Source organism: Bradyrhizobium sp. AUGA SZCCT0160 (assembly GCF_018130105.1).
Classification (GTDB): Bacteria; Pseudomonadota; Alphaproteobacteria; order Rhizobiales; family Xanthobacteraceae; genus Bradyrhizobium.
In genome coordinates this window covers 169,181-224,080 of record NZ_JAFCMD010000002.1, presented here as the reverse complement: position 1 = coordinate 224,080, position 54,900 = coordinate 169,181, and the positions used below count along the sequence as shown (strand labels likewise).

The following is a 54,900-nucleotide window of genomic DNA, read 5'->3' as shown; positions in this document are numbered from 1 at the left end:
CATCAGCGGTGCGGCCACCATGAAGATGATCAGCAGCACCAGCATCACGTCCACCATCGGCGTGACATTGATCTCCGCCATCACGGCGGCGCGCCGCCGGCCGCGGCGTCCACCGCCACCTGCCGAACCTGCCATGTTCATCGCCATGATCGGATGCCCACAATGCTCACGATTGACCGCTCCTCACGCCGTTTATCCGGGGCATGATCTGGTCCGAAAACCGGTTTCCACTTTTCGGGATCATGCCCGCTCGTCGATCTGGCGCGACAGGATCGCTGAAAATTCGTCGGCGAACCCCTCCAGCCGCTGGGCCTGCCGGTTCACCTCGGAAATGAACTTATTGTAGAAAATAGTCGCCGGAATGGCAGCGATAAGGCCGATCGCGGTGGCAAACAGCGCCTCCGCGATACCAGGCGCCACCACCGCCAGCGAGGTGTTTTTCGAGGCCGCGATCGACTGGAAGCTCGACATGATGCCCCAGACGGTTCCGAACAGGCCGACGAACGGCCCGGCCGAGCCGACGGTGGCCAGCACCAAAAGCCGCCGTTCCAGCCGCTCGACTTCACGGGCGATGGAGACGTTCATCACCTTCTCGATCCGCATCTGCAGGCCGGCAAAGGACCTGGTCTGGCTCTCGAACGAACGTTTCCATTCGCGCATCGCCGCCACAAAGCACGCTGCCATGGATTGCGTCGGCTTGGCGGAGAGCGAGCGGTAAAGCTCCTCGATCGATTGTCCGGACCAGAACGCCTGTTCGAAACGGTCCATCGCACGCTTGGTGCGCGCATAGAGAAAAATCTTGTCGATGGCGATCGCCCAGACCCAGACCGAACAGGCGAGCAGCCCCATCATCACTGATTTGACGACCCAGTGCGCCTGCAGGAACAGCGCGATCAGCGACACGTCTGACGCGGCCAGCGACAGCGATTGCGTTTCGACCTGTTGGGCGCTGGCTGACGAAGCCGTTGCCAGAAGGCAGGCCAGCGTCACGAACTGCAGGAATCTCCGGATCACCAGATCATATCCTCTCAATGCTCTCGTTTGGGCATGACCCTCTTCGGAAAACCGGTTTCCACGTTTCCAGATCATGCTCTATCTCTTGTTTGGAGCATGATCTTTTCGGAAAACCGTCCCACTTTTCCGGATCATGCTCGGTCTCTTGTTTGGAGCATGATCTTTTCGGAAAACCGGGTCCCACTTTTCCGGATCATGCTCCTTCCCAAATTCCTCCGGGAGCGACTGGCTGCCGGTTCCACAGCCGCGCATCGGGCGCGGCGAAAAATGCGCCAGCGCGAGAGCCTCATTGGTGTCACATGGGGGGCCCGTCCAAAGCCGGGTCCTGCTTCCCCTGCCAACGTGTCAAAACGAGGGCTATCCGCGCGTCTTTACGTCCCTAACCAGACGCTAATCTTGGTTAATGCGAGGTTACCAAAGGACAATTTGACTGCCGGAAATCAAGGCAGGCCGGACGGTTATGGGGGGTGGAACCGGGTTCCCCGGCTCGGGCGGCCCTGGGGTCTTGCTCGGTGTCGTCCCGGCCTTGAGCTCAGATGCGCAATTGCGCATCGGGGGACCCATACCGCGTGATCTCTCGATGAGGTTCGGTAGCCGAGACCATCCGCAAAACTTCTTCCTGTGGTTATGGGTCCCGGCTCAAGGCCGGGACGACGGCGGTGTTTGTAGCTACGCTGTGCACCAAACGCAGTTTCGCGATCTCGCGACGCATTGCGCCCGAGCTTTGCTGGAAACTTCCCGCCCTCTTCAAATAGAGGGCGCAGGGAAGACCGGGTGTGCGCTGCACCCGCGGTCTCGTGTGCGAATAGTGCAAAGAAAGCTGCACACGAGCATACAGGGCAGCGGAGAACACCCGGCCTTCCCTGCGCAATGGCTTTACGGCTTATGCCGTGATCTCCCCGGAGACGAGTTCTTGGTTGACTCCGTCGCTGCCGTTCAGCTCTCGCCTACCCGACAGCTTGACGCCTGCAACGGGCGCCAGGACCACACGGTTTTGCCGTACGCTAAATCCACGCCGTCGTCAGACGTAAACCAGCGTCCACCGCAACCCGTCCAACGTCCGTGACGACGGCCGACGCCCTTCTGACCAGGACGGGATGGCGATAGATGCGCACTGATTTGGGTCGGCCGACAACAGAAATATTTTTGATTTACAGAAACTTTCTACTTGACACGATTTCTGAAACTCAGAACTTATTTGCCCGTCGGGTTGATTTGTCGCAGCCGGCACCCGAGATCGTGCTTGCGCGAGGAGCGACGCAGCTCACGCCGGCAGCCCCGCCTCGGCGCAATTGACGAGCCGCGCCGGCATGCCGACGGCGGTGCATCCGGCCGGCACGTCTTGCTCGATGAGCGCGCCGGCGCCGATCTTGGCGAAGTCGCCGATGCTGACATCGCCCAGGATCGTGGCGCCGGTGCTGAGCAGCACGCCGGGGCCGATCCGAGGCGCACGGCCCGGCAGCGCCTGCTTCCGGCCGATGGTGACGTTTTGCAGGATCGTCACCTCGTCGCCGATGACAGCGAAGGCACCGACGATGATGCCGGTCGCGTGATCGAGAAACACCGAGACGCCGATCGAGGCGGTGGGATGGATGCTGACCTGCAGGGAATCCGACGACAGGCTTTGCAGCAACAAGGCGAGATCGGTTCGCTCGTTACGCCAGAGCCAGTTGGACACGCGCCAGGCCTGCAGCGCGACGTAGCCCTTGAAGTTGAGCAGCGGCGGCAGCAGCCCTTTGGTCGCAGGATCGTGAACGGCAATGCTTTGCAGATCGCGGCTTGCCGCATCGATCAGGTCGGGCGCGGCATGAAAGGCCTCACGGGCCACACGTGCGAACAGCTCGCGGTCATCAGCGGTCTTGCCGAGCCGTTCGCCGATCTGATGGGCGAGCGCGCGACTGAAATCGGCATGATCGAGGATCGCTGATGACAGCGAAGCGCCGAACAGCGGATCGCTGGCGAGGACGCTTTCCGCCTCGCGGCGGAGGGATCGCCAGATCTGGTCGACTGGTAGAACCTGGTTCTGGATCATCGCCATCGCCTCAGTTGCGCCGGCTCGAAATATAGGTCGTCCAGGGGACTGCGCCATGGTCGGATAGTTTTGGCGGATGTAGTCGCTGATATCATCGAGGTTGCGGAGCGCCTCCTCGGTGTAGACGATCTTCATGCACGACGAAACTTATCAAACGCGGCCCTAACTTGCTCGTCCGTTGCAAAGCGTCCTTCGCCAGCATCCTTCAGGCCACGCTCAATCTCTGCGCGTTCCTCGGGAGTGGCGCGATAGTCTTCCCCGGAAAATCCCGCGTCGATTTCCAGCGCAAGCTCGGCAAGCTCCACCTGGGCAGCCTCTGGCCAAGCCTCGACACGTCGCATTGCGTCCTGAAGTAATTTCGTGGTCATGAGGCGGAGTATGACATATCGGCCCTGTTTTCTTACAGTGGCATCTCTGCGAGATGGCCGCAACCAAACCCGGGCGACGCCGCGCCGGCGCATAGGGTAACCGCCGCTGAGCGCCTCAACGGCCAGATCAAGCGGCGGGCCGGCTGGTTGGCATACGCTGGACGCCATCGCGCCAGCGAGCGATCCCACCGCATCATCCTGCAGCAGTTCGTTGCTATGGCCTGCGGGCCTACGCCACTGACTTTCGTCCGCGGGTTCGCGGCGGCGTGATCAGGGCTTCCGCAGGAATGTTCCACTCGTGATGCAGCTTCCAGGCCATCCGCATCGTGAGGGCACGCTTTCTGGTCAGGATGTCCGATGCGCGCTGCCGTGAGCCGAGCAGACGCCCGAGATCGGCTTGGGTATAGCCGCCCGTTTCCATGCGATAGCGGATCGCCTCAATCGTCCCGGGCGGGTCGATTGGCCAGCGCTTGCGTTCGTAGTCCTCGACGATCAGCGCGAGAAGATCGAAGCGATCCGCCTCCGGCGTGCCCGGCTTCGGTTCGTTTTCGAAGTACCGCTCGATTTCTTCGAGCGCCTCGTCGTATTCGGTTTCGGTACGAATCGGACGGATCATTTTCTTCGCCAAGACACGGTCTCCGGATCGATACGATCATATTCAGCATGTGTACCGATGAACTTCACGAGGACGCGTCCGAACGCAAAGGAAACGTGAACGATCAACCGGTATTTGTTGCCGCCGAGATCGAAGATGACCCGGTTGTCGCCCACGAAATCGACGGTAGCTCCGAACTGCCGCTTTATCTCGGCCGGCCCCTTCCATCGTGCCTTGGCGACAATCGCGAACCACGCTCGAATCGGGCCCTCCGCATGCGGGTAACGCGCCCAGAATTCCCTCAGCGTCCGACGGGCGATCACCTGCATCGCCAAGTCATATCATGTCACCAATTTGGTGACAACTCGCCCCGGTACTGGGGCGAAGGCGGCTGCAAGACGCCGCGTATCCGCATAAACCAAACCGCCCGTCTGTGCTGATCACAAACGGGCGGCTCGTTAGCCTTCAGGCGCTATGGGGGCACAACGCCCGAGGCGTTAGCTCAAGTTCAGCTTTGCGGCTGATCGTTCGGCGGGGTCGGACGCGGCTTGTGCTGCGCCATGAACTGGTCGAACTCTTCCTTGTCCTTGGCGTGACGCAGGCGATCGAGGAAGTCGCGGAATTCGACCTGCTCTTCCTCGAGGCGCCGCAGCGTTTCGGTGCGGTATTCGTCGAAGGCGCGGTTACCGCTCGAGGGAGGGCCGAAACCGCCGAAGCCGAAACCACGGCGCTCCATGCGGCCGCGCATCCGGTCCATCTTGTACTGCATCCGCTCCATCTTGTTCTGCCAGCGATCCTGGTGACTCCAGCAACCCATTTTTCTGCTCCCGAGTGTGAAAAAGAGAAGGGCAAGCCCGATCGGCCACCAGATGATGAAGCCGAGGATGGTTACGGCGATCCAGCCAGGATGCCAGGGGCTATCCAGCATATGCGGGGGCCGACTGGTTTCTTCAGCGGGGCCGCGCCATCGATTGACATCTGCGGTGTAGGCCATTTCCCTCTCCATGACGGCGATCACGCCGTTGTGAATGTAAATAACATTTACATACCTAAACCATCCACGTTTTTTGTCAAGCGGGCGGCAAGCGGCCGCCGGTAAATTATTTTGGAGAGCCCCAGGGGCCGGCCGGCGGAACCGGCGGCGGGCCGGACGGCTTCTCGCTCGCCGGGTCTTTCGCGGCAGGCCTGCGATCGGTCGGGAAGCCGAGCCCGCGCAGATAAATCAGCACTTCGGCTTCCAGGAGATCCTCGGCCGACATCGGCAGCTTGCGGCGCGCCGCATCGCCCCGCGCAAACAGCGACGCCACGCCGTGCGACATCGACCAGATGTGCAGCGCCATCATCATCGCCGGCGGCCGCGGCATGCCCGGCGGCACCAGCGCTGCGAGACGCTCGGCTGCCGCCCTGATCACGGCGAAGGCGCGTTCGCTCGCCGCCTGCAGTGTCGGACTAAGATCGACCGGAAGGCCGGATTCGAACATCGCCGAGTAGAACGCCGGCTCATTGCGCGCGAACGCCAGATAGGCTTTGCCGAGCCGCTCGAACGCCGTGACGGTGTCGGGGCGACCGTCGTCCCAGGCTTGCAGCAAGAGCGCCTCGAACTGCTCGAAGCCGCGCTGCGCGATCGAGGACAGCAATTCGTCGCGATCGCGAAAATGCCGGTAGGGCGCCGCCGGGCTGACGCCGGCCATCCGCGCGGCGTCGGCAAAAGTGAAACCGGCCGCGCCCTTTTCGGCGATCAGGCCAAGCGCCGCCTGCAGCAGCGCTTCTTTCAGATTGCCGTGATGATAGCCGCGCTCGGGGCGGCGGGGTTCTTTGCGCCAACTCATGTGAAAGGCTTTTACATGAGTTGGCTATAAAGGTCACTTATTTTGGGCGTTCAGGAAGGTTAACGGGCGGAAATGCGTGGCTCCACAAGCGGGCGCAAGCCGAGGGTTCCAGCGTCTCACCGCGCCTTGTGCGCATTTCCCTTCTGCAACTCTTCGAAGCCTTTGGCTGCCTGCTGCACTTCCTCGGAGAAATCGGACATCTCCTGCACCTGGCGGATTTCGATGATCTCGTTCTCGGAAGCCGGGCACTTCTTGGCCCAGGCGATCGCCTCCTCGCGCGACTTGACGTCGATCATCCAGTAGCCGCCAAGCACTTCCTTGGCCTCGGTGAAGGGACCGTCGGTGACGACAGGCTTGCCGGTCGCGAACGACACCCGCGCGCCCATCGACGGCGGGTGCAACCCGTCGAGCGCGATCAGGACTCCGGCTTCACTCAGCGCCTCATTGTATTTCATCATCGCCGTGACGCGCTCGGGATCGAGCTGCACATCCGGCGCCGCGGTTTCATAGCCCAGGGGGATCATCAGCATCATGAATCGCATGGTGGGGTTTCCTGTTTTGGAAGCTGTCATTCCGGCGCGCGCGAAGCGCGAACTCATGTGCAATTGCACATCGGAGAATCTCGAGATTCCGGGTTCAGCCCTGCGGGCTGCCCCGGAATGACTTCGTCATTTCTTCCCCGCCTGCGCGCGCAGGCGATCTTCCTGCTCGCGCAGTTCGGGGGTGAAGGCCTCGCCAAAATCCTCGGCCGCGAACACTTGGCGGATTTCGATCTCGGCGCCGCCGTCGAACGGCGCGCGCTTCATCCACGCGATCGCCTCGTCGAGCGATTTGGCGTTGATCAGCCAGAAGCCGGCGACGAGATCGCTGGTCAGGGGGAACGGCCCTTTGACGGCACTGCCCTCTCCGCCCTGATATTTGACCCGTGCGCCTTTCGAAGACGGATGCAGCCCCTCGCCCGCCTCCATCATGCCGGCCTTGACCAGCTCCTCGTTGAACTTGCCCATGGCGGTCAGCATCTCCGTGCTCGGCATCACGCCGGCTTCGGTATCCTTGCTGGCCTTCACAATCACCATGAATCGCATCGTTTCGCTCCGTTTGTCTGTCTGGCCGGTCGGCCGGTACCATCGCTCGTCAACATGACGAACCGGGCTTTGCGGCACCGACATGTCGGTGAAAATTATTTTGGAGGCTTGCCCCGGGCGCTGCGCAGCAAGCCGCTTCGCTTGGTGCGCTGCCGACCCGGGGTCCATCCATCGCGTTGAGGGAATGGACCCCGGATCAGCGAAGCAGCGTTACACGCTGCATCGCGTCCGGGGAACGTCGCGGGGGCGCACGCTCAATCGCCGATCGCCTGTCCGGCGCCTCTAGCCCTGCTGCTTAACAAAAACACCGTTCTGATATGTCGCACCGAAATAGACGTCGATGCGACTGATCCTGTCGCCCGCAAAAGCGAAGGACTCCGTATTGCGGAAACTCTTGCCTTCCTTGGCGACGCATCGATAGGTCACAAACGCCGCCTCGCCCTCGACCATGATCCGCTCGAGATCCTGTCGTTCGATCCAGTCGCTGTTCTGCCAGCACCGCTCGAAATAGGTCGCCTTGTCGATTTCGTCGTCATAGGGGCTAGTGAAACGGAAATCGTCGGTGAAGGCGGCCTCGACCGCTGCGCGGTCGTTCGCCAAATAGGCGGCGAACAGCTTGCGGATGATCCCGGTCTTGCTTGCGGCGCTCATTCAGCGCTCCTTCGGCACCATGTTGAAATAGGGCTCAGCCTCCTTCAGCACCCGTGCGAATGACGGCCGCGCTTTCAGGCGTTCGAGATAGGCGGCAAGGTTTGTCTCGCCGTCGCCGAACGGCAACGCCATGCTGCCGTAGAACAGCGACGGCGCCGCGGCGCAGTCGGCGAGGCCAAAATCTTCGCCCATCGCCCAGGCTCCGCCGGCCATCTGCCGTTCGATCATCGCGTATGATGTGCGCAGCTGCGTGCGCGCCTCCTCGACGCCGTGGGGGTCCTTCCTCCCTTCAGGGCGAAGCCGGTCGAGCATGATCTTCTGCATCGGCAGATGCACATAGAGATCGAAGAAGCGGTCGCGCAGCCGGGTCTGCAGGGCCCTGTCAGCGTCAGCCGGAATCAAACGCGTACGTCCGGGATAATGGCGATCGAGATATTCGATCACGATGCTCGATTCCGGGACGATCTCGCCCCTGGCATCGTCCTGCAGCACCGGAAATTTTCCGATTCCCCATAGTTGCAGCAGTGCGGCGCGTTCGGCCGGATTGCCGAGATCGACCAGCTTCGGCGTGAACGGGACGCCGTTCTCATAGAGCGCAATCAGCGCCTTCCAACAGAACGACGCCAGCGGGTGATAATGCAAAGTCAGCGACATCTAGGCTCCGGATGTTGAGGCACGCCAGCAAGACGAACCAGGTTTTGGCCAACCGACATTTGAGGCGAATTATTTCGAAGCTGCCGGCGCGTAGCGCAGGATCACGATCCCGGTCGACAACGCCCGGCTGTCCAGCAGCTTCAGCTTGGTCCGCGCGCCCTGCTTGAACAACGGCGTTCCGCCGCCAAGGATGATCGGGGTCAGCGCGATGCGGAATTCGTCGATCACGCCGTGCGGGATCAAATGCGACGCCAGATCGGCGCTGCCGAACAGAAAGATATCCTTCGTCGCATCGCGCTTCAATTTGGTGACGGTATCAGCCGCATCGTCTGCAAACATCCGCGTGTTGTTCCAGGCGGATTGTTTCAGCGTGCGCGAGAACACGTATTTCGGCGCCGCATTCATGAAGTCGGCGACCTCGCCGGTCGCCTTCGGCCAATGGTTCGCCATCAGCTCATAGGTGACGCGGCCGAACAGCAATCCGCCGGCGGCGTTGAGCTGCTCGATCGACAATCGCTCCAGTTCTTCGCCCCAGACGTCTTCATGCCAGGAGATGTCCCGGTTCGGCCCTTCGACGAAGCCGTCCAGCGTCATCAGGTTCCACATGATCAGCTTTGCCATCTCTGCGCTCCCTTAACTGATTGCGATTTGCAACTGGTTGCAGTCTGAGGCAACCGGTGCAATATTGCAAGCAGTTTTTCGGGGACGAATTCCATGACCGACGATCAACGCTCCGGCTGCCCGATCAACCTCACGCTGGAAGTGGTCGGCGACAAATGGAGCCTGCTCATCATCCGCGACATGATGTTCGGCAACCGGCGGCATTTTCGCGAGCTATTGACCAAGTCGGAGGAAGGCATCTCCTCCAACATCCTCGCCGACCGGCTGAAGACGTTGCTCGATGCCGACATCATCACCCGCGAGGACGATCCCAGCCACAAGCAGAAGGGAATCTATTCGCTGACCGAACAGGGCATCGAATTGCTGCCGGTCCTCGCGCAGATGGCGGCCTGGGGTTACCAATATCTCCCGGTCTCCGAAGAACTCGGCATCCGCGCCAGGCTGCTCAGCGAGGGCGGACCCAAAATGTGGTCAGAGTTCATGGACGAGTTGCGCGAGACACATCTCGGCATTGCCCGGCGCAGGAAGGGACCGACGGTCGGTGAGCGGCTCCAGGCGGCGTATGAGAGTGTCGTGAACCGGACATAATGTTCAAAAATCTGAAGAATGCGCTCCGTAGGAATACGTAGGTCAGCAGGCCACGTCAGAGGCATTCACTCTGCACATCAACGTGCACACGCGAAAAATTATCGCGATGAATGAAGGGCGCACAGGAAGTTCATACCGAGCAGCGCATCGCACCAATTTCATCAGGCAAAACATTGGCGCGCGAGATGGTTTACCGTTGATAAACGGGTATCTGCAACTTTTCCCGGTGAATTATCAGCCATCCATTTTTTAAACTGCGCGGAGCCTCACGTGTTCAATTTGCAAAAGAAAGCAAACACCCAAAGCGCGCTTGCCCAAGCCGCTGCCATCAACAAGTCGCAGGCCGTGATCGAGTTCAAGCTCGACGGCACCATCGTCACGGCGAACCCGAATTTTCTCGGCGCCGTGGGCTACACGCTGGCCGAAATCCAGGGCAAGCATCACGGCATGTTCGTCGATCCGGCCGAGCGCGAGAGCGCGGCCTATCGCGAATTCTGGGCGCGGCTGAACCGGGGCGAATACCAGGCCGCGCAATACAAGCGGTTCGGCAAGGGCGGCCGCGAGATCTGGATCCAGGCGTCCTACAATCAGATCCTCGATAGTGGCGGCAAACCGGTCGGGGTCATCAAGTTCGCGACCGACATCACGGCGCAAAAGGTCCACAGCATGGAGGACGCCGGCAAGATCGCCGCGATCAGCCGGGCCCAGGCCGTGATCGAATTCAACATGGACGGCACCATCGTCACCGCCAACGAGAACTTCCTCGGCGCGGTCGGTTACGCGCTCGATGAGATCCAGGGCAAGCACCACAGCATGTTCGTGATCCCGGAAGATCGCGACAGCGCGGCCTATCGCGAGTTCTGGGCGCGGCTGAACCGCGGTCAGTACGAAGCCGCCGAATACAAACGGCTCGGCAAGGGCGGCAAGGAAATCTGGATCCTCGCCAGCTACAATCCGATCCTCAACGAGACCGGCAAGCCGTTCAAGGTGGTCAAGTTCGCCACCGACGTCACCGCGCAAAAGCTGAAAGCCGCCGACAATGACGGCCAGATCGCCGCGATCGTCAAATCGCAGGCCGTGATCGAATTCAACATGGACGGCACCATCCGCACCGCCAATCCGAATTTCTGCGCCGCGCTCGGCTATTCGCTGCCGGAAATCCAGGGCAAGCATCACGGCATGTTCGTCGAGCCGAACGAGCGCAATGCGCCGGCGTATCGCGAATTCTGGGAAAGCCTCAATCGCGGCCAGTACCAGGCGGCGGAATACAAGCGGATCGCCAAGGGCGGCCGCGAGATCTGGATCCAGGCGTCCTACAATCCGATCCTCGACCTCAACGGCAAGCCGTTCAAGGTGGTGAAATACGCGACCGACATCACCGCCCAGGCGATCGCGCGCAAGAAGGCCGAGAACGCCCGCGGCCTGATCGAGTCCGTGGCGGCGGGCAGCGAGGAGATGAGCGCCTCGATCCGCGAAATCTCCGAGACCATGACCAAGTCCAAGGCAAATGCCGCGAACGCAACCGCCCGGGTCGACGCCGCGGACGCGCAAGCTGTGAAGCTCAGCGCCGCTTCGCAGGCCATGAGCGGGATCGTCGAGCTAATCGGCAACATCACCGGACAGATCAATCTTCTGGCGCTGAATGCCACCATCGAATCGGCCCGTGCCGGCGAAGCGGGCCGCGGCTTTGCCGTGGTGGCCTCCGAGGTCAAGAACCTTGCCAATCAGGCCAAGCACGCCACCGACACGATCTCGAAGGAGATCGAACAGCTCAACGGCGTCGCCAGCGAAGTCGTGGGCTCGCTCACGGCCATCAAGGAGGCGATCGCCAGCGTCAACGAGTTCATCGCTTCCACGGCGGCTGCCGTGGAAGAACAGAGCGCCGTCACATCGGACATGTCGTCCAACATGCAGCGCGCCTCCGCGGAATTGGCCTGATACGGGACCGCCAGCCCCTCGTATCGGTTCAATCAGCCTTCGGGAGCCATCCCGAAGGCGAGCTTGACCGGCACCGCAGGCGCAGAAGCGCAGCGGTGCCGGATTTTTTTTGGGCATCGGCGGACGCTCAGACCGCTTCCCACCGCCGCGTCACTTCCGTCGCGCCCTCCACCGTGGCCTCGAAGATCGGCGACGCCAGCACGGCGTGGATGTGCAGCGTGGTAGTGCCGGAATTGCGGAAGCCGTGCAGTTGCCCGGCCGGCACGATCAGGGATTGCCCCGACGTGACGATGCTGCGTTCCGCGCCGAGCCACATCTCGGCCTCGCCCTCGCGCACGGTGAGCACCTCCTCTACGGGATGCGAATGCGTCGGGGCGCCGGCGCCGGGCGCTATCCATTGCTCGAAGATGCATAAATGCCTGGCGCCGTTGCGCGCCGAAACCAGCATGCGGGTCTCCACACCCAGCCGCCATTGCTCCGGTGGCATATCCCTGACGTCGACCACCATCATTGCCGGACCCTTTCGGTTGCCGTGACCTCGCGTGGTTCGAGAGCCTGCGCCGGATGCGGCGCAGCATGCAAGCGCGGGCTGCCGGCAGGTTCGAGACACAATGAACGGCGTGGGGTATAGAGCCAAAGAATCAATCACCAGCGGACCTCCTCCATGCCTCCTTCCCTGTCAAAAGTCGCACTCGTCACCGGCGCCGCGCGCGGCATCGGGCTTGCGACCGCAAAACGCTTTCTCGCCGATGGCTGGCGCGTGGCGCTGCTCGACATCGAGGGCGAATTGCTGCGTGGCGCGGTCGCCGCGCTGGCCAATCCGGACAACACGCAGGCGCTGCATTGCGACGTCAGCGATGCCGGCGCGGTGGCCTCGGCGATGACAAGTGTGATCGGGCGCTTTGGCCGGCTCGATGCGCTGGTCAACAACGCCGGCGTCGCGGTGTTCGCACCCCTGCTCGAGACATCGGACGAGGACTGGAACCGGATCCTCGCGGTCAATCTCACCGGGCCATTTATCTGCACCAAGGCCGCCGCGCCCCTGATGCGCGAACATGGCGGCGGCGCAGTGGTGAACATCACGTCGATCTCGGCGGTGCGCGCCTCGACGCTGCGTTCGGCCTACGGCACCAGCAAAGCGGGGCTTGCGCATTTGACAAAGCAGCTCGCGGTCGAACTGGCCTCGCTCGGCATCCGCGTCAACGCCGTCGCGCCCGGCCCGGTCGAGACCGCGATGGCGAAGGCGGTCCACACCCCGGAAATCCGCGCCGATTACCACGATGCTATTCCGCTCAACCGCTACGGCCTCGAGGAAGAACTGGCGGAAGCGGTGTTCTTCCTGTGCAGCGATCGCTCCAGCTACATCACCGGGCAGGTGCTCGCCGTCGACGGTGGCTTTGACGCCGCCGGCATCGGCTTGCCGACGCTGCGCGGGGAACGAAGGAATGGTTGACGCTATTCCCACCAGCGCTGGTTGACTGACCCGACGCGCCAGCCGGCATCGAGGCGATCGATCCTTGTCAGCGACAGCGGATCGATCACGAAGCGCAGCGCGTTGTCTGGCGCAAGATCCAGCGCGATGGCGAGCACCGCGCGGATGGTGCCGGAATGCACGACCAGCACCGCCTCGCCCGCGGGCAGACGCGAAAGTCCGTCCCGCGCGCGATCGATCTGATCGACAAAGCTTTCGCCGCCCGGCGGCCGGTTGCTGGCGGGCGACTTCCAGAACGCCTGATAGGCATCACCGAGTTCGGTGGTGAGATCATTGTGCCGCCGCCCGGTCCACGCGCCAAAATCCTGTTCGCGGAAGGCTGCCTCCTCGACCGGATCGAGTCCGAGCGTGAGTGCGGTCTGCCGCGTTCGCCGCGCCGGGCTGCAGACCGCATGGGCGCCCGGCGGCAATCTTGTTTTGAGCGCCGCAAAGGCCGCAGCGTCACTGACATCGGCCGGCGCATCCGAGCCGTGAATCACGCCGCGCGGTCCGTCGACCGGCGCGTGCCGGATCAGCCAGAGATGCGTTTCGCCGCTCATGCGAGCCGCGCCGCCAGCAGCACGAGGATGGCGGTTTCCGCCACCTGCTCGGCGCCACCCAGCACATCGCCGGTCTGGCCGCCGATCTGCCGCTGCGCCAGCCACGCCATGCCGAAACCGCTCAAGCCGGCCAGCAGCGCCGCGAACAGCGCGTTGCTCCAGGACAGCGACAGCAGCGCGACGATCACCGCCAGCACGACGGTGATCGTCGCCGTCGCCGCATCGGGCTGGCCGGCGTTGCGGGCGAGGCCGTCGTTGCGCGCGTAGGGCAGCTTCACCGACATCCAGGGCAGGATGCCCCGGCCAAGCGCGTGCGCGGCGATCAGGCATGGCACGACATAGCCGTCCGGAACCGCCGCCAGCGCGGAAAGCTTGGCGGCAAAGCTGACCAGCAGGATCAGCGCGCCGTAAGTGCCGAGCCGGCTGTCGCGCATGATCTCGAGTTTGGCGGCGCGGTCGCGGCCGCCGCCGAAACCGTCGGCGACGTCGGCGAGGCCATCCTCATGCAGCGCGCCGGTCAGGATCGCGCCGGCGCCGAGCGCAAGCGCGGCGGCGGCGAGATCAGGCACACCGACGGACCGCAGGCCGAGACAGACCAGTCCCACCACCGCGCCGATCAAGGCGCCGACGACCGGAAACATCCGGTGCGCGCGCACGAAATTGGCCGGCATCGGGCCTTGCGGATGCGGCATCGGCAGTCGCGTCAGGAACGCGACGGCCGTTCTTAAATCGTCGAGCCATTCATTCATGGTGTAACCTGAAAAATCGTCTTAACCTGCGGCCCGTCCGACTCGTGCATGATCGCGCGCAATCATGCACATAGGGAATCGCATGCAGTTCGACAGTCTAGACGACATCCGCGCCTTCTGTCGCGACGTGCCCAAAGGCGACGTGCGGTTCGCGGAAGCCGCCGTGCGCCGTCAGCAGAACCTGACCAAGCCGCCGGGAAGCCTCGGCCGGCTCGAAGAGCTTGCGATCTGGCTGGCGCAATGGCAGGGTCGCGAATCGCCGCGGCTGGATCGCGTCACGATAACCGTGTTCGCCGGCAATCACGGCGTCGCCGCGCGCGGCGTCTCGGCCTATCCGCCTGAAGTCACCGCGCAGATGGTGGCGAATTTTGCCGCCGGGGGTGCCGCCATCAATCAGATCGCCAGGCTGGCCGGCGCCGATCTGCGCGTGGTGCCGATCGAGCTCGATCGGCCGACCCGCGACTTCACCATGGCCACCGCGATGGATGCCGATGATTTCCTGAACGCGGTCGAGATCGGCTACCGCGCTGTGCCTGAAGATTGCGACCTGCTGGCGGTCGGCGAGATGGGCATCGCGAACACCACGTCGGCGGCGATGCTGTGCGCGGCGTTGATCGGCGGCGGCGCGGCGCGCTGGGCCGGCCGCGGCACCGGCGTCGATGATGAAGGGCTGGCGCGCAAGCGCGCGGCGATCGATGCGGCGCTGGACTATCACCGCGGCATTCTCTTGGATCCGCTGGCCGTGGCGGCGGCGCTCGGCGGCCGCGAGCTGGCTGGTATCGCCGGCGCCGTGCTGGCGGCGCGGCGGCACGGCATACCGGTGCTGCTCGACGGGTTCGTGGCGACATCGGCCGTGCTGCCGCTGGCGCATCTCGACGCGGGCGCGCTGGATCACTGCCGCGCCGGGCATGTCTCCGCCGAGTCAGGGCATCGCGATCTCTTGCGCGAACTCGGCCTGGCCCCGCTGCTCGATCTCGACATGCGGCTTGGCGAAGCCTCAGGCGCCGGTCTCGCAATCTTGCTGATGCGTGCGGCGCTGGCCTGCCACGCCGGGATGGCGACGTTCGCCGAGGCCGGGGTTTGCGGCGCGGATGATTAGAGCGTTTTCGAGCGAGCATGCCCTCGGCTGATCCGGGGGTGGGTACCGGTTCGCGTCAAAAAAGAGAAGTTCGAGCCTCGATTCTGATGCAATCGGAACCGAGGCTCTATGCCGGCCGCGCCGAGGTTGACTGGTTCAACAGGTCCGGGACGAAGGAGCCGCACATGCGAATGGCGCTCATCAAGGCAATTGTTGTTGCGGCGCTATGCGCTGCGGTTTCACCTGTTCGTGCCGAGGTGCGCATCCTCGCCAGCCCCGGCGGACAGGTCGGCCCGTTTCTCGACCTGTTCGAGCGCCTGCGCGCGTCCGGCGAGCGCGTCGTGATCGACGGGCCATGCCTGTCGGCCTGCACGCTGGTGCTGAGCACGGTACCGAACGAACGCATCTGCGTGACGCGCCGCGCGGTGCTCGGCTTCCACGGCGCGCGGTCGATCGACCGCCGCGGCCGGTTGTATGCCGAACCGGAAGCGTCGCAGGCGGTGCTGGAAGCCTATCCGGCGCCGGTCCGTAACTGGATCAGCCGCCGCGGCGGATTGACGTCGCGGATGTTGTTGCTGCGCGGGCGCGAACTCGCCGCGATTTACCCGTCGTGCAGGTGAAGGATCTGTAGGGTGGGTTAGGCGAAGCCGTAACCCACCGCCTTTGAGCAGGGAAAGTGGTGGGTTTCGCGGAGTTTATCATCGGGCGCGCATTCGCGCGACCCGGTGGCTCTACCCACCCTACGCAGCTACGCACTCACCGTCATGACTGCATATCTGCCGGGCAGTTGACCATCCAGGGCGTGCCGAACTTGTCGACGCACATGCCGAAACCATTGGAGAAAAAGGTCTTGGCAAACGGCATCTTCACGGTGCCGCCATCGGCCAGTGCATTGAAGCGGCGCTCGGCGTCGGCGGGATCATCAACCTGCAGCGCGACCGAAAAACCCTGCGGCTGATGGAAGTCGCCGGGAAATGCGTCGGAGGCCATCACCACCTCGCCATCGACCGTGAAACTGGCGTGCATGATCTTCTTCTTCCATTCCGCCGGGATCGGCATGTCGGCCGGCCCCCCTTCATAGAGCATCATCGCGTCAATCTTGGCGCCGAGCACTTTCTCATAATACTTCAGTGCTTCTTCGCAATTTCCGTTGAAGAACAGATAGGGATTGACCTGCATGGTTGGCTCCTTGGGTGGACAGATTTGACGTGAACGCATTCGCGGTGACCGTGCGCTACTTCTCGGTGAGCTTCTTCAGATTGGCAAGACCAGTCTCGAAATCCCTGCCGATCATGCGGTCCAGGTTCATGAACACCTGCATCACCTTGGACAGGAACACGGCGGGCCCGGTCATCGTCCAGGTCAGATGGGTAGCATCGCCCTGCGGCAGCATTGTGAATTCGGCGGTGTTGTGACCTTCGAACGGTTTGAAGAAATCGAGCTTGATGAGAATCCTCGAGGGCACTGACGTTTCGAGGATTTCCATGCGGCCGGACCCGACATTCTTGTTGCCGTCCCAGGCATAGACCGCGCCCTTGCCGCTGTCGGCGCCGCCATAGGTGCGCTTCAGCGCAGGATCCCTGTCCTCGTAGGGCGACCAGCTGCGCCATTGGCGAAAATCGTTGATCAGCGGAAATATCCGGTCCGCCGGCGCCTTGATGCTGATGGCGCGCTGGACCTGGAACGTATCCGGCTTGGTCGCGGCCAGAATCAGCACCGCGGCGATGGCAATCGCCAGTATGACGGCGATGATGGCAATGATGTCGAGCATGTCAGGCTCCGTACGGACTGGTCATTATGATGGAAGTCGGCGGCGGAAAGGAATGAAATTGCGCAAGGCCGGATCGCGCAGCCACAGCCCGCCCCATACCATCAGGCCGAGATAAAGCCCGAACAGCGTGTGGGTGAACAGCGGGCTGTCGATCCGGACATGGGATGCCATCGCGCCGCCGAGGTAACCGGTCAACAGGATGGCGCCGAGGATCGAGGTCGGCGGCACCGAATACAGCACGGTGCAGACGATGGTGATGATGCCCAGGCTGCGCGCCAGCGTTTCGCTCGAACCATAACCCATCCTGTCCATCGTTTCCGTGACGACCGGCCACGGCACCAGCTTGATGGCGCCGTCGAACAGCAGGAACATGATGACCAGGCCGGAGAGAACACGGCCGGTCCAGCGGGCGGTTTTGGCGACCGGCGCGGTTTCGGCGATCGCAGACATGGTGGACATGGCTTTCTCCTGTCATTTGCACAATTCCAGGACGAACGAGCCTGACGCAAACAGACAGGACGGCCGAACTTTTTTCAGAGGCCGCCGCACCCCACGCCACACAAGCGGTGGGAGGTGGGCCGCATGAATCGACAGAGCACGCCGCCAACACGGTCTCCGGCGAAGACATCTCTGATCGAGATGGCACACATCACCATGGTCGATTTCATGCGTGCGATCAGCGGCATGCGATCGAGATAACCGCGCGCCTGGCACGAACCTTTCATCGCGAAGGCGCGACTAACGGCTGTCAATCGAAACAGCCGCCCCCGGCAAAACCCATCCATTCTGGAGCACGACCAATGTCCTGCGAACAAAAGACGCTTGTCCAAACCAACCGGCCTGAGGACTCGATGTCCTACGCCATGATCGTCATCGGCGGCGGTGTCGGAAATCTTGCCGCAGGGATTTATTCTGCTGTTGCATACGCCCTGCGTCGCGTCCTGGCTCCGCAATCGCCGGTTCGGGAACGCCGTCTCCCGGCTGCGTACACTCAGCGGGGCTAATTGGGGGCCGCAGCTGGCGCGGCCTTTCACAGCGAAGCGCGACCAATGCCAAATTCATTGAAGACCAATCATTTAAATCATTCATTGCGGAGCACGACCATGACCCCCGACCAGAAGGCGCTTGTCAAAACTACCTGGGGCATGGTGGTCCCGATCGCCGATACCGCCGCGCAACTGTTCTACGGCAGCCTGTTCGAAATCGACCCGTCCACGCGCCCCATGTTTGAGAGCACCGACATGCCGGAGCAGCGCAAGAAGCTGATGCAGGCGCTGGCAACCGTGATCGGCGGTCTCGACAACCTCGCGCCGCTGATCCCGGTGCTGGAAACGCTCGGCAAGAAACACGTCGCTTACGGCGTCCTCGACAAGCATTACGACTCGGTCGGCGCCGCATTGCTGTGGACGCTCGAACAGGGCCTGCAAACCGCGTGGACACCGCCGGTGCAGGACGCCTGGATCGCGGCCTACACGGCCGTCGCCGGCGTGATGCGCAATGCGGCGAAGACGGTGCCGGACGCCGCATGACCGGCGCCGCCTGAAGCCCATTTGCGACAAGATTGATTCGGTGATGAGCGCGCCGTTTCCGGCGGCGCTTCAGCCCCGGCGGAAGCCGTCGTGAGGCGCTAATGGCGTGATGAGGTTATGTTGAATTGGTCTGGCGGCGGTCTCGCTGCACCTCTCCCGCTTGCGGGGTCGAGACGAGCGAAGCTCGCTCTTAGGTCGACGCGCGAAGCGCGGCGGGTGGGGGCTCTCTCCAATCGAAGAGTGCGAATCGCGGATAGACCCCCACCCCAGCCTTCTCCCGCAAGCGGGAGAGGGAGCGCGCTTCCTTCGCGGTTGCTATTTGACCTAACTTGATCAAGCTCTAGATGAGGAAGCTAGGCTACTTCCCCGCCTTGGCGCCGCGCGGGTTGCTGTCGCGCATCAGGCGGTCGAGGTGCATGCGGATGTGGGCGGCCTCGGCCGAGGTATTGGCCAGTGCGATGGCGCGGTCGAAGGCGACACGGGCTTCCTCGTTGCGGCCGAGCTGCATCAGGAAGGCGCCGCGCACGCCGAAGTAATGAAAGTAATTCGACAGCCGCGCCGCCAGCGGCTCGATCATGTCAAGCGCGGCTTCGGGACCCTTCACCTTCGAAACGGCGACGGCGCGATTCAGCGTGACCACGGGCGATGGTTGCATGATCTCAAGCGCGCCGTACAGCAGATCGATCTGGGTCCAGTCGGTATCCTCAGGCTTTTCGGCGCGGGCATGCAGGGCGGATATCGCCGCCTGAATCTGATAGGGCCCGCTGCGGCGATGGCGCATCGCCTTGTCGATCAGCGCCAGCCCCTCGGCGATCATCTTGCTATTCCACAGCGTGCGGTCCTGATCGTCGAGCAGGATCACCGCGCCATCGGCATCGAACCGCGCCGCGGCGCGCGCGTGCTGCAGCAACAGCAGCGCGGTCAGCCCCATGATCTCGGGCTCACTCTGGAACAGCCGCAGCAACAGCCGCGCCAGCCGGATCGCTTCCTCGCACAGCGGGCTGCGGATCTCGGCGGTATCGCCGCTCGCCGAATAGCCCTCATTGAAGATCAGATAGATCATCGCGGCGACCGCAGCCAGCCGCTCGGTGCGCTCCACGGCCCCCGGTGTCTCGAACGGCACGTCGGCGTCAGCCACGCGCGCTTTTGCACGCGTGATGCGCTGCTCCATCGCGGCTTCCGAAACCAGGAAGGCGCGCGCGATCTGCTTGACGGAGAGGCCCGAGACGATGCGCAGCGCCAGCGCGATCTGCTGTGTCGCCGGCAAATCGGGATGGCAGCAGATGAACAGCAGCCGCAGAATGTCGTCGCGGTAATGCGAGCCGTCGAGCCGCTCGGCGAGTTGATCCTCGGCATCGTCGGTATCCGAGATCGCGTGGTCGTCCTCGGGCAGCGGCTCCTGCTTGCGGCCCCGCCTGATGTCGTCGATCGCGACGTTGCGCCCGACCATGATCAGCCACGCCGCGGGGTCGCGCGGCGGGCCGTTCTGCGGCCAGCTTTTCAGCGCCCGCAGGCAGGCGTTCTGGAATGCTTCCTCGGCGGTATCGAGGTTGCGGAAATAGCGCAGCAGCGCGCCGACCGCCTGGGGGCGCGCCGAGGTCAGCGCGTTATCGATCCAGGCGGTGTCGGTCATTTCGGTGCGCTCCCGGGTGTGAAATGGCCAACCGGGCGGATCTCATAGGCGCCGCCGGGATTGGCCTTGCCGAGATCGCGCGCGACGTCGAGCGCCGCGTCGAGATTCTCGCAATCGACGACATAGAAGCCGAGCAGTTGCTCCTTGGTCTCGGCATAGGGGCCGTCGATCACGACCGGCGGATCGTCCTTGCGCAAGGTGGTCGCCGCCGTGGTCGGCAACAGCCGCGCCACCGGGCCGAGCCGGCCCTGCTTGGTGAGCTTGTCCTGCACGACCCGCAGTTTCGTCATGACCGCGGCGTCCTGTTCCTTGGTCCAGGAACCCGTTAAATCTTCGTCGTGGTAGCAAAGGATGGCGTACAGCATGCGACCGGCATCTCCGTTCTTTGTTATGACGAACGATTATGCCCGCTGCCGACAGGGGAGCGAAAGAAATTTTCGGATGTTCCGTGCCCTGTCAGAGACCAACAATCGGCGCCGGCGGCGGATTTGAAATGCCGGCCGGTGCATGACAGCCATGACTACAGCCGGATTTAGATGAATTTGGCCAGTTGGTATCTCCCTTGCTTGATGAAAGGAGGTTAGAGGAAGGGTTCAATCCATCTGAAGGTACCGGTCACGTTGCGTGGCGATACGAAGGGAAAATCAATGAAAAAGGGGGCGCTCGCGCTGCTCGTGCGTGGCGGGACCGATAACTGGGCGGCGTCGCGGTGGATGAAGCGGTTTGGCGACGTCTGCCCGGATCGCTCCATAGTGGAGATGCCGGATCCATCGTTCGACCCGGCCGAGGTCCATTACGCCGCGGTGTGGAAGCCGAAGCCCGGGGAACTAGCCGCGTTCCGGAATTTGCGCATCATCTTCAATCTCGGCGCCGGCGTCGACGCGCTGATGGTTGACACCACGTTGCCCGACGTGCCGCTGGTGCGGGTCGCGGTCCCCGACTTGACCGAGCGGATGACCGAATATGTCGTGCTGCACGCGCTGATGCATCACCGGCAGGAGCTTTATCTGCGCGAGAGCCAGCGGGTGAAACGCTGGTCGCCGCAGCCGCAATGGGCGGCAGGCGCAATCACCGTCGGCATCATGGGATTGGGCGCGCTCGGCGCCAATGCCGCCGGCGTACTAGGGCATGTCGGCTTCAAGGTCGTCGGCTGGAGCCGGAGTCCAAAGCAGATCGCCGGTGTCCCCTGCTTTCACGGCGAGCAGCAATTGGACGCCTTCCTGCGCCAGACCGACATTCTGGTCGCACTGCTGCCGCTGACGGCGGATACACGGGGTATCCTCAATCGCGGCGTGTTCGAAAAACTCAACCGCTCAAGCCCAATGGGCGCGCCCGTCCTGATCAATGCCGGCCGCGGGGCTTCGCAGAACGAGGCGGATATTCTGAGCTGCCTGGAAGACGGCACGCTCGGCGGCGCATCGCTCGACGTCTACGTGACCGAACCGCTGCCCGCGGACAGCCCGTTCTGGACCCATCCAAAGGTGGTGCTGACCCCGCACAACGCCGCCGACACCGATCCCGAAGAGATTTCGAAATACGTCGCGCAGCAGATCGAACGTTTCGAGGCCGGCGGCGCGCTGGAGAATGTGGTTGACCGCGGACGGGGGTATTGAGTCCAATTTGAATGACGATGTCGTCCCGGCCTTGAGCACAGATGCGCAATTGCACATCTGTGCTCAAGGCCGGGACGACACCGGTGCTACCCGCGCGCCATCACATCCACCGCGCCGTTCACCAGCGCTTCCAGTTCCGCGCGCGGCACTTGCGCGCGAGCGCGGATTGCAATGGTGTGGATGGTCGCCGACGCGAGATTGGCCAGCACTTGCGGATCGGCGGAAGCGGACAATTCACCCCGTTCCTGTGCGATCTTGAACAGCCGCGCAAAGAATCGATCCATCTCGCCGAGGCCGCTGACCACCAGGGCGCGGATGTCAGGGTCGAACACCGCTTCCGAGGTCGCGGTCATGACAGTGAAACAGCCGCGCGGTCCGCCCTCGCCCGACAGATACATGTCAAGCGCGATGCCATAGATCCGAAGCAGCATCGGCCGCAGCGGCATGTCGGCCGCAAAGGCCTCGCCCATCCGCGCGCGGGCGCGGTTGCGGTAGCTCTCATAGGTCTTCTTGTAGAGTTCGCGCTTGTCGCCGAACGCGCCATAGAGGCTCGGCCGGTTCATGCCGGTGGCGGCGCTGAGATCATCGAGCGAGGTCGCGGCAAAGCCGTCCTTCCAGAACACATCGAGCGCGCGCGACAGCGCCACGTCAGGCTCATAGGCGCGCGGCCGGCCGCGGCGTTTTGTCGGGACGCCGCCGGCCGGGGGTTGCGGCCTCGCAGGCTCGGGCTTTGAAAGCTCAGTCTTCGCCTTGGGCCGGACGCGCGGCGGCGGTGGATTCCTTTTTTGTACCATCTTGCAAATAATCCTTGACGCTTATTTATACGAAGCGGTACATAAATCAAGCTCAGCCGTCGCGACCGTCTGAACCCAAAGACCGAAACCCCAAAAGTGAACCCCACAGGGAGATTCGACCATGGACCTTTATTTCTCGCCCCTCGCCTGCTCGATGGCAACCAGGATCGCGCTGTATGAGGCCGGCAGCCAGGCCAACTTCATCGAGGTCGACCCCAAGACCAAACGCGTGTTGAAAGACGATTCGGATTTCTACGCAGTCAATCCGCTCGGCCTCGTGCCCGTGGTGCGGACCGACGACGGCGTGACGCTGACCGAGAACGCCGCAATCCTGCAGCACGTCGCCGAGCGGTTGTCCGATTCCAATATCGGCGCCGGACCCGGCATTGAACGCTCGAAGCTGCAGCAATGGCTGTGCTTCATCGGCACCGAACTGCACAAGGGCCTGTTCACGCCGCTGCTCGGCAAGACCGTGCCGGCGGAGGTCAAGGCCTATACGCTGGAGCGGTATCTGTCGCGCCTCGACTACCTCAACAAATATCTCGAGGGGCGTGAATTCGTGCTCGATCATTTCAGCGTGGCGGACGCCTATCTCACCACCGTGCTGAACTGGAGCATCGCGACCCCGATGATCGACTTTTCGAAATATCCAGCCGTGAAGGATTATCTCGACCGGATGAAGAAGCGGCCGAGCGTGGCGAAAGCGCTGGCGGAAGAGTTCGACCTCTACAAGGCCGAGATCGCCCGGCACAAGGCGGCGGCGTAATTCAGTTGTCGCCCCGGCGAACGCCGGGGCCCATACGCCGCGGCGTGCGTAATTTAGGCGGGTGTCTGCCGACTTTTTTCTACCGATAGATCACGCGGTATGTCGTCCCGGCTCCAGGCCGGGACGACATCAATGGAAAGTGACGTACCTCATTTCGCCAGCAAACGCGCCTTCATATCCACCATCGCCTGCCCGAACACTTTTGTGTCGTCGAGCGCCCGCGCCAGCACCAGCGCGCCCTGAATGGTCAGCAGCGCATCGGCGGATCGCCGCCGCGCCACGCCTGCACTGAAGCCGGCGCGCCGCAGTGTTTGTGCCAGCGCATCGTTCCAGCGGCTGAAATAATCCGCTACCTGCGAGCTGAAAATATCTCGCGATGCCCCGAGCGCGATGACGCCGACCAGGCAGACGCGGTGGCCCGAACGGAAATAGCGGTCGACACAAGCGGTCATGTCGGAAATCGCCTGTGCGGGATCATCGGAGTTGCGCAGGGCTGCGAAGATATTGACCTCGAACCAGTGGTCGATCTCGGCCAAGACTTCCGCGGCCATCTGCGCTTTGCCGTCGGGGAAGAAATGATAGAGGCTGCCCTTCCCCAGACCCGTGGCCTTGCCGATCAGCGCCAGCGTCGCGCCTTCATAACCGTGGCTGCGGAACACCTCCGAGATCAGCGGCAACAGGTCGGCGCGTTCGGAAACGGTCTTGGCTATCGTTCCCTTGGCCATGGCTCCGCTAGAACGGGCTCTCGCTCAAGCCCGCGACATCCGCCGGACGCGGTCCGGGCGCGGCCCAATGAAAGCGCCGGTCTTTCTCGGCAATCTCGACATCGTTGATGCTGGCCTCGCGCCGGCGCATCAGGCCGTGCTCGTCGAACTCCCATTGCTCGTTGCCGTAGGAGCGGTGCCACTGCCCGGCACCGTCATGCCATTCATACTGGAAGCGCACCGCGATGCGGTTGGCGTCGAAGGCCCAGAGATCCTTGATCAGGCGGTATTCGTGCTCCTTCGCCCATTTGCGGGTGAGGAATTCGACGATCGCGGCGCGGCCTTCGAAAAATTCGGCGCGGTTCCGCCAGCGGCTGTCCTCGGTATAGGCCAGCGAGACGCGCACGGGATCGCGCGAATTCCAGGCGTCCTCCGCCATGCGCGCTTTCTGGGCAGCGGTCTCTCGCGTGAACGGCGGCAAGGGCGGGCGCGACATCGGGTATCTCCGGCTTCTGAACGAGCCGGAGACTGTACCGATCGGTACAGAGTGTCAAGTATTCGGCGAAATCAATCCAGATCGGCCTTCATCAGCTGCCGCAGCGATTTCGGGATCGGCTTCGCCCGCCCCTCGCAAATGAAGGCGACGCGTACCTTGGCCGTAACCAGAGCTTCCCCGCCGCGTCGCACTTCCTGCGCCAGCGTGATCGAGGCGCCCTTCACCGCGATCGGCCAGGTCACCACGTCGAGCAGATCGTCCATCCGCGCCGGCCGCAGGAAATCGATTTCCATCGAGCGGACCACGAAGGCAAAGCCCGGCGTCTCCGCCTGCGCCTGCTCGAAAAGCGCATGCTGATCGGCACCCATCAGCCGCAGATGATTGGTGCGGCCGCGCTCCATGAAGCGCAGATAATTGGCGTGGTAGACGATGCCGGAGAAATCCGTGTCCTCGTAGTAGACGCGGACCTGCATGTGATGGCGGCCGTCGCGGACCGCGCCGTCGATGTGGGGTAAAGTCAATTGCGGCCCTCGATCGCCTGGAAAGCCATCGTTTTGCGCAAAATCCGCCTGCCGCGCAAGCGCGACAGATTACGCCACGACCGGGCCCTGCCCGCCCAGCGTCACCAGCACGATCTCCGGGGGAACGCCGATGCGGAACGGCATGATGCTGCAGCCGAGGCCGCCGGAGACGACGATGTCGTGCTTCATGCGGATGTGACCATAGGCGAGCCGCTGGCCGGACGGTGCGACTGGCGACCAGCCCAGCAAACGCACCTGACCGCCATGGGTATGGCCGGAGAGCTGCAGTGACACCCGCGAGGGCACGCGCCTGGCGATGTCGGGCTCATGCGCCAGCAGAATGACCGGCGCATCATCCGTGACCTTCGCCAGCGTGGCGCCGAGATCGTCGACGCCGACCCGCCGCACCGGCCTGAAACGGCGTGCCGGGAAATAGGCCAGTTGATCGCCAAGGCCCGCCAGCCAGAATGGCCGCCCGTCCTTGGTGAGGCGCTTGGCGTCGTTGTCGTAGACCGGAATACCTGACGCCTCCAGCGCGCGGCGGGCGAAGGTGTGGCCCTTGCCTTCGCGCTGCACTTCCTTGTCATCCCACCAATCATGATTGCCGAGAATGGCGTGGACGCCGAGCGGGGCCTTCAGCCCGGCCAGCACCGGCGCCCATTCATCGGCCGGGATGAAGCGCGTCACCTTGCGGTGCCCGGCCACGTAGTCGCCGAGCATGACGATGACGTCAGCCTTCAGTGCGTTGGTTCGCTCAACGATTCCCTGGATGCGGTCGAGGGACATCCAGGGATCGCAGGCGTGCAGGTCGGTGATGACGGCGATCTTGAGCTTGAGATCGGTGGGCCATTGAGGCGGCGCAAGGTTGTAGCTGACGACGCGAAGCTGCAGCGCGGGTTCGGAGAACCCGTAGGCCGTGGTCGTGACGCCGAGAGCGCCCAATCCACCAAAGAGTTTAAAGAAATGTCGGCGTGAAATCATGGCTGGTCAATCGTGATGCATCGCAAACATGGGCGGGTATTGAGCCGGAATTGGGGTGCGTTTGTGCAGATCGTCAGCAGTTGCATTAAGGTTACCACCTGTTCTCTCCGACCAGCGCGTCGAGCCGGGCCCTCAATTCGTCGGAGGCGCGATAGTACCAGACGCCGCCCAAAAGATCTCGAAAACGGTCGCTGGCCTGCGCCTCGCGCTCGATGCGGTCGATGGTTTCCATGCTGATGACATCCTCGAGCGGACCGGCCGCGAGCAGCGACAGCAGCGCCGGATTGGTCTCGATCTCGAGGATCGCGACGATCAGATCGATCGCCCTGTCCGGATCCTCCTCCCGCAATTCGCTCTCATAATCCATCATCGCAAAGAAACTGTCATCGCGGTCGCGGTCGGATTTCGAATGCTGTTCGACCCAGGCGCGCGCCAGCTCCGGCAGCGCCATCGCTTCGCAATCGAGCGGCTGTTTTGGGGTCCGTCGCGCGATGTCGTCGGCCTTCCAGCCCTTGAGGTCGGCGATCGCCTGGATGCGTTGCTTCAACGGCTTGTTTGGTCCGAGCAGAATGCCGCCGAGCAGCCAGCGCAGCCGGGCATTGTCCTTCGCCTCGGCCTCGATCCGATCGATCACGCTTTCGCCGTGGGCATACATCAGCGACATCATGAACTTTTCATTGAGCTGCATCACGGTCGGCTTGTCGGATTCACGGCGCAGCACTTCGAGCGCAAGATCGAGCGCGCGATCCGGTTTGCGGTGCGGCAGATGATCGAAATAGAGCCTGGCCGCCCAGGCGCCGGAGGTCTGGTCGCGCTTGCTGAGCCGCTGCAGAACAGCCCACAATGAGGCCAGCTCCGACAGGCATCGCGTTGAGGACGTTGCCGGAATCGTCGGGCGTGCCCAGTTCCGGCGCTGCCGCGACAACGGCCAGCACCTTGGCATCTTCGGTCGATTTCATCTGGCACTCCACGGCAAAAACAGCCGATCCCGCGCGATCCGCGCCGCCGACTTGTTGATATTTTCTATTAGTGCGTGATTGGGCCGATCCGGTTCGAACGAGCATAATCCGGAAAAGTGGGGACCGGTTTTCCCTCGCGACAAACGCAAGGCGTTTGCGCGGAGATTATGCTCAAATCAAAGTGTTCAGTCGTCGCTCTCGCCGCCGCCGAACAAGCCGAACTGCGCCGGATCGCGGGCGGGTTCGGCGAGGCCGAGATGTTTGAAGGCGTGCGAGGTCAACAGCCGGCCGCGCGGGGTGCGCTGCAGGTAGCCGCACTGGATCAGGAACGGCTCGATGATGTCCTCGATCGCATCGCGCGGCTCCGACAGCGCCGCCGCCATGGTCTCGACGCCGACCGGGCCGCCGCCATAGTTCAGCGCGATGGTCGAGAGATAGCGCCGGTCCATCGCATCGAGGCCGGCGGCATCGACTTCCAGCGCGCTCAGCGCATGGTCGGCAATGGCGCGGTCGACAGAGGTGGCATCCGCGGCGGACGCAAAATCCCGCACCCGGCGCAGCAGCCGACCGGCGATGCGCGGCGTGCCGCGGGCGCGGCGCGCGATCTCGTTGGCGCCGTCCGGCGTCATGCCGATGTTGAGCACACGGGCGCCGCGGGTGACAATCTTCTCCAGCTCTTCCACGGTGTAGAAATTCAGCCGCACCGGAATGCCGAAGCGATCGCGCAGCGGATTGGTGAGCAGGCCCGCGCGCGTGGTGGCGCCGACCAGGGTGAATTTCGCCAGCTCGATTTTTACGGATCGCGCCGCCGGCCCCTCGCCGATGATGAGATCGAGCTGAAAATCCTCCATCGCAGGATAGAGCACCTCCTCGACCGCCGGACTGAGGCGATGGATTTCGTCGATGAACAGGACGTCGCGCTCCTCGAGATTGGTCAGGAGCGCGGCGAGGTCGCCGGCCTTGGCGATGACGGGACCGGAGGTGGCGCGAAAGCCGACGCCGAGTTCACGCGCCACGATCTGCGCCAGCGTGGTCTTGCCGAGGCCGGGAGGCCCCACGAACAGCACGTGATCGAGCGCCTCGCCGCGCTTGCGCGCCGCCTCGATGAAGATCGAAAGGTTTTTGCGCGCCTGCGCCTGGCCGACGAACTCCGACAGCAATTGCGGGCGCAGCGCGGTGTCGCCGACATCGTCGCTGCGGCGCTCGGGGGTAACGATGCGGGAGGGCGTGTTCATGCGGCTACTTGTATGTCTTTCTCACCTCTTCGCCCAGCTTTAGGCCGTTTTCGGAAACAATGGCCGGAAAAACGACCGTTCATACCGGATGAAGCAGCGCGTCCGTTTTGCGAAGGCGACCGCCTTCTGGCAGTCGGGATCGGTGCCGGCATCCTTGCGGTACTGTTCGTAGGCCGCGAGGCTCGGAAAGCTGAACATCGCCAACGCCACGTCGCTCTCGCCTTCGGATGGCAGAAAGTAGCCGTGATGGATGCCGCCGAACCGCGGCAGCAGCTCAAGCCACATCGCGCCGTACGCCTCGAAGTCGGCGAGCTTGTCCGGGTCGAGCTGGTACCGCAGATAACAGGTAATCATTTTGTGATGCTCCAGCGCAGTTCGTTCATTTCGCCAATTCCTTCAGCCCCAACCGGATCAGGTGGGCCGTTTCCGCATTCTCGCCGGCGCTGCGCGAGGCCGACGCGATGGCGGCCGCCGCCTGCGGCTGGCCGTAGCCGAGATTGACCAGCGCCGAGATCGCGTCGGTGACCGGGCGTGGCGCGCGATCATTGTCGATCGCTCCTGAAAGATGCACCAGCGCCGGATCGACGCTGGCGAAGGCCGGCGCCTTGTCCTTCAATTCGGTGACAATGCGTTCGGCGACTTTCGGCCCGACGCCGGGCGTGCGCGTCACCGCGGCCTTGTCGCGCAGCGCGATCGCGTTCGCAAGTTCAGCCGGCGGCAAGGTCGAGAGCACCGCCAGCGCCACCTTGGCGCCGACGCCCTGCACCGTCTGCAAGAGGCGGAACCATTCGCGCTCGATGTCGCCGCGAAAGCCGAACAGCTTGATCTGGTCCTCGCGCACATAAGTCTCGATCGAGAGCACCGCGGCCTCGCCGGGCGCGGGCAGCGCCTGCAGCGTGCGCGACGAACAGTGCACCTGATAGCCGACACCGCCGACGTCGAGGATCACGTAATCCTCGCCGTAGGAGTCGATCAGGCCCTTGAGTTTGCCGATCATATCCCCGCCACCTTCAGCCGCAGCGCCGTGCTGGCGCGGTGATGGGCGTGCGTGATCGCGATCGCCAGCGCGTCGGCGGCGTCGGCGGATTTCGGCTCGGCCTTCGGCAGCAGGATTTTCAGCATCACCGCGATCTGGTTCTTGTCGGCATGACCGGCGCCGACCACGGTCTTCTTGACCTGGTTGGGCGCGTATTCGGCAACCGATATGCCGAACATCGCCGGCGCCAGCATAGCGACGCCGCGCGCCTGGCCGAGTTTCAGCGTCGCAACGCCGTCCTTGTTCACAAAGGTCTGTTCGACCGCTGCCTCCATCGGGCGGAAATCGCCGAGCACGGCGGCGAGGCCTTCATGGATCGCGAGCAGTCGGCTCGCCAGCGGCTGATCATCCGGCGGCTCCACCGAGCCGCAGCCGATGAAGACCAGCCGGTTGCCCTCGGTCTCGATCACGCCCCAGCCGGTGCGGCGCAGGCCGGGGTCGATGCCGATGATCCGGACGGGTTGGCGAATCGGGGGAGATGTCATGGCCTGTGATAACGCCAGAGCGGCGTGAACGAAACATAAAGAGAACGTCATCCCCTGCCCAGGTCGCGTACCGACCATCAATTGTCATCCCCGCGAAGGCGGGGATCCAGTACGCCGGGAAGCCTGTGATGAATCGCAACTGCCCGGAGTACTGGATCGCCCGGTCGTAGGCGAGCGGAAGCGACGCCGTCCTTCAGACGGCTATGCCGGCCGACGACAGCGGAGCGTGGGGCCGCGTTCGCAGGGACGACAAACTACCCGCCCATCTTCGCCATCAGCGCGTCCGAGACTTCGAAATTGGCGTAGACGTTCTGCACGTCGTCGTGCTCGTTCAAATGGTCGATCAGCTTGAGCAGCTTCTCGCCGGTCTCGTCGTCCACCGGCACCGTGTTCTGCGGCTTCCAGGTCAGCGCCGCCTTGCGGGCCTCGCCGAACTTCGCTTCCAGCGCCTTGGCGACCTCGCGAAACGTTTCCTTGGAGGCGTAGATTTCGTGGCCGTTCTCGCTCGAAATCACGTCGTCGGCGCCGGCTTCGATCGCGGCATCCAGCATCGCATCGTCGGAGGCGACCTTGGCGTCGTATTCGATGATGCCGGTGTGATCGAACATGAAGGAAACCGATCCGGTTTCGCCGAGGTTGCCGCCGGACTTGGTGAAGTAGGAGCGGATGTCGGAGGCGGCGCGGTTGCGGTTGTCGGTCAGCGCCTCGACGATGACGGCGACGCCGCCGGGTCCGTAGCCCTCGTAGCGAATCTCGTCGTAGTTCTCGCCCTCGCCGCCGCTCGCCTTCTTCACCGCGCGCTCGATCGAATCCTTCGACATATTCTCCTGGCGGGCGGAAATGATCGCCGCGCGCAGCCGCGCGTTCATCGCCGGATCGGGCTGGCCCATTTTGGCCGCGACCGTGATTTCCCGCGCCAGCTTGCCGAACAGTTTCGACTTCTGGGCATCCTGCCGCCCCTTGCGGTGCATGATGTTCTTGAACTGGGAATGGCCGGCCATGCGGGGTCTCTTGGATTCGTTCGTGAGCGGATTTGAATGAAAACGCGGCCTTATAGGCCGTCAACCGGCCAAAATCAAAGATTCAAGGCCGTTCTGGTACTTAAGTAGTGCCCGTAAGATGGAATATGAGGCAGTTGTTAACCATGACTTCATGCCCGGATGAGAGGATGCGCCGCACCTACTCAACTTTTAAGAGACCCCAACCGTTAAGAGAGCCCATGGCGTTCGGTTTGTTTCGAAAGCGAGTGCCGGAGGCGTCCGCGCCTGCCGTTGAACCCAACAATCCGGGTGCGGTTCCGACGGCAGCAGCCGCGAGCGACGGCACCCTTGAAAGCGATTCGGCCAAGGAAATCCTTGAGCTGCTCGAACTCGAACTCGGTGGCATGATCCGCCAGCTCGAGCGCGCGGCCCATTCGGTCGCCGGCGGCGCCGAGGCCACCGCGGCGACGCTGACCACCATCCGCCACCGCACTGACGCCCTGACCGGCCGCACCACCGCAGCCCAGAGCACCGCGACCACTTTCTCGCAGGCCGCCGACAAATTCACCCATTCGGCGCAGGGCATCGGCGAGCAGGTGCGCGATGCCGGCAAGCTCGCCGACCAGGCCAGCGAGGCCGCCCGCGAAGCCAGCGCCAATGTGGACCGGTTGCGCGAATCCTCCGCGGCGATTGGCAATGTCGTCAATCTGATCGCGCAGATCGCGCGGCAAACCACGCTGCTGGCGCTCAATTCGACGATCGAGGCCGCGCGCGCCGGCGAAGCCGGGCGCGGATTTGCCGTCGTCGCCACCGAGGTGAAGGCGCTGGCGGTGCAGACCCAGAACGCCACCGAGGAAATCACCAGGAAGATCGAAGCGCTGCAGCGTGACGCCGCCGGCTCGGTCGACGCCGTGCATCGGATTTCGCAGGCGATCGAATTGATCCGGCCGGTGTTCGACAACGTCAACGGCGCGGTTGCCGAGCAAAGCCAGACCACCGGCGAAATGTCCGACAATGCCGCCTCCGCATCGCGCTTCATCGTCTCGGTCGGCGAAAGCGCCACCGAGATCGATGTTGCGACCAAGGAAGCCGAAGCGCATGGCGAAAGCGTCGCCAGTGCCGGACGCGCGGTCACGACCTTTGCGCAGAAGCTCAAATCGCGCTGCGCGGTGCTGCTGCGCCAAAGCGAGCGCCAGGGCCAGCGCAAACAGGAAAAGCTGCCTTGCAGCCTCAAGGTCGAAATCCAGACCCCGCGCCGCCTGATCACGGCGCCGGTCTACGAGATTTCGATCGACGGCATCCTGATCAGCGGCGCAGACGCCGAAAAGCTGCCGCCCAACCAAAGCCTCGACGCCACGCTGCCGGATATCGGCGTCTGCAAAATTCGCATCAGCGAGCGTTCCAAGGCCGGCGCGCAGGCGCAGTTCGAGCGGCCGGATGCCGCGTTGCGCGAGGCGATCGAAGACAAATTGTGGGCGATCCACGACGAGAACACCGAGTTCGTCACCCGCGCCATGGAAGCAGGCGCGGCGTTGACGAAAATTTTCGAGCAGGGCGTCGCCAGCGGCGCGATCTCGATCGAGGACATGTTCGACACCAACTATGTCGAAATCCAAGGCAGCAACCCGGTGCAGTACCGCACCAAAATTCTGGACTGGGCGGACCGCGCGCTGCCGCCGTTCCAGGAAGCTTTCCTCGCCAAAGACAAGCGCATGGCGTTCTGCGCTGTCATCGACCAGAACGGCTATCTGCCGGTTCACAACAAGATCTATTCACACCCGCAGCGGCCGGGCGACGTCACCTGGAACACCGCCAACAGCCGCAACCGCCGCATCTTCAACGATCCCGCGGGCCTCGCCGCCGGCCGCAACCAGCGCGCCTATTTGGTGCAGAGCTACGCCCGCGACATGGGCAACGGCAACACCGTGATGATGCGCGAGATCGACGTGCCGATCCGCGTCAAGGGCCGGCACTGGGGCGGTTTCCGCACGGCCTACAGGCTGTAGATTCTCGATTGACGCGTTTTCTTGACGCGAACCGGTATCCATCCCCGGATCAGGTCCGAGCGCATGCTTCGCTCGAAAACGCTCCAGCAGTTCGCTCTCAGGCAAGACGCAAGGCGCGAATCGCATTCTAGACTTGGAATTGGAATGCGCTCGCCGCGGTGGGCCGATCGCCGGCTCTGACTGGAGAAAGCTCGAGCATGTCCTTTGTACAGCGTGCAGTCCTGGACACTCAATCCAACCAGACACTTGCCGAACGACTGATTGACCAGCTTGCCGACCGCATCGGCGGGCTCGGCGTGGAGCTTGCCGACATCGCCGGCAACGTCCAGGAGGTCGCAAGCCGCGTCGCGAACCAGTCGGACCGGTTCCACCACTTGCAGAAGACGGCCCAGACGATGGTCTCGGCCAACCGCGACATCGCCAATGCATCGCAGGCGGTGCAATCGACCACGTCGGCCGCCGTCGGAGAGATCGTTCAGTCACGCAGCGCGGTGGATACGGCCGTCCAGCACATCGCCGAACTCGTCGAAGCGGTCGGTCGCATCGAGGCGCGGCTCGGCGCCGTCGGCTCGGCCCTGTCGCAGGTTGCAAAAGTTTCCGGCTCGATCGAGGCGATTGCGAAGCAGACCAACCTTCTGGCGCTCAATGCCACGATCGAGGCGGCGCGCGCCGGAACCGCCGGCCGCGGCTTTGCCGTCGTCGCGAACGAAGTGAAGAGCCTGGCGGAAGGAACTCGCCAGGCCACGCAGCAGATTTCCGATACCATGCGCGATCTCGACGGCCAGATCGGCAGCCTGATCGGCGAGAGCAGCGACGCCTCGCTCCGCGCCAAGAGCGCTAGTGAAGGCGCACAGCAGATCAGCGGCATCATCGCGCGCGTGCATCAGGGCATCGCGTCCGTAGGCTATGAGATCGACGGCGTCGCCAGGGCCGCGACGTCCAATCTCGGCCATTGCGACCGCGTGATCGAGGAACTCGGCCAGCTTGCCCAGGGCGTCGATTTGTCTTCCAGCGAGCTGAAGCAGGCCGACGGACGGGTAGCGAAGCTGCTCGAACTGTCGGAAGGCCTGATCGTACTGATCGCCGACAGCGGCGTCGAGACGGCGGATGCGCCGTTGATCCGCGTGGTGATGGATACCGCAAAGCAGATTTCCGACGCGTTCGAGGCCGCCGTCGCGCGCGGCGAGATCACGGTCGAGCAGTTGATGGACGAGAAATACCGCGAAATATCAGGTACCGATCCGAAGCAATATCTGACCGACTATGTCGCCTTCACCGACCGCGTCCTGCCCTCCATCCAGGATCCGATCCAGAAGAGCGATCCGCGCATCGTGTTCTGCGTCGCCTGGGCCAAAGGCGGCTATCTGCCGACCCACAATCCGAACTACCGCCTGCCACAGGGGCCCGACCCGGTTTGGAACAACGCCAATTGCCGCAACCGCCGCCTGTTCAGCGACCGCGCGGTGAAGAAGGTCGCTGATAACACAAAGCCGTTCCTGCTGCAGACCTACCGCCGCGACATGGGCGGCGGCAATTTCGTGCTGATGAAAGACCTCTCCTCCCCGATCCACGTGCGCGGCCGCCATTGGGGCGCTTTCCGCATGGGCTTTAGGCAGAGCTAGATGTGGTCGTTCGGCGACCTCCGGGCGGTATACCGCAGGGCGCAGATACAAAATCGCACAACCCCTAGAAAAGCTCTGCTGTAACATACATTTCAGTAGGAAATGAATGCCATTGTTCGGGCTGAAAGCGGTCTCTGTCGAACAACGGTAGATATGTCTCTTTACGCTCTTAAGCCGCGCTTCCAGACATTTCTGCGTCCGCTGGTCGCGTGGCTCGCCGCAAATCGCATCACGGCGAATGCCGTCACCGTTGTGGCGACCGCGGGATCGGTGGCGATCGCTTGCATCGTCATGTGGAAAGCCGACGAAAGGCTCGTCTTCCTATTGATGCCACTGTGGCTGTTCGTTCGCATGGCGCTCAACGCCATCGACGGCATGTTAGCGCGCGAATTCGGTCAAAAGAGCAGACTCGGCGCCTATCTCAATGAAATCGGCGATGTGGTCTCCGACGCTGCGCTCTATGCGCCGTTCGCGACCGTCGCGCCATTCGGTCCGATCGACGTTGTGACGGTGATCTTTCTTTCTATCCTGGCGGAGTTTGCTGGTGTGCTTGGTCCGCTGGCCGGCGCGTCGCGCCGCTATGACGGCCCGCTCGGCAAGAGCGACCGCGCGCTCGTCTTTGGTACGCTTGCTTGCTGGATCGGCTTTGGCGGAGCACTGCCGGGCCCGCTGTTCTGGCTGATGCCGGCGATCGGGCTTCTTCTGCTCGTCACAACGGTCAACCGCGTTCGCGCCGGCCTCGCCGAAGGCGGGTACGGCCGTATAGGGTAAGTGTCACGTAGCCGGCTTATCGGAGTTCTCGATGCGCGCCGTTCACGAAAATACATTTCAAACGCACGATGGCGTCTCGTTGTTTTACCGGCATTGGCCTGCCGTGTCCGAAAAGCCGCAAGGCGCGATCCTCCTCTTCCACCGCGGCCACGAGCATTCTGGCCGCATGGCCCATCTCGCCGATGAGTTCGACCTTCCCGACTTCGCCGTGTTTGCTTGGGACGCGCGCGGTCACGGGCGCTCACCCGGAGAACGCGGCTACAGCCCTAGTCTCGGCACCTCCGTGCGCGACGTGCAGACGTTCGTCGATCATATAGCGGCAACCTACAGCATCGCCGTCGAGGACGTGGCGGTCATCGCACAGAGCGTTGGCGCGGTGCTGATTGCGGCGTGGGTGCACGACTATGCACCAAAGATCCGCTGCATGGTGCTGGCCTCGCCCGCCTTCAAGGTGAAGCTCTATGTGCCGTTCGCGCGCCTCGGCCTCAAGTTGCAGCACGCCTGGCGTGGAAAATTCTTCGTCAACTCCTACGTTAAGCCGCAATTCCTCACCCATGACCCCGCACGGATCGAGTCATACCGTGCCGATCCGCTGATTACGCGCCCAATTGCCGTCAATATCCTGCTGGGCCTTTATGAGACCGCAGAGCGTGTCGTGACCGACGCGCGTGCAATCACGGTGCCGACCCAATTGTTGATCTCCGGCGCCGACTGGGTCGTGCATCACGCGCCGCAACACCGCTTCTTCGAGCGGCTCGGAACGCCGATCAAAGAGCGCCATATCCTTCCGGGATTTTATCACGACACACTCGGCGAGTTCGGCCGTGCCACCGCGGTCACCAAGTTACGTCGTTTCATCCTCGATCGCTTCGCTGAACCCTTGAACCGGCCGATCCTGCTCGAATCCCACCGCATGGGCTATACCCGCGAAGAGGCCGACGCGTTGGCCTCGCCGTTGCCGATGATTTCGCCGCGCGGGCTATATTGGGCGCTGACGCGTCTAAGCATGCGGATCGGCGGATTGCTTTCGAATGGCATCGCGCTTGGCCATCGCACCGGCTTCGACTCCGGCTCGACCCTCGACTACGTCTACCGCAACGCGCCGCAGGGCAAGGGCGTACTCGGCCGCCTGATCGACCGCAACTATCTCGGTGCAATCGGCTGGCGCGGCATCCGCCAGCGCAAGCGGCACCTGGAAGAACTGCTGCGCGCCGCGATGGCGCGCCTTGGCGAGAACAATGTTCCGATTCGCGTGATTGACATTGCTGCCGGGCATGGGCGCTATGTGCTCGAAGCGCTCGATGGCGTGCGGACGAAACCGGCTTCAATTCTGTTGCGCGATTACAGCGACATCAATGTCGAGGCGGGCGCGAAGCTGATTGCCGAGAAAAGCCTCGTGGACGTCGCCACCTTCGTCAAGGGCGACGCTTTTGATCGCGACGATTTGGCCGCTGTGCAGCCGAAGCCGACGATGGGCATCGTATCTGGTCTCTACGAGCTGTTTCCTGATAACGAAATGGTCGGCCGTTCGCTGGCAGGACTTGCGGCGGCAATCGAACCCGGTGGTTATCTGCTCTACACCGGCCAACCCTGGCATCCGCAGATCGAACTGATCGCCCGGGCGCTCACCAGCCACCGAGAGGGGCAAGCGTGGATCATGCGTCGGCGTACCCAGGGCGAGATGGATCAACTCGTGGAGGCGGCGGGCTTCCGCAAGATCGAACAGCGCATCGACGAATGGGGCATCTTCACCGTGTCGCTTGCGCAGCGGGTCGGACCGTGACCGTTACGGAGAGCTCACCAACTACCACAACCCGGGAAAGCGTCCCGGAGCGGCCGTGGCGCCGCGCCTTCGCATGGTTGTGTTTTCTCACGCCGTTCTTCTACCTCACCTACGGTGCTGCCAACTGGCTCGCGTTGTTGCGTCCGGGGGTGCCTTCGATCGTCTTCGGCTGGGAGCACGCCATCCCGTTCCTTGGCTGGACGATTATTCCATACTGGTCGATCAACGCCTTCTACGGCCTGTCGTTGTTCGTCTGCGCGAGCCGGGACGAGCTTGACACGCATGGCCGCCGCCTCCTGACGGCACAGGTCGTTGCGGTTATCTGCTTCATCCAGCTTCCGTTGCGTTTTACCTTCACCCAACCCGAGACGGTCGGGCTGCCCGGCTTTCTGTTCGCAGCCTTGACGAGCTTCGACAAGCCGTTCAACCAGGCTCCTTCGCTGCATATCGCTCTGCTGGTTATCCTTTGGGTGCTTTATGCCCGCCATCTTCCGCGCTGGGCGCTATATCTGCTCCACCCATGGTTCGCCCTAGTCGGCGCTTCAGTGCTCACCACCTATCAGCATCACTTCATCGACGTTCCGACCGGCGCGCTGCTCGGGTTGTTCTGCCTCTGGCTTTGGCCGGATCGCGGGCCGACTCCGATCTCGGTTTTCGCGCTCACGCGCGATCCACAAAGGCGCCGGCTAGCAATCCACTACGCCGCCGGAGCTTTGGTTTTCGCCGGCGCGGCATTGCTTACCGGCGGGGCCGGTTGGTGGCTGTTCTGGCCAGCGCTCGCACTTGCCTTTGTGGCAGCAAATTACGCCGTCTTCGGCGCCGCTGGTTTCCAGAAAGGAGCGGATGGACGCATGAGCCTTGCGGTGCGCCTTCTGCTTGCACCGTATCTGGCGGGCGCCTGGATCAATTCCCGCATCTGGACGCGCAACGAGCCGACGCAGGCGGCGGTTGACGATGGCGTAGCGATCGGCCGAATGCCCTCCAGGGGCGATTCCAGGACGTTTGCGTCAATCGTGGACCTGAGCGCCGAGATGCCGGCGCTGCGCGCTCACGACGGCTGGCACGCATACCCGGCGCTCGATCTGGTGGCGCCGCCGCCGTCCACCCTGCGGGAAGCGGCTGCCATGATCGAGCGGACGCGCGCGAGCGGCGCGGTTCTCGTCTGCTGCGCGCTCGGCTATTCGCGCAGCGCATCGGCGGTAGCGGTTTGGCTGCTGGTCACAGGTCGTGCCTCAAGCATCCAGGATGCGGTCGAGCGCGTGCGCCGAGTGCGGCCGCGAATCGTCCTGGGCGCGGACGCGCTGCAGGCCATCGAGCACGCGGCACGAGGCAACACCCCATGAACAGCGGTGATTCAGGGGGCTATCCTGCTGTCCGCAGCAGCAGTGGCGCTCGTCTCTTGAAAATGCGGGCATGGTCGATGATCGACATGTTGTTTGGCACGGCCGTAACCCTCCTTGCGCGCGGGGTCACCGGCGTGCGAGCCGAGTGGCAGGGCTGCGCGCCAGACGCGCGCTCCCGCGTCTACTTCGCCAACCACACCAGTCATGGTGATTCGGTGCTGGTCTGGACGGTGCTGCCACCTGTCATGCGACGAAACACGCGGCCGGTTGCGGGATCGGGCTATTGGAACGCAAACGCGACCCGCCGCTTCTTCGCCGACCGCGTCTTCCATTCGGTGCTGATCGACCGCAATTGGGCGGCGCGCAACGGCGACCCTATGAAGCTGATGACGGATGCGCTCGATGCGGGCGCTTCGCTGATCATGTTTCCCGAGGGCACCCGCAACGTGACCGATGAGCGACTGCTGCCGTTCAAGAGTGGGCTCTACCATCTCGCGATGGCGCGGCCGCAGGTCGAGCTGGTGCCGGTATGGCTGGAAAACCTCAACCGGATGATGCCGAAGGGCGAGGTATTTCCTATCCCCTTGCTGTGCACGGTGACGTTCGGAGTCCCGCTCACGATTTCGGCGCAGGAGGACAAGTCCGCCTTTCTCCGGCGAGCGCGCGCGGCTCTGCTCGCCGCGGCTGCAGCGAGGGCGGCCGCGCAATGACGGTCACCGAGCAAACGCTTGCCTTGTTCGGCGGCATCGTCGTCGTCCTCATCGTCGCGTCCTTGATCGGCTTCCTGCTCCAGCGCCGGTACGCGGCCGAGGGCCCGAACGCCGTCATCGACAATCTCAACACCCGTATCAAGGCCTGGTGGGTCATGGTCTGCGTGATCAGCTTCGCCTTTGCCTTCGGCAAGGCGGGCCTGATCGCGCTCTTCGCATTCGCATCGTTCACGGCGCTGCGCGAATTTATAACGCTGCTGCCGACGCGCCGTGGCGATCACTATGCGCTGGGCGCGGCGTTCTTCATCGTGCTGCCGCTGCAATACTATCTTGTCTGGATCGAGTGGTACGGCCTCTATTCGATCCTCATCCCGGTCTACGCCTTCCTGCTGCTGCCAATCGTCGCGGCGCTGCGCGGCGACACGACGAACTTCATGCGACGGGTGGCGGAAGTGCAGTGGGCCCTGATGATCTGCGTCTTCTGTATCTCCCACGTACCGGCTCTGCTCACCCTGCCGATCCCGGACTATGAAGGGCGTCAGGTATTGCTGATCGCGTTCCTGGTACTGGTGGTGCAATCGAGCGATGTCCTTCAGTACGTCTGGGGAAAGCTGCTGGGCAGCCGCAAGATCGCACCGTTGCTCTCGCCCTCGAAGACCGTCGAGGGATTCGTCTGCGGAGTTGCGAGCGCGAGCTTGATCGGCGCCGCCCTGTGGTGGGTCACGCCGTTCGAGCCTTGGCAGGCAGGGATTATGGCGCTGATTATCAACCTTATGGGGTTCCTCGGCGGTCTCGTCATGTCAGCGATCAAGCGTGACCGTGGAGTGAAGGACTGGGGGCACATGATCGAGGGCCACGGCGGCATGCTCGACCGTCTCGACTCGGTGATTTTTGCCGCACCGATCTTCTTCCACATCACCCGCTACTGGTGGACAATTTAAAAAAGCGGAAAACGACCAACCGCATCACTGGCTTTTGATTGGCGATTGGCAAAGGCCGGCGATGGATCATTCGCGTCGATTTTGCATGTCCGCAGTCACCCCCGCATCAAGAGGGCATGCTTCGCTCGAAAACGCTTTGCCCGGCGTGCGCTGTCACACCGCTGACATGCGCATTTGAAACTAACGGTGATGCTGTGCATTTCCTTTACGCTTTCTTGGGCGGAGTACCTCGATGACCGAAAAACCACTGGATGGCTCGATCCATGACCGCATCCACGCGGAAATGATGGACAGTTTCGATGAGGAACTGGAACTCGAGATCGACGACGACCTCCTCGACGCGCTGACCACCGAATTCGAGGGCGATACATCAGAGAAAACCGTCGACCGTCACCTTTATTTCAAGGAACTGTTCCGCCTGCAGGGTGAACTCGTCAAACTGCAGAGCTGGGTGCAGCACCAGAAGCTGAAGGTGGTTGTCATCTTCGAGGGACGCGATTCAGCCGGCAAGGGCGGCGTCATCAAGCGCATCACGCAGCGGCTGAATCCGCGGGTCTGCCGGGTCGCCGCGCTGCCGGCGCCGAACGAGCGCGAACGCACCCAATGGTATTTCCAGCGCTACGTCTCGCATCTGCCGGCCGGCGGCGAGATCGTGCTGTTCGACCGCAGCTGGTACAACCGCGCCGGCGTCGAGCGGGTGATGGGATTTTGCAGCGAAGCCGACGTCGAGGAGTTCTTCCGTTCGGTGCCGGAATTCGAACGCATGCTGGTGCGTTCCGGCATCATCCTGATCAAATACTGGTTCTCGATCACCGACGAGGTGCAGCATCTGCGTTTCACGATGCGGATCCGCGACCCCTTGAAGCAGTGGAAGCTGAGCCCGATGGACGTGGAGGCGCGCAGCCGCTGGGAGCAATACACCAAGGCCAAGGAGGCGATGCTGGAGCGCACCCATATTCCGGAAGCGCCGTGGCACCTGGTCGAGGCCGTCGACAAGAAGAGGGCGCGGCTGAACTGCATCGCCCATCTGCTTGAACAGATTCCCTACAGCGAGGTCCCGCAGGATCCCGTCATCCTGCCGCCGCGCGTGCGCCATCCGGACTACCAGCGCGGGCCGGTCCCGCCGGAGATGTACGTGCCGGCGCGCTACTAAACGAGCTAGTCCGGCAAACCCGCGTCGCGCAGCGCTGCTGATATCTCGTCCTGCCGTTTGGCGCGGCGGACGGGATAGGCCTCCGCCACGTGAGACGTCCGAAAACCGGGTTGAATCTTCAAGAGCCGGCTGACCGCTTTTTGCGCTTCCTCGGTCCGGCCGGCGCGCACCGCGTTGATGATCAACGCCCCCAGCGTATGGGCATTGACGTTGAACTGCATCGCCTTCATCGCCGCGACACAGCCTTCCTCATAGCGTTCGAGCGAGAACAGGGCGTGTGCGGCGCCGTCCCAGGCGCTGATCCGCAAGGGATCCAGCGGGCTCAACCTGATCATGCGGTCAAAGCTCTCGATCGCGCGCTCGGTCTCGTCGCACATCAGCGAGACCCATCCGCGCGAATACCACACGATGGCGAGATTCGGATTGAGCGCGACCGCCTGCTCGACCAGGGAAACGCCATAGTCATATTCGTGGCCGAGATAGGTCAGGACGTGACCGGCACGTGACAGCACGAACGCATCTTCTTCCGACAGTCGCGCCGCCAGCCGTGCATGCCGGATGGCTTCGGCGCGATCTTCGGCGGCGAGCGGCAGGCCATCGACGGCCTGCCGGGCCATCCACGTCCAGGCCACCATGGCGTGCGCCGCCGCGTATTCCGGATCGAGTTCGATGGCTTTCCTGAAGAACCCGTATGCGTCGACCAGCGAAGAGCGGTGATGCAGCAGCGCCGCACCGCGCAGATAATGATCGTAGCTGTCGAGCTTCTCGGTCGGCTTGTGGCGCGCGCGCTCGAACTCGGCCTGTTCGAGTCGTGGCGCGATCAGGCCGACGACGCTGGTCGTCACCTGATCCTGCAGGCCGAATACGTCCTCCAGCCCGCCATCGAACCGGTCGGCCCAGATATGCGTGCCGGTCGCGGCCTCGATCAGCTGGCCGGAAATGCGAACCCTGTCGCCCGCCCGGCGGACGCTGCCTTCGAGCACATAGCGCACGCCGAGTTCGCGCCCGACGTGCTTGATATCGACGGATTTGCCCTTGTAGGTGAAGCTCGAATTGCGCGCGATCACGAACAGCGATTTGAAGCGCGACAGCGCGGTGATGATCTCTTCGACCATGCCGTCGGCGAAATACTCCTGCTCGGGATCGCCGCTCATGTTCTGGAACGGCAGCACCACGATCGACGGCATATCGGGAAGCGCAGGAGGCGGGCTGGACGGGACCGGATTGTTCGAGGGTGCGGCCACAGAAGGCGGCTCGCCGCCGATCCGGATTCGCCATGCCCGCATCGGCTCGGTGATGTTCTTGAGGGTCTGCGCGCCGAGGTCATCGAAGATGGCGCCGACCTTGCCCCGGATTTGCCGGTGCGCGTCGTCGGAGATGCAGATGCCGCCGGGCTCGGCCAGCTTCTCAAGCCGCGCGGCGATGTTGACGCCGTCGCCGAAAATATCGCTCTCGTCGATCATGAGGTCGCCGAGATGAATGCCGATGCGGAATTCGATGCGCTTGTCCTGCGGCACGGCGGCGTTCTGCGTCGCCATGCCGCGCTGAACTTCGATCGCGCACTGCGCCGCGTCGACGGCGCTGGGGAACTCGACCAGCATCTCGCCGCCGACGGTTTTCACGATGCGGCCGCGATGCGCCGCAACGGCCGGGTTGATCAGGGTCCTTCTAGCTCTCTTCAGGTCGGTCAGCGTCCGCGCATCGTCCACGCGCATCAAACGGCCGTAGTCGGCGACATCAGCCGCCACCACCGCCGCCAACCGCCGTTCCAAGCGCTCGCTGGCCAAACAACCTCCACGATCGAAACGATCCGTCCGGTTGCATCAAAGCATGGCAAGGTAGCGCACGCCAGCTCACCAAAAGCGGGCACCGCCGGAATCTAGCGCAGGCCTGCGGGCAATTCGAAGCCCTTGTACTCGCGCAGCAGCATCGCCTTGAGCACCGGCGTTTCCGGCTTGGCGTCGGGCCCGGGCACCGGATTGCTGTCCGCCTTGATGAAATCCGGTGGCGTCCCCGGCAATTTGTAGAGATTGAAGCCGTTCCGCCGCACCGCGAAATCGGCCTGCAGATAGCCGTCCGCCATCATGGCGCCGGCAGGCGCGAGGTAGAAGCCGTCCTCACGATAAGGCCCGAGCATCGAATAGGTCTTCGAGCCTTTCCGGACGGCGCTGAGCTGGCTGCTCAACCTGACCAGTTCGGTTTCGCGGCCGTCGATGTTCACATAGACCCGGCGCAGCGGCAGCTCGGCCTGGTCCTGCGTCACCACGCTGACGAGCACGAGCACATGCTTGGCCAGCGCACGATGTTCTTCCGCACTGGAGGCCCAGGAGAAATCCACCGAGGAGCCTCTTGCCGCCCCCTTCGGCGCGACCTTCGCCGTGTCGATCGCGGACTTCTCCAGCCGCCCGGTCATGTCTTCCAGCGATACCGGGTTCTGCGATACCGGGCGCTGGGTGAGCTTTTGCGCGGACGCCGGCTGCGACAGCAACAACGCGAGCAGGAAGACCAGAAACTTTTGCATCACACCTTCTCGCACGCCGGTTCAGTGGCCGGTCCAAAATCCCGGCACCGCCGGCTCCAGCCTGCCGCCCGCCCGCACTGGCGCTATTCGCAGCGCCAGCCCGGTGGCATCGTCGGTTTCGACCGCGACACCGCTTAGTGTCGCGACACCGAACGCCGGTTCGAAACGGCCCGAGGGAATGCCGGTGACGAACCGGTGCAGCGGCTCCTCCTTCTGCATGCCGATGATCGAATCGTAATCGCCGGTCATGCCGGCGTCGCTCATATAGGCGGTGCCGCCGGGCAGCACCTGGTGATCGGCGGTGGGCACATGGGTATGGGTGCCGACCACGAGGCTGGCGCGGCCGTCGCAGAAGAATCCCATACCCTGTTTCTCGCTGGTCGCCTCGCCATGGAAATCGACCACGATGGCGTCGGCGGCTTCACGCAGCGGACAGGCGTCGAGCTCCTTGCCGACCGCGTTGAACGGATCGTTGAGCGGCTCCATGAAGACGCGGCCCATGGCATTGATGACCAGCGCGCGCTTGCCGTTCTTGGTGTCGATCAGCGCGGCGCCGCGGCCCGGCGTATGGCGCGGAAAGTTCAAGGGGCGGATCAGGCGCGGCGCGCGCTCGATGAACACCAGCGCCTCCTTCTGATTCCAGGCGTGGTTGCCGAGCGTGATCGCATCCGCGCCGGCGTCGAGGAATTCCTGGTAGATCGCCTCGGTGATGCCGAAGCCGCCGGCCGAATTCTCGCCATTGACGATGACGAGATCGAGCGACCAGTCTCTGACCATGCCCGGGAGATGTTCTGAAATGGCGGTGCGGCCGGTTTTGCCGACGACGTCACCGATGAAGAGGATGCGCAAAATTCAGCTCCGGAAATCGAACACTTTCTTTTCCGTTAGCACATAATCCAGCGCCACGTCGTGCGGCTGGGCCGGAACCGCCTTTATTTGCTGCACGGCAAACGCCGTGCCGACGGCGGTAACGGCCTTCGCCTTGCGCAAATGCTCCAGCGTGAAATCGTAATGTCCGGCGCCATAGCCGATCCGGTGCCCCTCGGCGTCGAACGCCGCCAGCGGGATCAACATGATGTCGGGAATGAGTTCAGCGGCGGCCGGCGAAGGCTCGGGAATGCCGAGTGGCCCGAGCATCAGCCGATCGTTCCCGGACCACGCACGGAAGGCCAGCGACTTGCCGCGCGCCATCACCGCCGGGAGCGCCAGCCTGGCGCCCGCTTCCGCGAGCTTGCGCATCAAGGGTGCCGGGTCGATCTCGTTGCGGATGGGCGAATAACCCGACACGACCATGCCCGGCGTGATCTCAAACGGCAGGCCGCGCTTGGCGAGGGCCTGTGCGGCCGCCGCGCGCTGCTCATCGCTCAATGCATCGCGCTTTGCCAAAGCGGCAGCGCGAAGGTCTGCTTTCGAAGCACTTGCCGTCATGCAGCGTTCTGTTCCGCCGAACATCGCCCGCGAAGACGGACGAAGCGAAAGTTGCAGGGCCTGGGTGGTGAAGCCGGTAGAGTAAAAGCGCGACGCAAAAATCAACCGAAACAAAGTGCGAAGCCGCAGAGGCCGTTGAAGCGCTCGATCCCGGAGTTCCCTACGAAAGTAGGTGGGCACCATATGACCGGATCCACGGACCCGGCCAGGGACAGTTCCCTGAAGGATCGATAAGGCCCCGGGGATATATGGCTCCTGACGCGCGACGCAGCTTCGCCCACCCAATGTAGGCGTTAAAGGTCCAATCCGCCAGCGCTAACGCGCGATACACAAGCGAATGAGTTGGCACCCTCTCCCAGAGGGCCCCCCGGAATCGCACTGACATCTCGCTTCCGACCTTTGCCATTGACGCAGGATTATTTCGTATATACGATTTAATCAATGAAAATCATTTGGGACGAGCCGAAGCGCCTTGCAAACCTTGCCAAGCACGGAATGGACTTCGCCGACCTCAATGAGAGGTTCTTCGATCAGGCGTTTGTGCTTCCGGCGCTCGGGAATCGCCACCGCGCCATCGGCGTGAACATCCGCGGAGTCATCTGCGTCGTTTTCGCGTACTACGGCAAGGAGGTCATCAGCATCATCAGCATGCGCCCCGCCTGCAGCATTGAGAGGAAGGCATATGAAGAAAGCCGCCGCTAAGAAGCGCCCTTCCAAGAAGGGCTACACTGCGAGCGACATGCGCGCAGTCAGTGACAATCCGGAGTGGACGAAGGAAGACTTCGCGAAAGCCCGCCCCTTCTATGAGGTCTTTCCGGAGTTGCGCAGAGGGCGGGGCCCGAACAAGGCGCCGACCAAGAAGCCCGTCTCTATCCGACTAAGCCCGGAAGTGATCGATCACTTCAAGCGTGGCGGGCCGGGTTGGCAGAGCAGGATTGATGAGGCTCTGGTCAAGGTTGTGAGGCGCAAGGCCGCCGGCTAGGCCGAGCCCGGCAAGCTTTGCCAGGCGGGGCGATAAGAAAATCGCTAACCGATCGCGACGCCGCCGCCGATGGTGCGGTTCAGCATTTGCGTGGTCTTTTCGATGCGGTCGGCCGCGGCATTGAGCGCGTTGGCGACCGCAGTCTGCGTCGTCCTAGCGCGATCGGTGGCTGCGACGCGCACATTGCGCAAGGCTTCGAGTTCTTCCTCGAGCGCACGGATGCGCTGGTTGGCGTCGAGCAGTTCGTCGCACACGGTCAGCGCCGCCATCACGGTAAGCCGCGCATCGCCGATCTCGCCGAACTTGCCGCGCAGCGATTCGACACGCGCTTCGAGGCTCTCGGCGAGCTTGAGCAGCCGCACCTCCTGCCCTTCCTCGCAGGCCATGCGGTACTGCCGGCCGTTGATGGTGACGTTGATGTGGCTCATGAGCTTTCTCCGGCGTCCAACACGGCGCGGATGGTGCCGATCGCGGCGTCGAGTTTTTCCGATATCTCGCGGTTGGTGCGCTCCAGCCGCCGGGTCTTCACCAGCGAACCGTCGAGTTCGTCGGCGAGACGCGAGCGGTCGGCGCCGAGTGCCTGGATCCGGCTCGCAAGTTCATTCTCGTCACGGTCGGCATCGCGCCGCCGCTCGGCCGCAGCTTCCAGCGCATCCAGCGCCGCCATCAGCCGCCTTGTTGCAGCGTCGATGTCGGCAAAGGCGAGCTCGGGGTTGCCGGCCCCGTTGGCGGGACGATCGCTCATGAGAGACAGCGCGCACCTTCGGTTAAGCCGGCCGCTCAGCAAAATCTGCGGTTCGGCAAGCGGTTAGGCCGCTAAATTTACGTGGCAAGCGAGGACAGCGCAACGCCCGCGCGAAGCTATGCACCGGTAGATCGGGCGAGCTTCGCGCCGGTCCCGTGGAAACCCGGTATCCGCTCTTCCGGATCATACGGATAAGCAACCTTTCGCACCGGAAGTGCGTTTCCTGAGCCTTGGACTCCGGGAATTGAGGTGCTATCCAGCCCTTAAGTCCTTCTGCCGAAGGGCAGCCCCATCACTGCAGTTCGCCGGCGGGCGGACATCAACCTCCTCATTTCAAGCGGATTTTCATCATGACGCAGGTCGATCATTCCCGTATGGCCAATGCGATTCGTGGCCTCGCCATGGATGCCGTCGAGAAGGCGAAATCCGGCCATCCGGGCCTGCCGATGGGCGCCGCCGACATCGCGACCGTGCTGTTTACCCAGTTCCTGAAATTCGACGCCGCCGAACCAAAGTGGCCGGACCGCGACCGTTTTGTCCTCTCGGCCGGGCACGGCTCGATGCTGCTGTATGCGTTGCTGTACCTGACCGGCAACAAGGACATGACGCTCGACCAGATCCGGAATTTCCGTCAGCTCGGATCGCTGACGCCGGGTCATCCCGAGAACTTCCACACCAAGGGTATCGAGACCACGACGGGTCCGCTCGGCCAGGGCATCGCGACTTCGGTCGGCATGGCGCTGGCGGAGAAGATGCTCGCGGCCGAGTTCGGCAAGAAGGTGGTCGGCCATCACACCTATGTGCTCGCCTCCGACGGCGACCTGATGGAAGGCGTGTCGCAGGAAGCGATCGCGATGGCCGGGCACTGGAAGCTCAACAAGCTGATCGTGCTGTATGACGACAACGGCATTTCGATCGACGGCCCGACTTCGCTCGCCGATTCCGTCGACCAGGTGAAGCGCTTCAAGTCGGCCGGCTGGGCCGCCGAACTGATCGACGGCCACGATCCGAAGGCAATCGCCGCCGCGATCACCCGCGCTCAGAAATCCAACAAGCCGTCGCTGATCGCCTGCAAGACCACGATCGGCTTCGGCGCGCCGACCCGCGCCGGCACCGCAAAAGCCCATGGCGAGGCGCTCGGCGCCGAAGAGCTGAAGGGCGCCAAGGAAAAGCTCGGCATCTCGCTCGAGCCGTTCTCGGTGCCTGACGACGTCCTCAAAGCGTGGCGCGCCGCCGGCAGCCGCGGCGCTGCCGCGCGCCAGGAATGGGAAAGTGTCTTCGGCGAACTGGGTCCGCGCAAGCGCGCCGAATTCGAGCGCCGGCTGCGCCATGAGCGCCCGGCCTCGCTCGCCAAGGCGCTGCGCGACCACAAGAAGAAGCTGCTCGAGACGCCGCAGAACGTCGCGACCCGGAAATCCTCGGAATCGGCGATCGAGGCGATCGCCGGCGCCATGCCGATGGAATTCCTCGCCGGCTCGGCCGATCTGACCGGCTCCAACAACAACAAGGCGAAATCGGCTGTGGCGTTTTCCGCCAAGACGCCAAAGGGCCGCTTCATCCATTACGGCATCCGCGAGCACGGCATGGCCGCGGCCATGAACGGCGTCTTCCTGCATGGCGGTTTTGCGCCCAATGGCGCCACCTTCCTGGTGTTCACCGATTACGCGCGGCCGGCGATGCGGATCGCGGCGCTGATGGGCGCTGGCGTCGTCTATGTCATGACCCATGATTCGATCGGGCTTGGCGAAGACGGACCGACGCATCAGCCGGTCGAGCATCTGGCGGCGCTGCGCACGATTCCCAACATGCGCGTGTTCCGGCCCTGCGACGCCGTCGAGGTCGCCGAATGCTGGGAGCTCGCGCTCAACCGCATCGACGGCCCGACGGTGCTGGCGCTGACCCGCCAGAACCTGCCGCAATTGCGCACCACTGCCCCGAACGACAATCCCTGCAGCCACGGCGCCTATGAATTGGTCGCCGCACAAGGCGAGGCAAAGGTCTCGCTGTTCGCCTCCGGCTCCGAGGTCGAAATCGCGGTCGCCGCCCAGAAGCAGCTGGCCGAACGCGGCATCGCGTCGCGGGTGGTTTCGGTGCCTTCGCTCGAATTGCTGCTGGCGCAGCCGGCGGACCGCCAGAAGTCCGTGATCGGCAACGCACCGGTCAAGATCGCGATCGAGGCCGCGGTACGCTGGGGCTGGGACGCCGTGATCGGCCAGGATGGTGAATTCGTAGGCATGCACGGCTTCGGCGCCAGCGCGCCCGCCAAGGACCTTTACAAGCACTTCGGCATTACTGCCGAGGCTGTAGTTAACGCTGCCCTGAAGCGCCTATAGGTGCCCGTTTCCGAAGTTCGCGCGCCATTTGCGGCCCTGCGAACTTCGGACACAAAAGGGCAGTAGACGACAGCTAACTTTGCAGCGCCGCTTGTCGAGTTGAAGTTCCTGACGGCAACCATTGCAGGAACTTCAACTCTGCGGCGCTCTGCAGACGGTTGAGCTTGTTGGCAAAAAGGTCTACCTAAAAGCTCATCTTGACCGTTCTCGCCCGGCCGAACCGGGCGATCCGCCGTAAGCACCGCCGTGGAGCCATTCCGCGGGGGTGACACCAGCTATTAAAGGAGAAACGAGCATGGCAATCCGGGTCGCGATCAACGGATTTGGCCGCATCGGCCGCAATATCTTGCGGGCGATTGCGGAGTCCGGCCGCAAGGATATCGAAGTCGTAGGGATCAACGATCTCGGCCCGGTCGAGACCAACGCCCATCTGCTGCGTTTCGATTCCGTGCATGGCCGTTTCCCCGGCACCGTGACCGTCGACGGCGACTCGATCAACCTCGGCAACGGCAAGATCAAGGTTTCCTCCGAACGCGATCCGTCAAAACTGCCGTGGAAGGAACTCGGCGTCGATATCGCGATGGAATGCACCGGCATCTTCAGCGCCAAAGCAAAGGCTACTGCGCATCTGACCGCCGGCGCCAAGCGCGTGCTGGTATCCGCGCCGTCGGATGGCGCTGACGCCACGATCGTCTACGGCGTCAATCACGACAAGCTGACCCGCGACCATCTCGTGGTCTCCAACGGTTCCTGCACCACCAACTGCCTGGCCCCGATCGCCAAGGTCCTGAACGACACCGTCGGTATCGAAACCGGCTTCATGACCACGATCCACGCCTATACCGGCGACCAGCCGACACTCGACACCCTGCACAGCGACCTCTATCGCGGCCGTGCCGCAGCGATGTCGATGATCCCGACCTCCACCGGTGCGGCCAAGGCGATCGGCCTCGTGCTGCCCGAGCTTCAGGGCAAGCTCGACGGCGTCGCGATCCGCGTGCCGACCCCGAACGTCTCAGTGGTCGATCTCAAGATCGTCGCCAAGCGCGCCACCGACGTGAAGGAAATCAACGAAGCGATGAAGCGCGCTTCCGAGCAGGAGCTGAAAGGCATCCTGGGCTACACCACCGCGCCCAACGTCTCGATCGACTTCAACCACGATCCGCACTCGTCCACCTTCCATGTGGACCAGACCAAGGTGCAGAACGGCACGCTGGTGCGGGTGATGTCCTGGTACGACAATGAATGGGGTTTCTCCAACCGCATGGGCGACACCGCCGTGGCGATGGGGAAGCTGCTGTAAGCTAAAGTCTCGTGTCCCGGGCGCGGTGCAGCGTTCCTCACGCTGCTCCGCAGAGCCGGGACCCATTTGCACCGCGACCAGCCCAACCATGGGTCCCGGTTCTGCACAGCGGCGCTTCACGCCGCAGTGTCCGGGACAAGAGACAGCCCCAATGACAAAATCATTCCGCACCCTCGATGATCTGCCCGCCGATGTCGGTGGCAATGTTGCGCTGGTTCGCGTCGACTTCAACGTGCCGATGGCGAATGGCCAAGTGACCGACGATACGCGCCTGCGTGTAGCCATCCCGACCATCAAGGAATTGCAGGCCAAGAATGCCGCTGTCGTCCTGATGGCACATTTCGGTCGCCCAAAGGGCAAGGTCGTGCCCGACATGAGCCTGAAGGCCGTGGTCGCGCCGCTTTCAAAGCTGCTCGGCGCGCCAGTGAAATTCTGCGACGACCTCGACACTCCGTATCTGGCGACGGAAAATCTCGGACCCGGCGAAGTCATGCTGCTGGAGAATTTACGCTTTAAGGCCGGTGAGGAAGCCAACGATCCGAAATTTGTCGATGTCCTTGCGCAGTGCGGTGACTACTTTGTCAACGACGCCTTCTCGGCTGCGCATCGCGCGCATGCCTCGACGGAGGGGCTCGGTCACGTGCTTTGGTCCTGTGCGGGCCGCACCATGCAGGCCGAACTCGATGCTCTCGGCAAGGCGCTGGAAGCGCCAACCCATCCCGTCATCGCGATCATCGGCGGCGCCAAGGTGTCGACCAAGATCGATCTTCTGGAAAACCTGGTGACAAAAGTCGACGCGCTCGTCATCGGCGGCGGCATGGCCAACACCTTCCTGCACGCGCAGGGCGTCGGCGTCGGCAAATCGCTGGCCGAGAAGGATCTGGCGGCGACCGCGTTGCGGATCATGGAAAAGGCCGAGGCCGCGAATTGCGCCATCATCCTGCCCGTGGACGCCGTGGTCGCCTATCATTTCGCAGCCAATTCGCCCTCGCATGCCTATGGCCTCGACGCCATTCCGGCCGAAGGCATGATCCTCGACGTCGGCCCGCAATCGATCGCGCGGATCCACGCTGCGATCGACGACGCCGCGACGCTGGTCTGGAACGGCCCGCTCGGCGCCTTCGAAATGACGCCGTTCGACCGCGGCACCATGGTGTCGGCCAGGCACGCCGCCGAACGCACCAAGGCCAAGAAGCTGATCTCGGTCGCGGGCGGCGGCGACACCGTCGCGGCCCTGAACCAGGCCGGTGTGGCCGGCGATTTTTCCTATGTTTCGACCGCCGGCGGCGCGTTTCTTGAATGGATGGAGGGGAAACCCCTGCCCGGTGTCGACGTTCTAAAAATTCGCTAGTACCTTCAACTGACAGCAGATCGAGCGCTTAGGGCGCTGTAAATACAAGGAGAATTCGGATGGCTCGGATTACGTTGCGTCAACTGCTCGACCACGCGGCGGAGCATGATTACGGCGTGCCGGCCTTCAACATCAACAATATGGAGCAGGCGCTGGCGATCATGGAGGCCGCCTCCAGCCTCGATGCGCCCGTCATCATCCAGGCCTCGCGCGGCGCGCGCTCCTACGCCAACGACATCATGCTCAAGCACATGATGGACGCCGTCACCGAAATCTATCCGCAGATTCCGGTCTGCGTCCATCTCGATCACGGCAATGCTCCCGACACCTGCATGACCGCGATCCAGGCCGGATTCACCTCGGTCATGATGGACGGCTCGCTGAAGGCCGACGGCAAGACGCCCGGCGATTGGGATTACAATGTCGGCGTCACCAAGACCGTCACCGGCATGGCCCATCTCGGCGGCATCTCGGTGGAAGGCGAACTCGGCGTGCTCGGCTCGCTCGAAACCGGCATGGGCGACAAGGAAGACGGTCATGGCGCCGAAGGCAAACTGTCGCACGACCAGTTGCTGACCAATCCCGACGAGGCCGTCAAATTCGTCCAGGAGACCAAGGTCGACGCGCTGGCGATCGCAATGGGCACCTCGCACGGCGCCTACAAGTTCACCCGCAAGCCCGACGGCGACATCCTCGCCATGAACGTGATCGAGGAGATCCACCGCAAGCTGCCGAACACGCATCTGGTGATGCATGGTTCGTCCTCGGTGCCGCAGGACCTGCAGGAGATCATCAACGCCAACGGCGGCAAGATGAAGCCGACCTGGGGCGTGCCGGTTTCCGAAATCCAGCGCGGCATCAAGCACGGCGTGCGCAAGATCAACATCGACACCGACAACCGCATGGCGATGACCGGGCAGATCCGCAAGGTTCTGAAGGACAATCCGGAAGAGTTCGACCCGCGCAAATATCTCAAGCCGGCGATGGAAGCGATGACCAAGCTGTGCAAGCAGCGGCTGCAGGAATTCAACACCGCGGGCCAGGCCAGCAAGATCAAGAAGGTCCTGACCACGGCCGAAATGGCCAAGCGCTACAGCAAGGGCGAGCTCGATCCCAAGGTCGCCTGACCCCGCGCCAACCCGCCGCGGAGGCTGCCGGCCGCGACGAACGTTTTCTAGGCAATTGCCCGAGAACCGCCTATTTTGGTTTGCAAGGCAGGTGTCTGGAGAACGGATCAATGAATCTCGCTGACCTCAACAAGGTCGCCCTCGCCATGGTCACGCCGGGCAAGGGCATACTCGCCGCTGACGAGTCCTCAGGTACGATCAAGAAGCGGTTCGACGCCATCAGCGTCGAATCGACCGAGGAGACGCGCCGCGACTACCGGGAAATGCTGTTTCGCTCGCAGGAGGCGATGAGCAAATACGTCTCGGGCGTCATCCTTTATGACGAAACCATCTGGCAGAACGCCAAGGACGGCACGCCGCTGGTCAAGCTGATCGAGCAGTCCGGCGCCATCCCCGGCATCAAGGTCGATGAAGGGACCCAGGGCTTGCCGGACTGCCCCGGCGAACTGGTCACGGCCGGGCTCGACAATCTCGCCGAGCGCTTGAAGAAATATTACGAGCGCGGCGCACGGTTCGCCAAATGGCGGGCGGTGATCGACATCGGCCACGGCACTGACGGCCGGAACATTCCCACCATGACCGCGATCCATGTCAACGCGCATGCGCTCGCCCGTTACGCCGCGTTGTGCCAGCAGGCGCAGATCGTGCCGATCGTGGAGCCGGAAGTGTTGATGGACGGCGATCACGACATCGACCGCTGCTTTGAGGTGACCCAGCGCGTCCTGAACAAGACATTCCAGGAATTGCGGATCCAGCGCGTCGCGCTGGAGGGCATGATCCTGAAACCCAACATGGCGATCGCGGGCAAGAAAAGCCCGAAACCGTCGCCCGTTGAAGAGGTCGCGGAGAAGACCATCCGGCTGTTGAAGAGCTGCGTTCCGGCGGCCGTCCCCGGCATCGCCTTCCTTTCCGGCGGACAGTCCGACGAGGATGCGACTGCGCATCTCAATGCCATGAACCGGATCGGCGGCCTGCCCTGGCGGCTGACCTTCTCCTACGGCCGCGCGCTGCAGGCGGCGCCGCAAAAGGCGTGGTCGGGCAAGGCCGAGAACGTCGCGGCCGGCCAGCGCGCCTTCACGCACCGGGCGCGGATGAATGCGCTGGCGAGCAAGGGTGAGTGGGAAGCCGGCCTGGAAAAGAAGGTGGCATAGCATTGGCCGCTAAACCCGTTCCGCAGCGCCCCGTGCCGCGCCTCTATCTCGCGACATCGGTCGTGGACGACCCGTCGCAGCTCATCGCCAGCCTCCCCGGACTGATCGCCGCGGCCGACGTCGCCGCCGTGCTGCTGCGGCTGCGCGAGACCGACCAGCGCACCATGATCTCGCGGATCAAGGCGCTGGCGGCCCCGGTCCAGGACGGCGGCGCGGCGCTGCTGCTTGATGGCCATGTCGAGCTGGTGGCCCGTGGCGGCGCCGATGGCGCGCATCTGACCGGGTTAGCTGCCATCGAAGACGCCTTCCCGTCCCTGAAGCCCGATCGCATCGCCGGCGTCGGCGGCCTCGCCACGCGGCACGATTCGATGGCCGCGGGCGAAGCGGGTGCGGACTACGTGCTGTTCGGTGAACCCGACGCCAAAGGCGAGCGCCCCTCGGCGGAAGCGATCGCCGAGCGCCTGCAATGGTGGGATGAATTGTTCGAACCGCCCTGCGTCGGCTATGCGGCCTCACGCGAGGAGGCCCGCGAATTTGCCGCCGCGGGTGCGGATTTCGTGCTTGTCGGCGATTTCATCTGGGCCGATCCGCGCGGGCCCGAGGCGGCGCTGGTCGATATCGAGCAGACGATCACGCAAGCACACGCCGACGCGTTTGGAAAAAACAAGAGCACGGACGACGCCACCGAGCCGACGACCGGACGGGGATAGCGCCGGACATGAGACTGCTGCGTCCGATATCGATCCTTGGCTGCTGCCTGATGGCGGCGGCCGGCGCATCGGCGCAGATCTCGCTGACGCCGCCCGCTGCGCAAACGCCCGCGCCTGCCAGCAAGCCGGCCACGAAGAAAGAGGCGCCCAAAGCGACGACCAAAGAGACTTCCAAGGATGCTTC

The 54,900-nt window shown here is 63.4% G+C and carries 63 protein-coding genes and 1 other RNA gene (2 of these 64 only partly in view); 25 read left to right on the top strand and 39 right to left on the bottom strand.

The features are described from left to right. The 13 genes from JQ558_RS04685 to JQ558_RS04625 form a co-directional block, all read right to left on the bottom strand. A protein-coding gene (locus JQ558_RS04685) for a biopolymer transporter ExbD (RefSeq protein WP_212207624.1) crosses the window boundary here: on the bottom strand, positions 1-147 show its beginning. The gene continues 327 nt to the left of window position 1, outside the view; 147 of the gene's 474 nt are visible here — the first part of the coding sequence; its start codon is at positions 145-147; the stop codon falls past the left edge of the window. Positions 148-240: 93 nt separating this feature from the next. Next, positions 241-924: a protein TolQ gene (gene tolQ, locus JQ558_RS04680; RefSeq protein ID WP_212207806.1), complete on the bottom strand. Its 684-nt coding sequence runs from the start codon at positions 922-924 to the stop codon at positions 241-243. 1,354 nt (positions 925-2,278) lie between these two features. Further along, positions 2,279-3,046, bottom strand: a complete 768-nt coding sequence (locus JQ558_RS04675) for a serine acetyltransferase (protein ID WP_212293109.1) — start codon at positions 3,044-3,046, stop codon at positions 2,279-2,281. Positions 3,047-3,177: 131 nt separating this feature from the next. Then, a complete protein-coding gene (locus tag JQ558_RS04670; RefSeq protein WP_249142344.1) occupies positions 3,178-3,414 on the bottom strand; it encodes a hypothetical protein in 237 nt (78 codons plus the stop codon). 229 nt (positions 3,415-3,643) lie between these two features. Next, positions 3,644-4,030: a type II toxin-antitoxin system HigA family antitoxin gene (locus JQ558_RS04665; protein WP_212213096.1), complete on the bottom strand. Its 387-nt coding sequence runs from the start codon at positions 4,028-4,030 to the stop codon at positions 3,644-3,646. Next, positions 4,027-4,338 (bottom strand): type II toxin-antitoxin system HigB family toxin, encoded by a 312-nt coding sequence (locus JQ558_RS04660; protein WP_212213273.1) that lies wholly within the window; start codon positions 4,336-4,338, stop codon positions 4,027-4,029. Before JQ558_RS04660 ends, JQ558_RS04665 begins: the two co-directional genes overlap by 4 nt. A gap of 179 nt (positions 4,339-4,517) precedes the next feature. Next, entirely contained in the window at positions 4,518-5,003 is a 486-nt protein-coding gene (locus JQ558_RS04655; RefSeq protein WP_211999528.1) for a DUF2852 domain-containing protein, read from the bottom strand. A 106-nt stretch (positions 5,004-5,109) separates the two neighbouring features. Further along, positions 5,110-5,838 (bottom strand): TetR/AcrR family transcriptional regulator, encoded by a 729-nt coding sequence (locus tag JQ558_RS04650; RefSeq protein ID WP_212293027.1) that lies wholly within the window; start codon positions 5,836-5,838, stop codon positions 5,110-5,112. 116 nt (positions 5,839-5,954) lie between these two features. Next, the gene (locus JQ558_RS04645; RefSeq protein ID WP_212293026.1) at positions 5,955-6,380 is read right to left on the bottom strand and encodes a YciI family protein; all 426 of its coding nucleotides are present in this window, start codon (positions 6,378-6,380) and stop codon (positions 5,955-5,957) included. Between the two features lie 126 nt (positions 6,381-6,506). Next, on the bottom strand, positions 6,507-6,923 hold the full coding sequence (locus JQ558_RS04640) for a YciI family protein (RefSeq protein ID WP_212213102.1): 417 nt from the start codon (positions 6,921-6,923) through the stop codon (positions 6,507-6,509). 282 nt (positions 6,924-7,205) lie between these two features. Beyond that, positions 7,206-7,574, bottom strand: a complete 369-nt coding sequence (locus JQ558_RS04635; protein ID WP_212276355.1) for a nuclear transport factor 2 family protein — start codon at positions 7,572-7,574, stop codon at positions 7,206-7,208. Beyond that, positions 7,575-8,228 carry a glutathione S-transferase family protein gene (locus tag JQ558_RS04630; RefSeq protein WP_212276356.1) on the bottom strand — a complete coding sequence of 218 codons (654 nt, stop codon included), beginning with the start codon at positions 8,226-8,228 and terminating at the stop codon, positions 7,575-7,577. A 69-nt stretch (positions 8,229-8,297) separates the two neighbouring features. Continuing rightward, complete coding sequence (locus JQ558_RS04625) at positions 8,298-8,849, bottom strand: dihydrofolate reductase family protein (RefSeq protein WP_212276357.1); 552 nt, start codon at positions 8,847-8,849, stop codon at positions 8,298-8,300. A 93-nt stretch (positions 8,850-8,942) separates the two neighbouring features. Here JQ558_RS04625 and JQ558_RS04620 point away from each other — a divergent pair, with 93 nt between their 5' ends. Continuing rightward, positions 8,943-9,437 (top strand): helix-turn-helix domain-containing protein, encoded by a 495-nt coding sequence (locus JQ558_RS04620; protein ID WP_212293025.1) that lies wholly within the window; start codon positions 8,943-8,945, stop codon positions 9,435-9,437. 279 nt (positions 9,438-9,716) lie between these two features. Beyond that, positions 9,717-11,375 (top strand): PAS domain-containing methyl-accepting chemotaxis protein, encoded by a 1,659-nt coding sequence (locus JQ558_RS04615; RefSeq protein ID WP_249142354.1) that lies wholly within the window; start codon positions 9,717-9,719, stop codon positions 11,373-11,375. A gap of 127 nt (positions 11,376-11,502) precedes the next feature. Here the strand turns inward: JQ558_RS04615 and JQ558_RS04610 are convergent, their stop codons facing one another. Further along, on the bottom strand, positions 11,503-11,886 hold the full coding sequence (locus JQ558_RS04610) for a cupin domain-containing protein (RefSeq protein WP_312014738.1): 384 nt from the start codon (positions 11,884-11,886) through the stop codon (positions 11,503-11,505). A 153-nt stretch (positions 11,887-12,039) separates the two neighbouring features. On the opposite strand from JQ558_RS04610, the gene JQ558_RS04605 reads away from it, so the two are divergent. Then, positions 12,040-12,828 (top strand): SDR family NAD(P)-dependent oxidoreductase, encoded by a 789-nt coding sequence (locus JQ558_RS04605; RefSeq protein WP_212293023.1) that lies wholly within the window; start codon positions 12,040-12,042, stop codon positions 12,826-12,828. A gap of 2 nt (positions 12,829-12,830) precedes the next feature. On the opposite strand, the gene JQ558_RS04600 is transcribed toward JQ558_RS04605, so the two are convergent. Together JQ558_RS04600 and cobS are read right to left on the bottom strand one after the other, a co-directional pair. Beyond that, positions 12,831-13,406 (bottom strand): histidine phosphatase family protein, encoded by a 576-nt coding sequence (locus JQ558_RS04600; RefSeq protein ID WP_212293022.1) that lies wholly within the window; start codon positions 13,404-13,406, stop codon positions 12,831-12,833. Next, positions 13,403-14,155 carry an adenosylcobinamide-GDP ribazoletransferase gene (gene cobS, locus JQ558_RS04595; protein WP_212293021.1) on the bottom strand — a complete coding sequence of 251 codons (753 nt, stop codon included), beginning with the start codon at positions 14,153-14,155 and terminating at the stop codon, positions 13,403-13,405. Before cobS ends, JQ558_RS04600 begins: the two co-directional genes overlap by 4 nt. An 82-nt stretch (positions 14,156-14,237) precedes the next feature. Between cobS and cobT the strand changes: the two genes are divergently transcribed. Then, positions 14,238-15,254 (top strand): nicotinate-nucleotide--dimethylbenzimidazole phosphoribosyltransferase, encoded by a 1,017-nt coding sequence (gene cobT / locus JQ558_RS04590; RefSeq protein WP_212293020.1) that lies wholly within the window; start codon positions 14,238-14,240, stop codon positions 15,252-15,254. 170 nt (positions 15,255-15,424) lie between these two features. Then, on the top strand, positions 15,425-15,853 hold the full coding sequence (locus JQ558_RS04585) for a hypothetical protein (RefSeq protein ID WP_249142353.1): 429 nt from the start codon (positions 15,425-15,427) through the stop codon (positions 15,851-15,853). Between the two features lie 142 nt (positions 15,854-15,995). On the opposite strand, the gene JQ558_RS04580 is transcribed toward JQ558_RS04585, so the two are convergent. From JQ558_RS04580 to JQ558_RS04570, 3 genes are read right to left on the bottom strand one after another with little or no spacing between them, the layout of a single operon-like run. Then, positions 15,996-16,412 (bottom strand): VOC family protein, encoded by a 417-nt coding sequence (locus JQ558_RS04580; protein WP_212213130.1) that lies wholly within the window; start codon positions 16,410-16,412, stop codon positions 15,996-15,998. A gap of 55 nt (positions 16,413-16,467) precedes the next feature. Further along, a complete protein-coding gene (locus JQ558_RS04575; RefSeq protein ID WP_212293018.1) occupies positions 16,468-17,004 on the bottom strand; it encodes an SRPBCC family protein in 537 nt (178 codons plus the stop codon). Positions 17,005-17,028: 24 nt separating this feature from the next. Then, positions 17,029-17,454: a DoxX family protein gene (locus tag JQ558_RS04570; protein ID WP_212293107.1), complete on the bottom strand. Its 426-nt coding sequence runs from the start codon at positions 17,452-17,454 to the stop codon at positions 17,029-17,031. A gap of 653 nt (positions 17,455-18,107) precedes the next feature. Between JQ558_RS04570 and JQ558_RS04565 the strand changes: the two genes are divergently transcribed. Next, positions 18,108-18,533: a globin family protein gene (locus JQ558_RS04565; protein WP_212293017.1), complete on the top strand. Its 426-nt coding sequence runs from the start codon at positions 18,108-18,110 to the stop codon at positions 18,531-18,533. 358 nt (positions 18,534-18,891) lie between these two features. On the opposite strand, the gene JQ558_RS04560 is transcribed toward JQ558_RS04565, so the two are convergent. Beyond that, entirely contained in the window at positions 18,892-20,166 is a 1,275-nt protein-coding gene (locus JQ558_RS04560; RefSeq protein ID WP_212293016.1) for an RNA polymerase sigma factor, read from the bottom strand. Continuing rightward, positions 20,163-20,531, bottom strand: a complete 369-nt coding sequence (locus tag JQ558_RS04555; RefSeq protein WP_212213138.1) for a YciI family protein — start codon at positions 20,529-20,531, stop codon at positions 20,163-20,165. Before JQ558_RS04555 ends, JQ558_RS04560 begins: the two co-directional genes overlap by 4 nt. Positions 20,532-20,813: 282 nt before the next feature. Here JQ558_RS04555 and JQ558_RS04550 point away from each other — a divergent pair, with 282 nt between their 5' ends. Beyond that, complete coding sequence (locus JQ558_RS04550) at positions 20,814-21,779, top strand: glyoxylate/hydroxypyruvate reductase A (RefSeq protein ID WP_212293015.1); 966 nt, start codon at positions 20,814-20,816, stop codon at positions 21,777-21,779. Positions 21,780-21,865: 86 nt separating this feature from the next. On the opposite strand, the gene JQ558_RS04545 is transcribed toward JQ558_RS04550, so the two are convergent. Continuing rightward, on the bottom strand, positions 21,866-22,573 hold the full coding sequence (locus JQ558_RS04545) for a TetR/AcrR family transcriptional regulator (RefSeq protein ID WP_212293014.1): 708 nt from the start codon (positions 22,571-22,573) through the stop codon (positions 21,866-21,868). A 121-nt stretch (positions 22,574-22,694) separates the two neighbouring features. Between JQ558_RS04545 and JQ558_RS04540 the strand changes: the two genes are divergently transcribed. Further along, entirely contained in the window at positions 22,695-23,339 is a 645-nt protein-coding gene (locus JQ558_RS04540; protein WP_212213142.1) for a glutathione S-transferase family protein, read from the top strand. Between the two features lie 149 nt (positions 23,340-23,488). Here the strand turns inward: JQ558_RS04540 and JQ558_RS04535 are convergent, their stop codons facing one another. From JQ558_RS04535 to JQ558_RS04490, 10 genes are all read right to left on the bottom strand, one after another. Further along, entirely contained in the window at positions 23,489-24,064 is a 576-nt protein-coding gene (locus JQ558_RS04535) for a TetR/AcrR family transcriptional regulator (RefSeq protein ID WP_249142343.1), read from the bottom strand. Between the two features lie 7 nt (positions 24,065-24,071). After that, positions 24,072-24,539, bottom strand: coding sequence for a nuclear transport factor 2 family protein (locus JQ558_RS04530; RefSeq protein ID WP_212213144.1), 468 nt, complete (start codon positions 24,537-24,539; stop codon positions 24,072-24,074). Between the two features lie 71 nt (positions 24,540-24,610). Continuing rightward, positions 24,611-25,060, bottom strand: a complete 450-nt coding sequence (gene ybgC / locus JQ558_RS04525) for a tol-pal system-associated acyl-CoA thioesterase (RefSeq protein WP_212293013.1) — start codon at positions 25,058-25,060, stop codon at positions 24,611-24,613. A gap of 69 nt (positions 25,061-25,129) precedes the next feature. Further along, a complete protein-coding gene (locus JQ558_RS04520) occupies positions 25,130-26,041 on the bottom strand; it encodes a metallophosphoesterase (RefSeq protein ID WP_212293012.1) in 912 nt (303 codons plus the stop codon). A gap of 91 nt (positions 26,042-26,132) precedes the next feature. After that, complete coding sequence (locus JQ558_RS04515) at positions 26,133-26,885, bottom strand: DUF6869 domain-containing protein (RefSeq protein WP_249142342.1); 753 nt, start codon at positions 26,883-26,885, stop codon at positions 26,133-26,135. A gap of 300 nt (positions 26,886-27,185) precedes the next feature. Next, on the bottom strand, positions 27,186-28,235 hold the full coding sequence (ruvB, locus tag JQ558_RS04510) for a Holliday junction branch migration DNA helicase RuvB (RefSeq protein ID WP_212293011.1): 1,050 nt from the start codon (positions 28,233-28,235) through the stop codon (positions 27,186-27,188). A gap of 39 nt (positions 28,236-28,274) precedes the next feature. Then, positions 28,275-28,589, bottom strand: a complete 315-nt coding sequence (locus tag JQ558_RS04505; protein WP_212293010.1) for an NIPSNAP family protein — start codon at positions 28,587-28,589, stop codon at positions 28,275-28,277. A gap of 25 nt (positions 28,590-28,614) precedes the next feature. After that, a complete protein-coding gene (ruvA, locus tag JQ558_RS04500) occupies positions 28,615-29,232 on the bottom strand; it encodes a Holliday junction branch migration protein RuvA (RefSeq protein ID WP_212293009.1) in 618 nt (205 codons plus the stop codon). Continuing rightward, positions 29,229-29,756, bottom strand: a complete 528-nt coding sequence (gene ruvC, locus JQ558_RS04495; RefSeq protein ID WP_212293008.1) for a crossover junction endodeoxyribonuclease RuvC — start codon at positions 29,754-29,756, stop codon at positions 29,229-29,231. The genes ruvA and ruvC overlap by 4 nt, the downstream gene beginning before the upstream one ends. 254 nt (positions 29,757-30,010) lie before the next feature. Next, positions 30,011-30,757 (bottom strand): YebC/PmpR family DNA-binding transcriptional regulator, encoded by a 747-nt coding sequence (locus JQ558_RS04490; protein ID WP_212213163.1) that lies wholly within the window; start codon positions 30,755-30,757, stop codon positions 30,011-30,013. Between the two features lie 218 nt (positions 30,758-30,975). Between JQ558_RS04490 and JQ558_RS04485 the strand changes: the two genes are divergently transcribed. From JQ558_RS04485 to ppk2, 8 genes are all read left to right on the top strand, one after another. Then, a complete protein-coding gene (locus JQ558_RS04485) occupies positions 30,976-32,742 on the top strand; it encodes a methyl-accepting chemotaxis protein (protein ID WP_212293007.1) in 1,767 nt (588 codons plus the stop codon). A 197-nt stretch (positions 32,743-32,939) separates the two neighbouring features. Next, entirely contained in the window at positions 32,940-34,364 is a 1,425-nt protein-coding gene (locus JQ558_RS04480; RefSeq protein ID WP_212293006.1) for a methyl-accepting chemotaxis protein, read from the top strand. Between the two features lie 153 nt (positions 34,365-34,517). Further along, positions 34,518-35,135 (top strand): CDP-alcohol phosphatidyltransferase family protein, encoded by a 618-nt coding sequence (locus JQ558_RS04475; protein WP_212213171.1) that lies wholly within the window; start codon positions 34,518-34,520, stop codon positions 35,133-35,135. 31 nt (positions 35,136-35,166) lie between these two features. Next, positions 35,167-36,918: a bifunctional alpha/beta hydrolase/class I SAM-dependent methyltransferase gene (locus JQ558_RS04470; protein WP_212293005.1), complete on the top strand. Its 1,752-nt coding sequence runs from the start codon at positions 35,167-35,169 to the stop codon at positions 36,916-36,918. Further along, positions 36,915-38,261, top strand: a complete 1,347-nt coding sequence (locus JQ558_RS04465) for a phosphatase PAP2/dual specificity phosphatase family protein (RefSeq protein WP_249142341.1) — start codon at positions 36,915-36,917, stop codon at positions 38,259-38,261. Before JQ558_RS04470 ends, JQ558_RS04465 begins: the two co-directional genes overlap by 4 nt. A gap of 77 nt (positions 38,262-38,338) precedes the next feature. Then, positions 38,339-38,971, top strand: coding sequence for a lysophospholipid acyltransferase family protein (locus JQ558_RS04460; RefSeq protein WP_249119687.1), 633 nt, complete (start codon positions 38,339-38,341; stop codon positions 38,969-38,971). Next, entirely contained in the window at positions 38,968-39,912 is a 945-nt protein-coding gene (locus JQ558_RS04455; RefSeq protein WP_212293003.1) for a phosphatidate cytidylyltransferase, read from the top strand. The genes JQ558_RS04460 and JQ558_RS04455 overlap by 4 nt, the downstream gene beginning before the upstream one ends. Positions 39,913-40,144: 232 nt before the next feature. Further along, on the top strand, positions 40,145-41,065 hold the full coding sequence (ppk2, locus tag JQ558_RS04450; protein WP_212293002.1) for a polyphosphate kinase 2: 921 nt from the start codon (positions 40,145-40,147) through the stop codon (positions 41,063-41,065). A gap of 5 nt (positions 41,066-41,070) precedes the next feature. Here the strand turns inward: ppk2 and JQ558_RS04445 are convergent, their stop codons facing one another. The 5 genes from JQ558_RS04445 to ssrS form a co-directional block, all read right to left on the bottom strand. Further along, positions 41,071-42,852 (bottom strand): adenylate/guanylate cyclase domain-containing protein, encoded by a 1,782-nt coding sequence (locus JQ558_RS04445; RefSeq protein ID WP_249142340.1) that lies wholly within the window; start codon positions 42,850-42,852, stop codon positions 41,071-41,073. Between the two features lie 92 nt (positions 42,853-42,944). Further along, a complete protein-coding gene (locus JQ558_RS04440) occupies positions 42,945-43,586 on the bottom strand; it encodes a hypothetical protein (protein WP_212293001.1) in 642 nt (213 codons plus the stop codon). Positions 43,587-43,607: 21 nt separating this feature from the next. After that, positions 43,608-44,435 (bottom strand): TIGR00282 family metallophosphoesterase, encoded by an 828-nt coding sequence (locus JQ558_RS04435; RefSeq protein ID WP_212213190.1) that lies wholly within the window; start codon positions 44,433-44,435, stop codon positions 43,608-43,610. 3 nt (positions 44,436-44,438) lie between these two features. Continuing rightward, positions 44,439-45,014, bottom strand: a complete 576-nt coding sequence (locus JQ558_RS04430) for a 5-formyltetrahydrofolate cyclo-ligase (RefSeq protein ID WP_212213193.1) — start codon at positions 45,012-45,014, stop codon at positions 44,439-44,441. 116 nt (positions 45,015-45,130) lie between these two features. After that, a non-coding RNA gene (gene ssrS / locus JQ558_RS04425) (6S RNA) lies at positions 45,131-45,291 on the bottom strand. 164 nt (positions 45,292-45,455) lie between these two features. On the opposite strand from ssrS, the gene JQ558_RS04420 reads away from it, so the two are divergent. Together JQ558_RS04420 and JQ558_RS04415 are read left to right on the top strand one after the other, a co-directional pair. Then, positions 45,456-45,716 (top strand): BrnT family toxin, encoded by a 261-nt coding sequence (locus JQ558_RS04420; RefSeq protein WP_212293000.1) that lies wholly within the window; start codon positions 45,456-45,458, stop codon positions 45,714-45,716. Continuing rightward, positions 45,697-45,996 (top strand): BrnA antitoxin family protein, encoded by a 300-nt coding sequence (locus JQ558_RS04415; protein WP_212213199.1) that lies wholly within the window; start codon positions 45,697-45,699, stop codon positions 45,994-45,996. The genes JQ558_RS04420 and JQ558_RS04415 overlap by 20 nt, the downstream gene beginning before the upstream one ends. Positions 45,997-46,040: 44 nt before the next feature. On the opposite strand, the gene JQ558_RS04410 is transcribed toward JQ558_RS04415, so the two are convergent. Continuing rightward, positions 46,041-46,424 (bottom strand): cell division protein ZapA, encoded by a 384-nt coding sequence (locus JQ558_RS04410; RefSeq protein ID WP_212292999.1) that lies wholly within the window; start codon positions 46,422-46,424, stop codon positions 46,041-46,043. Continuing rightward, positions 46,421-46,741, bottom strand: a complete 321-nt coding sequence (locus JQ558_RS04405; RefSeq protein ID WP_192736870.1) for a DUF4164 domain-containing protein — start codon at positions 46,739-46,741, stop codon at positions 46,421-46,423. The genes JQ558_RS04410 and JQ558_RS04405 overlap by 4 nt, the downstream gene beginning before the upstream one ends. Positions 46,742-47,091: 350 nt before the next feature. Here JQ558_RS04405 and tkt point away from each other — a divergent pair, with 350 nt between their 5' ends. The 7 genes from tkt to JQ558_RS04370 all read left to right on the top strand — a co-directional run. After that, positions 47,092-49,074, top strand: coding sequence for a transketolase (tkt, locus tag JQ558_RS04400; RefSeq protein ID WP_212292998.1), 1,983 nt, complete (start codon positions 47,092-47,094; stop codon positions 49,072-49,074). 295 nt (positions 49,075-49,369) lie between these two features. Next, a complete protein-coding gene (gene gap / locus JQ558_RS04395; RefSeq protein ID WP_192736872.1) occupies positions 49,370-50,377 on the top strand; it encodes a type I glyceraldehyde-3-phosphate dehydrogenase in 1,008 nt (335 codons plus the stop codon). A gap of 151 nt (positions 50,378-50,528) precedes the next feature. Next, on the top strand, positions 50,529-51,728 hold the full coding sequence (locus JQ558_RS04390) for a phosphoglycerate kinase (RefSeq protein ID WP_212292997.1): 1,200 nt from the start codon (positions 50,529-50,531) through the stop codon (positions 51,726-51,728). A gap of 59 nt (positions 51,729-51,787) precedes the next feature. Beyond that, entirely contained in the window at positions 51,788-52,855 is a 1,068-nt protein-coding gene (fba, locus tag JQ558_RS04385; protein WP_192736874.1) for a class II fructose-bisphosphate aldolase, read from the top strand. Positions 52,856-52,965: 110 nt separating this feature from the next. Further along, entirely contained in the window at positions 52,966-54,006 is a 1,041-nt protein-coding gene (locus tag JQ558_RS04380; protein WP_212292996.1) for a class I fructose-bisphosphate aldolase, read from the top strand. Positions 54,007-54,008: 2 nt separating this feature from the next. Further along, positions 54,009-54,716: a thiamine phosphate synthase gene (locus JQ558_RS04375; protein WP_212292995.1), complete on the top strand. Its 708-nt coding sequence runs from the start codon at positions 54,009-54,011 to the stop codon at positions 54,714-54,716. 8 nt (positions 54,717-54,724) lie between these two features. Beyond that, a protein-coding gene (locus JQ558_RS04370) for a tetratricopeptide repeat protein (protein WP_212292994.1) crosses the window boundary here: on the top strand, positions 54,725-54,900 show its beginning. It continues 955 nt past the right edge of the window; the window shows 176 of its 1,131 coding nt (coding positions 1-176); the start codon lies at positions 54,725-54,727; its stop codon lies off the right edge, out of view.

Coding starts and splice junctions, on each gene's coding strand:
- JQ558_RS04675 (WP_212293109.1), bottom strand. CDS start 3,046: ATGATCCAGAACCAGGTTCTACCAGTCGACCAGATCTGGCGATCCCTC.
- JQ558_RS04670 (WP_249142344.1), bottom strand. CDS start 3,414: ATGACCACGAAATTACTTCAGGACGCAATGCGACGTGTCGAGGCTTGG.
- JQ558_RS04665 (WP_212213096.1), bottom strand. CDS start 4,030: ATGATCCGTCCGATTCGTACCGAAACCGAATACGACGAGGCGCTCGAA.
- JQ558_RS04660 (WP_212213273.1), bottom strand. CDS start 4,338: ATGCAGGTGATCGCCCGTCGGACGCTGAGGGAATTCTGGGCGCGTTAC.
- JQ558_RS04655 (WP_211999528.1), bottom strand. CDS start 5,003: ATGGCCTACACCGCAGATGTCAATCGATGGCGCGGCCCCGCTGAAGAA.
- JQ558_RS04650 (WP_212293027.1), bottom strand. CDS start 5,838: ATGAGTTGGCGCAAAGAACCCCGCCGCCCCGAGCGCGGCTATCATCAC.
- JQ558_RS04645 (WP_212293026.1), bottom strand. CDS start 6,380: ATGCGATTCATGATGCTGATGATCCCCCTGGGCTATGAAACCGCGGCG.
- JQ558_RS04640 (WP_212213102.1), bottom strand. CDS start 6,923: ATGCGATTCATGGTGATTGTGAAGGCCAGCAAGGATACCGAAGCCGGC.
- JQ558_RS04635 (WP_212276355.1), bottom strand. CDS start 7,574: ATGAGCGCCGCAAGCAAGACCGGGATCATCCGCAAGCTGTTCGCCGCC.
- JQ558_RS04630 (WP_212276356.1), bottom strand. CDS start 8,228: ATGTCGCTGACTTTGCATTATCACCCGCTGGCGTCGTTCTGTTGGAAG.
- JQ558_RS04625 (WP_212276357.1), bottom strand. CDS start 8,849: ATGGCAAAGCTGATCATGTGGAACCTGATGACGCTGGACGGCTTCGTC.
- JQ558_RS04620 (WP_212293025.1), top strand. CDS start 8,943: ATGACCGACGATCAACGCTCCGGCTGCCCGATCAACCTCACGCTGGAA.
- JQ558_RS04610 (WP_312014738.1), bottom strand. CDS start 11,886: ATGATGGTGGTCGACGTCAGGGATATGCCACCGGAGCAATGGCGGCTG.
- JQ558_RS04605 (WP_212293023.1), top strand. CDS start 12,040: ATGCCTCCTTCCCTGTCAAAAGTCGCACTCGTCACCGGCGCCGCGCGC.
- JQ558_RS04600 (WP_212293022.1), bottom strand. CDS start 13,406: ATGAGCGGCGAAACGCATCTCTGGCTGATCCGGCACGCGCCGGTCGAC.
- cobS (WP_212293021.1), bottom strand. CDS start 14,155: ATGAATGAATGGCTCGACGATTTAAGAACGGCCGTCGCGTTCCTGACG.
- cobT (WP_212293020.1), top strand. CDS start 14,238: ATGCAGTTCGACAGTCTAGACGACATCCGCGCCTTCTGTCGCGACGTG.
- JQ558_RS04585 (WP_249142353.1), top strand. CDS start 15,425: ATGGCGCTCATCAAGGCAATTGTTGTTGCGGCGCTATGCGCTGCGGTT.
- JQ558_RS04580 (WP_212213130.1), bottom strand. CDS start 16,412: ATGCAGGTCAATCCCTATCTGTTCTTCAACGGAAATTGCGAAGAAGCA.
- JQ558_RS04575 (WP_212293018.1), bottom strand. CDS start 17,004: ATGCTCGACATCATTGCCATCATCGCCGTCATACTGGCGATTGCCATC.
- JQ558_RS04570 (WP_212293107.1), bottom strand. CDS start 17,454: ATGTCTGCGATCGCCGAAACCGCGCCGGTCGCCAAAACCGCCCGCTGG.
- JQ558_RS04565 (WP_212293017.1), top strand. CDS start 18,108: ATGACCCCCGACCAGAAGGCGCTTGTCAAAACTACCTGGGGCATGGTG.
- JQ558_RS04560 (WP_212293016.1), bottom strand. CDS start 20,166: ATGACCGACACCGCCTGGATCGATAACGCGCTGACCTCGGCGCGCCCC.
- JQ558_RS04555 (WP_212213138.1), bottom strand. CDS start 20,531: ATGCTGTACGCCATCCTTTGCTACCACGACGAAGATTTAACGGGTTCC.
- JQ558_RS04550 (WP_212293015.1), top strand. CDS start 20,814: ATGAAAAAGGGGGCGCTCGCGCTGCTCGTGCGTGGCGGGACCGATAAC.
- JQ558_RS04545 (WP_212293014.1), bottom strand. CDS start 22,573: ATGGTACAAAAAAGGAATCCACCGCCGCCGCGCGTCCGGCCCAAGGCG.
- JQ558_RS04540 (WP_212213142.1), top strand. CDS start 22,695: ATGGACCTTTATTTCTCGCCCCTCGCCTGCTCGATGGCAACCAGGATC.
- JQ558_RS04535 (WP_249142343.1), bottom strand. CDS start 24,064: ATGGCCAAGGGAACGATAGCCAAGACCGTTTCCGAACGCGCCGACCTG.
- JQ558_RS04530 (WP_212213144.1), bottom strand. CDS start 24,539: ATGTCGCGCCCGCCCTTGCCGCCGTTCACGCGAGAGACCGCTGCCCAG.
- JQ558_RS04520 (WP_212293012.1), bottom strand. CDS start 26,041: ATGATTTCACGCCGACATTTCTTTAAACTCTTTGGTGGATTGGGCGCT.
- ruvB (WP_212293011.1), bottom strand. CDS start 28,235: ATGAACACGCCCTCCCGCATCGTTACCCCCGAGCGCCGCAGCGACGAT.
- JQ558_RS04505 (WP_212293010.1), bottom strand. CDS start 28,589: ATGATTACCTGTTATCTGCGGTACCAGCTCGACCCGGACAAGCTCGCC.
- ruvA (WP_212293009.1), bottom strand. CDS start 29,232: ATGATCGGCAAACTCAAGGGCCTGATCGACTCCTACGGCGAGGATTAC.
- ruvC (WP_212293008.1), bottom strand. CDS start 29,756: ATGACATCTCCCCCGATTCGCCAACCCGTCCGGATCATCGGCATCGAC.
- JQ558_RS04490 (WP_212213163.1), bottom strand. CDS start 30,757: ATGGCCGGCCATTCCCAGTTCAAGAACATCATGCACCGCAAGGGGCGG.
- JQ558_RS04485 (WP_212293007.1), top strand. CDS start 30,976: ATGGCGTTCGGTTTGTTTCGAAAGCGAGTGCCGGAGGCGTCCGCGCCT.
- JQ558_RS04480 (WP_212293006.1), top strand. CDS start 32,940: ATGTCCTTTGTACAGCGTGCAGTCCTGGACACTCAATCCAACCAGACA.
- JQ558_RS04475 (WP_212213171.1), top strand. CDS start 34,518: ATGTCTCTTTACGCTCTTAAGCCGCGCTTCCAGACATTTCTGCGTCCG.
- JQ558_RS04470 (WP_212293005.1), top strand. CDS start 35,167: ATGCGCGCCGTTCACGAAAATACATTTCAAACGCACGATGGCGTCTCG.
- JQ558_RS04460 (WP_249119687.1), top strand. CDS start 38,339: ATGATCGACATGTTGTTTGGCACGGCCGTAACCCTCCTTGCGCGCGGG.
- JQ558_RS04455 (WP_212293003.1), top strand. CDS start 38,968: ATGACGGTCACCGAGCAAACGCTTGCCTTGTTCGGCGGCATCGTCGTC.
- ppk2 (WP_212293002.1), top strand. CDS start 40,145: ATGACCGAAAAACCACTGGATGGCTCGATCCATGACCGCATCCACGCG.
- JQ558_RS04440 (WP_212293001.1), bottom strand. CDS start 43,586: ATGCAAAAGTTTCTGGTCTTCCTGCTCGCGTTGTTGCTGTCGCAGCCG.
- JQ558_RS04430 (WP_212213193.1), bottom strand. CDS start 45,014: ATGACGGCAAGTGCTTCGAAAGCAGACCTTCGCGCTGCCGCTTTGGCA.
- JQ558_RS04420 (WP_212293000.1), top strand. CDS start 45,456: ATGAAAATCATTTGGGACGAGCCGAAGCGCCTTGCAAACCTTGCCAAG.
- JQ558_RS04415 (WP_212213199.1), top strand. CDS start 45,697: ATGAAGAAAGCCGCCGCTAAGAAGCGCCCTTCCAAGAAGGGCTACACT.
- JQ558_RS04410 (WP_212292999.1), bottom strand. CDS start 46,424: ATGAGCCACATCAACGTCACCATCAACGGCCGGCAGTACCGCATGGCC.
- JQ558_RS04405 (WP_192736870.1), bottom strand. CDS start 46,741: ATGAGCGATCGTCCCGCCAACGGGGCCGGCAACCCCGAGCTCGCCTTT.
- tkt (WP_212292998.1), top strand. CDS start 47,092: ATGACGCAGGTCGATCATTCCCGTATGGCCAATGCGATTCGTGGCCTC.
- gap (WP_192736872.1), top strand. CDS start 49,370: ATGGCAATCCGGGTCGCGATCAACGGATTTGGCCGCATCGGCCGCAAT.
- JQ558_RS04390 (WP_212292997.1), top strand. CDS start 50,529: ATGACAAAATCATTCCGCACCCTCGATGATCTGCCCGCCGATGTCGGT.
- fba (WP_192736874.1), top strand. CDS start 51,788: ATGGCTCGGATTACGTTGCGTCAACTGCTCGACCACGCGGCGGAGCAT.
- JQ558_RS04380 (WP_212292996.1), top strand. CDS start 52,966: ATGAATCTCGCTGACCTCAACAAGGTCGCCCTCGCCATGGTCACGCCG.